Below are 42239 nucleotides of genomic sequence, written 5' to 3' on the forward strand. Positions count from 1 at the left end.
CCCTCGGTTACCGTGAACGGCATCCCGAACGGGTAACCTGCCACGTTGATCTTCTGTCCGATAGACACGCTATCTAACGCAGACAAAGCGATTTCCGGTAGGGCGGAGAAATCCCCCTCGGCCTTTAAAAAGGCTATATCCTTTGCCGGGTTCACCAACACGACTCTAGCGTAAAAACGATTTTTGTCGTTATCTTGCAGAGCAACCTCGCGGAAACCGTCCACCACGTGGTAATTCGTCACGAACAGGTCATAATTTTTCAAGTAAAAACAACTGCCTGACCCACCGGCATGATTGACCTTATATACAGCGTTAAAAATATTCTGTTCCATAATCATTAAATTTCATTATTGTTGCTGACCGTTTCCCATATAAGTGGCGGCTAACTGTTGTACTTTCAACATATAATCTTCCATACTCACCTGTCCGGCAGCTAGCTGTTGCTGCAACTCCTGCACCTTCTGCACGTACTCCATCATTCCACCGCCCTGTTGCATGGCTTGTGCCGCTTGTTGCATTCCTTGCTGCATCATTTGCTGCATTCCCTGCATCATTTGGGACATATCAAATTCACCTTCCTCTTCGTCATCATCATCCGGTTCCAACTCTCCCTCCATGATATTATCCATGGCAGCATGTAAGATCGGGGCAGCCTCATCCCAAGGTTTAGCGGAAGCTTTTTCCAAGGCACGAACCACAACCGCATTCACGTCATCCTGCACGTTATTATAATAGTACATCTCGTAGAACTTGTAAACAATCATCAAGCAACACGTCATGTAATCACCCGTTTCAAACGCTTGGGTGGCACGATTGTATGAATTCTCGAAATTCTCCTGAATATTCTTCAAATTAGAACGACGTTTATCCGAAATAAAGGTCTCCACGTAGTACAAATCCTCAGCCCATTGCTCTTTTGTCATTCCCTGCAAGCGGGCAATGACAGACTTCCCGTAATTCACCACTTCCGGCAGCGGAATATCTTCCCGATCCATCTCGGAAACGGCCTTATTCAAGTCGTTCAACAACTGTCCCTGCGGGTGAGCGTAATACAATATCTTCAATATCGTCGTATCCAGCACGTTCCACGCGAACCCGTATTTCCGGTCCGCCTCGAAATCCTTCACGGCATCCATACACTCCTTACAACTCAATTGTACCACCTCGTAAACCGTGTTCAGCGTTTCATCATCAAAAGGAGTTACTTTCGGTTCATATATCCGTTGAGCCCCGAACTTGGTCTCGAACTCGTCATCATACTTGTCACCCGTGTTACAAATCTCCTGAAGAATATAATAAATCTTGTAAGGATTTGCCAGTGCCAGCGGGCAAGTGTACTCGAATGCCAATCGATCCTTTTTCAACTCAACTTGAGCCAAGTCCATAGCGTTAAAATTCAAGCCTGCAACCTGCCGTAACAAGGGAATACGATTCTTCTCCGGCAAAGAGAGAAACGGTGCGTGAATCAACAACCGATCATTCTCGATCTTTATATTCACCACGATCGAACCATGAGGAATATTAAATTCCGTTCCTTTCGCGTTCCCATATTTCTCACGGAATTCGTCGTTCACATAGTCCAATAAAGCATAGAACGACTGCAAATATTCTCCATTATCGAACGCCTCTACGCTCGTGTCGAAATAATCGACCTTGATTTTACTTTCCGTAGAAGCGATCGTGGAAAGGTTAAATGTCAATGTTTGTTTCATGACTTATAATGTATTAAATAAATAATTATGATTCACGCACTCACTCGTGCCACATCCACACGGGAGCGCTATAAAATTATACAATTATCCGAGAAATCCACTCCTAGGCTTGTAAAAATAGGTTATAAACCAAAAAATAATCATCAAATTTCTCATAATCAACATCTCAAAACATATAATTTATCATAAGCAATCAAGGCCGCACCGCTAGTATACACCATACCCTAACCAACCTCCTTTCCCCAACAAATAATTTTTAATAAAAAGTTTGAAACTGCACCTGCTCTTTTATCGTATATACAGGAAATTTATAAACTCAAAAACACTCAAAACATGGAAATTACACATGATAAAACCAGACATATGTTCGAATTCACCGAAAACGGGAATTCGGCCGTCGTAGAATACAAACCCTTTGACGGGGGAATCAACATCTTACACACATTCGTTCCCAAACCTTTGCAAAATAAAGGCTACGGGGCCAAACTTGTGAAAGAAACGTTGGATTATGCACGGGAAAATCACTTGAAGGTTATCATCACCTGTCCTTTTGCCCGCGTATACGTGGCCCGTCATAAAGAATACGAAGATCTACTTTAATGCCATCTTCCCTACTGGCAAACACTTGCACATCAGAACAAAAAACAAAAATATTGCAAAAAAGGAGTGTTTGCGACAGGACAATTTTCCAAAAAATATAGAAATTTATAATTCTATCCTTTGGAACATCGGTAAAATTTAACAACTTTGTGGTGAATTACAAGAAGTGTGTAGCATGAAATATAACATCATTATCGCGATACTAATATGTGTAATCCTGTTTATTTTATACAAGTATATACAGGCGAAACAAATTATTAGCGACAAAAAAGGAGAAATCAAAACTTCTGAGGCACTATTCAATTTTATTTTACAACACATAAAGTCCTACATCCTTGTCATTGACAGGAACTTTATCGTGGAGAAAACGAACTATTACGCAATTACAGACACCGAGGACTCAGGACAACCTAAAAGAGTCGGGGAACTACTTAATTGTGTCAATTCCCTGAATAAAGGTTGCGGCAACGGAGAACTTTGCAAGACTTGTCCCATCAGACAGGCAATAACGGAAGCCTTTAAAACGAAAAAGGACTTTTCTAACTTGGAAACCACTGTAAGCCTGCGTCTATCAGACAAGAAAACCTTCAAATGCAATGTTGACGTTTCCGGTTCATACATGAACATTCACAACCGTCCGGAAATGTTAATTACCATTCATGACATCACGGAACTCAAACAGGCTCAAATTCGCTTACAAGATGCTTTGGCCAAAACAGAACGGATTGAAAAGTCAAAATTCACGTTTCTCGAAAAACTGAGTAACGAAATTAACGACCAGTTAAACTGCATCTTAGGCTGGACCAACCTGGTAAGTACGGATAAAACGCTGACACCTAACCAGCAAAACGAGTACATGAATCTTATATACGAACACTCCGACCAACTCTCGCATCTGGCAAATGACGTGTTGCGGCTGGCCCGGATCGATGCGCACAAGATCGATTTACAGATGGCAACCTTCTGTCTGCACGAGTTTTGCCAGGATATTATCCTTCTTCGAATGAACAATACCCACCCGAACGTGGAATTGTATTTGGAAGGAGACTCCCCGAATCTCTTGGTGTACACGGATCAACAAAAATTATATCAAGTAATTCTCAATCTCCTGTCCAACGCTCAGAAATTCACGAACAAAGGACACATCAAACTCGCTTATTCCGTGGATGAAGAACAAAATATGATTAACTTCATCGTGGAAGACACGGGCTTAGGAATGCCGCCCAGAATACACACGTACCTCTTCGAGAGATTCTACAAGGCAAACACCTTTACCGACGGCCCCGGACTGGGCCTGTCTATTTGTAAGGCATACATTGAGGCGATGGGCGGAACCATTCAATTTACCTCTTCTGAAGGACGTGGAACTCGTTTCCATTTCTCGATAAGAAAAGAACCGATTCCGGCAGGTGATGCTGCGCTGGATATGCACAAATAATACATTATCCACCACCACGACCGAGTATTTGAGTTTTTAATATAATTTACAAGACCGGCTCAAACCTTATCCGGGAAGTTTCCGTTTATCACGAAAAAACGACACGAATGGAAACAACTCAAAAGCCAAAAGAGATCATCGGGCATCTCATGGTCTTGTCAACAATTGTCATATATAGCTTTAACACGAATTTCATGAAGATCCTCATGCCGGAATGGATCGGCCCTCATGGCCTCGTGTTAATTCGTTGCACGGTCATGGCTTTCGGTTTCTGGATCATCTCCCTCTTCATCCCGGCAAATAAACAACAGGCAAAACCCAAAAGAAAAGACATCCTCATGATGATGCTGGGCGGTCTGCTCGGCATCGGGGGTAACTTACTACTATACATCAACGGCTTGAATATCACGGGTCCCGTGGATGCTTTTGTTATCCGTACCGTGCAACCTATTATCGTAATTGCACTCGCCGTACTGATTCTTCACGCAGACTTCAATCGTTACAAAGCCATCGGTATCGTTTTGGGACTCGCGGGAACTCTTTACGTTTCAATCACCCCACACGCCGGAGCGGTGAAAGACTCATTCACAGGAGACGTTCTGATCTTCGTCGCCTCGGTTTTCAACGCACTCTATCTCATATTAATCAAACCCTACACCCAGAAATTCAATTCGGTTATCGTGATGCGCTGGATGAGCTTGGCAGCCTTTATCCTCGTACTTCCCTTCGGTTTGCATCAAACCCTCGAAGCCCCGCTATTCACGTCAGAGGCTCCCGTACATATCTGGTTGGAACTCGGTTTCGTGCTTATTTTCGCCACGATGATAGCTTACTTCCTAAACTTGAAAGCCCTGCTATACATTTCGCCCTTTGTGGAAAGCGTGTATATTTACCTCCTCCCTATCACCGGAGCCATCGTGTCAATATCGCTCGGTCTCCAGAAATTCTCATGGCACGACCCGATCGCCCTCGTATTAATCATTGCAGGATTCGCATTGATAAACAAAAAGAAAAAAGTGAAAGCTGTTATAAACAAATCTTGAAATCAAACTATAAAAACACTTTCATACTCTCTGATAAATCGGCAATAATACCCTTATGTTTCTTCAGAAATTCACATATCTTCATCTTGGACTCGGGATTCTGTAATATTTCCGGGGATTCCAGCATCAAAGTCACCACATTTAGCAACTCGTTTGTCTCCTTGACACTTGTTGCCAACATCTGCATGAAAAACACTCTTTTCTCCTTATCCTCGAACAAAATTTCGAGCTCTCTCCGTAATTCCTCACCATCAATATTCGCCAATTTAACCTCACTCATCATTGTCTTATCTTTTTAAATTTCCAGATCTTACCACAATCAAAACACTTGTTTGCCGACCGGAATATTTGTATTCTCACTTTCCCCACAAATACCCGGACACAAGTTAGCATATTTTCACCACATTTCCAAATATGGCGCAATAACATTCCATTTTATTCCAATGACAAGACTAATCAATGCAATATTGTCACACTTTTCCCTCCCTTTTTCTCTTCTTCCACAACTGCCAACTATTGATACTATTCTGCCACAGGACATAAGCGGCAGGTCCTATCGAAGAAAGAGGCGAAAGATACACTTGCGCCATCCATATAGCCAGAATCGTGTTTTTCTGTCCCAATCCTTGGCCTCCTGCAATGGTCTCACCATGTCGGCAACCAATCCAACGCCCGATCGCAAATTGTCCGATACACAATAACAACGCGGCAAAAGCGATTAAAAACTCTTCCCCGTAGTTTTTACTATCCTGCTGCATGATGAAAGACACCGTTTTCCCGACCACGATTGTCAGGCTGAACGACCACAGATAGAAAGAAATACTTTGATGACTTTTCAACACCTTATGTGCTGAAGGAATAAAATATTCCAAGATCCATGCCCCAGCCAGCGGCAAAAGTAACAACGGCCCAACCTGCCGGCAAACGTACCATAAAGACGCACCGAAAGACATTTCCCCTTGCGTCCCCACGAGAGAGAAAATCACAGGTGACACGATTGCCACGCACAAATTACTCGCTAACGTGTAAGCGGCTAGACATGGCACACTCCCGCCCAGCATCCCCGTGACAACCGTCGCGGCCACGGCCGTCGGAGCCAGCACGCAAATCATCATAGCCTCTCCCAACAAGGCATCAAAAGGGCATAACACGGCGTACACGCACACGCTACCCACGACCTGAACCACAAGCATCCACACGTGTAACCGGGTAAAACGCATTTCCCTGATCGACAAACGACAACACGTGATTAATAGCATCACGGAAATCAAGTAAGGAGTCAAGAAAGAAAACAAGCTGAAAAAAGAGTAAAATATACCCCCGCTTAACATCGCCAAAGGCAACATCCATGTTTTTAATCGCTCTAACACGTCTTCATTATTTTTCCATCGCAAAGGAACATTGAATTCGTTAATAATCCAAATAAAAAACAGAAGATCACCCCTTCTGTCAAAACTTGTAAAATACCAGTTATAATCTTTCGTTTTTAACCCTAAATCATGGCTATTATGCAAAATTTGTCTACTTTTGCCCGTGGAACAGGAAAACATCTCCAAGGCGTATAATCACTACTAAATAGATTCGATCATGTCTGAAAACAAGAATACCGCAATTCCGGTAAATGAATTAGAAGATTTACAAGAGAAAGAGTTTATACTCCACGAGCTACAAAAATCAGCAAAAATCGGCTGGTGGAAGGTAAACTTCAACACTCACGAAATCATTTGTTCAGACTACATCATGGATATACTCGATCTATCTAAAAACACCATGACCGTGGAAGAGTTCCTAAACATCATCAACGTGGAACACAGGCAACGCATCTCCTCCTCGTTCATCCACATCCGGACACAGAATTTCTATGACGAAATATTCCCGATCCAAACAAAGTATGGAGAATTATGGATTCATTCCAAGCTGGGCAACAAAATCGTGCGGGAAGACAACACGGTTATCGCCATCGGATTTTCCCAGATACTTGATGAAGAAACGAATACATCCCTTTATAAAAACAAGGAAGACTCCCGTTTAAAGGAATTACTGGTCCGGCAATTCGCCCTCTCTCAATCCCTATCAAACTTTTTGAAAAGCGCAGACACCCAAAAAGTCATCACGGACACGCTGAAAGATCTATTACGGCAGTTTAACGGGGACCGCACCTACATATTCCAATACGACAAGACCAAAGGTACACAAAGTTGTATCTACGAAGCTACTCGGGAAGGAGTTTCCCCGGAGATCGACACGTTGCAGGATATGGATATCAACTATAACCAGTGGTGGAGTAAACAAATGTTCAACAACGTGCCTATCATCATCAACAACCTCGATGAGATGCCACCGGAAGCCGTAAACGACAAGCAAACTTTGGCCCGCCAGAATATTGCCTCCCTCATGGTATTCCCACTTCTATCCGCACAAGGTATTTGGGGATATATGGGGATAGACATTGTAAACACACCCCGCCTTTGGAGTATGATCGACAAGGAATGGTTTTCAGCCATCTCCAACATCATCAACATCTGTATCGAATTACGGGCATCCGAGAAAAAAGCCCAACAGGAAAGAGAGTATTTCAAGAGCCTTTACGACCATATGCCGATCGGTTACCTACGGATGCAAATCTTATGTGATCATTCCGGCAAAGTAACCGATTACAAATATCTGGATGCGAATCCCGCCTTTTACAATATAACAGCATCGCCAATCGGTTCGTATATCGGTCATACTGCTAAAGACTTCAACGCGAACAAACCCGAAGAACTGGAAGTGTTGCAGCAAGTCGTTTCAAGCGGCAAAGTCCTTGAAACCAATCGGCTAATAGCAAATACAGGACGCCAGTATCATATCTTGATCTACTTACAAGGTCAACAAGAAGTCGTCGCTTTGTTCACAGACATCTCGGAACGGATGAAAACGATCGAGGCCCTTCGCCGTAGTGAAGAAACCTTACACAACATTTACAAAAACATACCTGTCGGTATCGAAATCTATGATAAAGATGGAACCTTAATCGCTCTAAATGACGTTGAAAGCGAAATCTTTGGATTCGAACACAAAGAAGACGTACTGGGAGTTAATCTATTTAAAAATCCGAATCTCCCCCAGCAACACCTCGAAATGTTACGGCAGGGCGAGGAAATCATGTTCCCGCTGACGTACAAATTCACAAACGTGAATAAAACTTACTACAACACGAAATACGAGGGGACAAGAAACTTGACGGTAAAAGGAAATTGTCTCTATGATACCGACAATAACATAGAAAATTACCTGCTCATCGTCATTGACAACACGGAAGCCATCAAGGCTTACCGCAAAATTGAAGACTTTGAAACCCTGTTCAATGACATCGCGGAATTCTCCAAAGTAGGTATTTGCCGCTGGAACCCGCTAAGTAACAACTTTCTGGGTTCGGACGTTTGGTTTCATAATCTCAACCAGACACCCCGCCAAATCAACAATATCATGGAAGCCTACGAGTATGCTCACCCGGATGATCTCCAATGTCTCTCCACGTTTTTCCAAAACGTCATGGACGGGGAAGAACAGTCATTCTCCGGGCAAGTACGTATCCAATTCGAGGATAGCTGGCGCTGGATGCGCGTACGTTTCAAAGTGAAAGAATACAATCCGCAGAAAGGCATTATTGAACTCATCGGGCTAAATCTTGACATCACGGAACTAAAAGAAACAGAAAGTAAACTCATTGCCGCCAAGCTGAAAGCCGAAGAGGCTGATCGCTTGAAATCGGCCTTCTTGGCTAACATGAGCCATGAAATCCGTACCCCTCTCAACGCGATAGTAGGTTTCTCCAACTTGTTGGCTGACACGAGCGACATCGAGGAAAGGGAACAATACATCTCCGTGATACAGAAAAACAACGAACTTTTATTGCAACTCATCTCTGATATTCTTGACCTCTCCAAAATCGAGGCGGGAACCTACGAGGTCACGTTTGCCGAAGTGGACGTGAATGACCTATGCGAAGAAATCATCTGTTCTCATGCCATGAAAGTCCCTCAGGGCGTGACGTTATCATTCGAGGAACACGAGCCTCATTGTTTCATTTGCAGTGACAGAAACCGCATCACGCAGATTCTTTCAAACTTCATCAACAACGCGATTAAATTCACGGAATCCGGTTACATTCACGTGGGTTATACTCTCTCGGAAAAGTACATCCGATTCCACGTGCAAGACTCGGGTATCGGGATCTCGACAAAGAATCAAGAACAAATCTTCGATCGTTTTATAAAATTAAATACCTTCGCGAGAGGTACAGGCTTGGGTTTGTCCATCTGCAAGAGTATCGTTGAAAAACTGGGCGGGGAAATCGGGGTTAAATCCACACTGGGATGCGGCTCCACGTTCTGGTTCTCGCTCCCCTATGATCCCTTGTATAAAGCAAAGTCAGGCACTACCGGCCATTGATAATTTGCTTAACACGATCGAACATGCCACTAAATCCCGAAATATCCCGTTTCATCCGGGAGCATCTGGACGACAATCCGGATCAGTTACTATGGAAGAAAAACGAGTACCCGGATGATCGTGTCGTGTTGGCCGTGGAACAAATTCAGGCCCGGGAGAATATCAAGGAGAAACTTCCCTCGTGGTATGCCTGCCGGGACATCTTCTACCCGTCCAGACTATCCACCGAACAATGCTCATCCGAGACAACTGCTCCCTACAAGGCTCGACTCGCCACGGGTAACTCCCTCTGCGACCTCACGGGTGGCTTGGGCGTCGACACGTACTTCTTTTCCCGGCAAATAGATAAAGTGACATACGTGGAGCGCTATGAATCGTACTGCGAGGCTGCTCGTTCCAATTTCCTAGCACTGGGAGCGACTAACATCGAGGTTATTCACGCTGACGCGACAACCGTGGCCAACCAAGTTATTGCCGACACGTACTACGTTGATCCCGCCCGCCGGACAACCGATAACAAGCGGGTGTTCGCCCTGACCGATTATGCCCCAAACGTACTGGAAATCAAGGAAACACTTTTACAACAAGGTCAACGCCTGATCATCAAAATCTCCCCCATGGCCGACCTTTCCGCGGTCCTGCAACTCCTACCCGAAACCACCGACGTGCATGTGGTTTCCGTCCGCAACGAGTGCAAGGAACTTTTATTCGTGCTGGCTAAAACCCCGATAAATCAAGCGGTGAACATTCACACCGTGAATTTTGCTACCGACACGGAGCAATACTTTTCCTTTCTCTTGGAAGAAGAGAAGGACGCACAACCTCGTTACACGAGTCATATCGGCTCCTACCTTTACGAACCGAACAGTTCCGTCCTCAAAAGTGGGGCCTTTAAACTCGTTGCCAACCGTTACGGGTTGGAGAAACTCCACCCTCACAGCCACCTCTACACCTCGGATCATCTTGTTGCAGACTTCCCCGGTCGTGCGTTTCAAGTTAAAGAAATACTGGACTTTTCAAGCAAACTGCTTAAACAGATTTCCCGCACCATCCCCAAAGCAAACATCACTACCCGCAACTTTAAACTATCTGTCAACGAACTCCGTACCCGAAGCAAGATAAAAGACGGCGGCACCACCTACCTTTTTGCCACCACCCTCAATGACGGGCGAGCCGTAATCGTGAGGACAGAAAAATGAAGTTAGTATGAATCTTTTCGCTTGTTTCTCCCGTATAGTGCAGAAAACTAAACAGGACCAACATGAAAATACAAACCGGCCATGGCATGATCACGCTCACGGCACTCCTTGCCATCTATTCCATATCGATGGTAACTTCATTACCCGGCTTGGCCATCTCGCCGATTCTCGGTGATCTCAAGAACATTTTCAAGGATGCTAGCGACTTGGAACTGCAAATGCTCGAATCGCTCCCATCGTTTATCATTGTCCCCTTCATCTTGCTGGCAGGACGATTATCTTTAAGGATTAACAAAAAAAGAATCCTTATTATCGGGTTATCAATATTCTTCGGGTGCAGCGTGATTTACCCTTTCAGTAATTCCCTGTGGCTGCTACTGGTAGTCAGTGCCCTCTTGGGCGTCGGGGCCGGGATGATCATCCCGTTTTCCACGGGACTTATCGCTGACAACTTCACGAAACGTTACAGGACCCGCCAACTAGGTATCGCCTCGTCGATCACCAACATCACGCTGGTTCTCGCCACCTTTCTTGCTGGCGTTCTCGCCGACATCAACTGGCATTACGCATTCCTCGTGTACTGCCTGTCGGGGATCTCGCTGTTGTTCGCTTTTAAACTGAACTCTGCCCCTCCGGCAGCACCGCAAAGGGCCCAACCTGCAAACGATACTCCCGTATCGACAAGCCACAATTGGCCGGTAGCGCTCATGTTTCTCTATTACTTTATCACGTTTATCGTGCTGACAGTCCCCTTTAACCTGTCGATCTACATGGAAACGTTGAAATTCAAGGACCCGGACATTTCCGGCACGTATATTTCCGTCTTTTTCCTCGCCATGACAATTCCCGGACTTTTTATCAACAACATCATCGGATGGTTGCGCGGTTACACGAACGTGTACTCCTCCGCGGCCATCGCCCTCGGCTTCGTGCTTTTCCTCGTGAAAGGCGGGCCGGTACTACTAACCATCGGTGTTATCCTTATCGGGTTGGGGTACGGGTGTATGCAACCCATCATATACGACAAAACATCCACGAGTACGGCCGAATCACACGCAACATTCGCACTGGCACTGGTGATGGCCATGAATTACATGGCAATTATCACCTACCCTTTTATTCTCGAAATTTTACAGGGAATATTCTCCACGGATGCCTCCTATTTCCCGTTTTTACTCAGCACGATACTGGCCGGGATATTTGCCGTGTTCACCTATTTTAAACGAAATACGACTACTTTGGGAATACAAATTCAACGTTAAATATGGCGCGAGAAAGAACCTTCTCGCCTTTTCTCCCGTATTTACCCCATGCAAACAAGACAGATATAACTAACCAAAATTTCTAGATTATAAATTCTAAACTAAATTAATTCAAGATGACAACAAATTCAAACACAAAAGGGACCGCGATGAAACTCGGCGTGATAACCCTCGCGATTATGAATGTCGCGGCGGTTGTGAGTCTTCGTGGCCTACCGGCAGAAGCCGTTTATGGGTTGAGTTCTGCATTCTACTATTTATTCGCGGCCATTGTATTCCTGGTTCCCACGGCTCTCGTGGCAGCCGAATTAGCCGCCATGTTCGCCCAGAAAGAGGGTGGAGTTTTCCGTTGGGTAGGTGAGGCGTACGGAAAACGTTTCGGTTTCCTAGCAATATTCCTGCAATGGATCGAGAGTACGATCTGGTACCCAACGGTTCTGACATTCGGGGCCGTATCTATCGCGTACATCGGCTTGAACACCTCCGAAGATGCCCTGCTGGCATCCAACAAAATTTTCACGCTGGTTACCGTGCTGGCTATTTACTGGGTAGCAACCTTTATCTCGCTGAAAGGACTGGGATGGGTAGGTAAAGTTTCCAAGATCGGGGCCATGGTTGGGACGATTATTCCCGCTGGACTTCTGATCATTTTCGGTATTATTTACATCTCCACGGGCGGGCATAATAACATGGACATGAGCCAAGGTTTCTTCCCCGACTTGACCAAGTTTGACAACCTCGTGTTAGCCTCGGGAATCTTCCTTTTCTACGCCGGAATGGAGATGATGGGTATTCACGTGATGGACGTGAAGGAACCTGCATCGAAGAACTACCCGAAAGCGATCTTTATCGGTGCCGGAATTACCGTGGTTATCTTCGTGCTGGGTACGTTTGCGCTGGGTTTGATTATTCCTGCAAAAGACATTAACCTGACACAAAGTTTACTTGTCGGGTTCGACGGGTATCTCAAATACCTGCATATCAGCTGGGCATCCCCAGTAATAGCTATCGCCTTGATGTTCGGTGTGCTTGCCGGAGTGCTTACTTGGGTTGCGGGTCCGTCAAAAGGTATTTTCACCGTGGGTAAAGCCGGTTACTTGCCTCCATTCTTCCAGAAAACAAACAAGATCGGTGTTCAGAAGAACATCCTATTCGTACAAGGAGGAGTTGTTACGATCCTAGCATTATTGTTCGTGGTTATGCCTTCCGTGCAATCGTTCTACCAGATCTTGTCGCAGTTGACCGTCTTGTTGTACCTGATTATGTACCTGTTGATGTTCTCCGGAGCTATCGTGTTGCGCTACAAGATGAAGAAAGCAAATCGACCGTTCGCTATCGGCCGGAAAAGTAACGTCGGGATATGGATCATCGCCGGACTGGGATTCTGCGGAGCCTTGCTGGCTTTCGTGTTGAGTTTCATCCCGCCTTCACAGATCAACGTGGGTAGTAATACCGTCTGGTTTGCCGTGCTGATTATCGGGTGCGTCGTGGTTGTTGCCACTCCGTTCATCATCTACTCCTTGCGTAAACCGTCATGGAAAGACCCGAAAGCTGAAATCGCCCCGTTCCACTGGGAAGAACAACCGGTCGCCCCGGCTACTTCTACGACTTCAACTAGCCCGGCCACTCCGGATGCTAAAAAATAAAAACGTAAAGAGGGTGTCCAAAAAGTCATTTTATTTCAAAAAACTCCTCCGTCACTTCGTGCCACCTCCTCTATAAACAGAGGAGGAGCTGGTGACTCTTCCCGAAAAAAGGGAGTATTTCAACTCTCCCTCTGTTTATAGAGGGAAATCGGCGAGTAAGCGAGAACAGACAGAGAGTTTACTCGTTGTCTGTCGAGCGAGAGCCGATTCGAGACTGCTTGCAGGCTCAATACCCCGAAGGGGGGAGGGAGTTTGAGAAATGACTTTTTGAACAGCCCCTTCCATTCTAAACTCTAAATTTTAAATTCCAAACTATAATCACAGGTATGAAAAAAACAATTACAAGCAATGACCTCAAGAATTTAGTGAACGAGGCTCATGCACAAGTGAAGGATTTGAAGGGTGGGAAAAACGCAAATTATATTCCATTCCTGGACAAAATTGATTCTAATTTATTCGGTATATCCGTTTGTCTCCCGTCGGGAGAAGTTATCGAGGCCGGAGACACGAATTACGTTTTCGGTATCGAATCCGTCTCCAAAGTGTACACCGCAATTCTAGTCTTACGCCAGTACGGGGCTCAAGCCGTATTGGACAAAATCGGGGCGGATGCCACTGGGTTGCCGTTTAACTCGATCATGGCAATTCTACTGGAAAACGATCACCCGAGTACCCCGCTCGTGAACGCCGGGGCCATCAGTGCCGACAGTATGGTGAAACCCGTGGGTAACAGTGAGGCCAAATGGAAGGCAATCACCGACAACATGCGGGAATTAAGCGGTAGCGATCTGAAGTTACTGGATGAACTCTATAAATCGGAATCCGAAACGAACTTCAATAACCGTTCTATCGCATGGTTATTGAAGAATTTTAACCGGATTTACGACGACCCGGATATGTCGCTGGACCTGTACACCCGGCAATGCTCGATGGGTGTAACGGCAAAACAATTATCCATCGCCGCCTGCACGATTGCCAATAACGGTTTGAATCCCGTGACAAAACAACAGGTATTCGACCCGTCGTTATCTCCTAAAATCACCTCTCTGATCGCAACCGTGGGATTCTACGAACACACGGGAGATTGGTTGTACACCAGTGGCGTTCCCGCTAAATCGGGAGTTGGTGGCGGTGTACTCGGGGTTGTTCCCGGACTGTTCGGTATCGCCGCTTTCGCCCCCCCACTGGACGAGGCTGGAAACTCGGTGAAAGCACAGGCTGCCATCAAGTATATCGCACAGAAATTAAACGTGAATGTCTTCGGGGGAGATCACGTGGAAGTAATCAATTAGTTCATAAAGTTTATAAGGTTCATAAAGTTTATAAAGTAGTGGATCCCTGCGGGGCGTTTTGTCAACGGCAGCACAAGCTGCCGTTAAAACACTGTCCGAAGGACACCCGTCACTTTATGAACCTTATAAACCTTATGAACTTTATAAACTTATAAACCCATTTTCTATGAAAAGAAGTAAAGTTTTCGAGCAAATACTCAACGGGCTTGTATTGTTGGGTAGTTTGGCAATTATTATTGTTGCCTCTATCGAACTACTGGACGGGAATAACGCTCTCAGCGAGGCTTTCATATTGAAATTCCATCTCTGGGTGTGCGGGCTTTTTCTGGCAGACTTTTTCGTTCGGTGGTACACGGATGGATGGACCGGGCGTTTTTTCAACCATAACTTGTTTTTCTTGCTGGTCTCGATTCCTTACCTTAATATCGTGTACGGTTTATCAACCACCATATCCCATTCCACGTGGCTAATCCTGCGATTAATCCCGCTGGCACGAGGCATTTACGGGGTATCACTCATCGTGAGTTGGATGACACGCAGCCGGATCACCAATTTGTTCGCCACGTACCTGACGATTCTTTTCACGACGATCTATTTTTGTAGCATCATTTTCTACTACATGGAACACGGTGTTAACCCTCCCGTGAAAACATACTGGGACGCTTTCGACTGGGCACTGATGAACGTCACCACGGTCGGGTCGAATATTTTCGGGGTCACGAAGATCGGGCAAATCCTTGCCGTCATTCTCGCCGCCGCGGGTATGATTTTCTTCCCGATATTCACCGCTTACGTCACGACAATATTCCAGCGAAAAAGAAAAGAAACGAACGGCACGGCCGATGAACAAACGGCCCTTTAGACTAACGGCTTGTGCCGTTTTTTATAATTTTCGATGCGGATCTCTCTTTCTTCTTCAGATAAACTGACCGGGAACTCGAAAGTCGTGCGCCCGCTAATAGTGACATACTCAACCTCACCAACTCTTTTTCTATGTTCTTTCAACGCATTCTCCGCCTGTTGAGCCTGCGATAATCTTTCAAAATGGTTCGTGTTCTTTTTCATGTGAATTGATTTATACTGCCAATTGATTATTTATTGTACAAATATTTACGGCATTCATTCCCCGTTTCCCTCGTTCCAAATCAAACGTCACTATATCATTCTCCACGATATCAACAAGGACATTATTGACATGAAAAAAGTATTTATCTGTCCCTACCAGATTCTTGATAAAGCCATACCCTTTCTGCGTGTCAAAATACTCCACCCGACCTTTCAAAATGGCGGGAGCTTCCTGCCTGGGGATTGAAATTTGTATATCCTCTTGCACGATTTTTTCCTCATCATGCCGCTCTTCGGGCGGTGTCGAGGTAATCATACCATGTTCATCAACGTAAGCGATCATGTCATCGAAACTGGTCGCTTTACCGGATTGTTTTCTCTCTTCCTTCCGGTTTTGTTTTGCCTGTCTTCGGGCTTGTTTTTTCTTCTCGTTTTCTTTTTTACCAAATGTAGTAGGTTTTGCCATGCAATTTATTTTAATTAATAATATCATTTACTTCTAGTGTCCTTACAGATAGGACGGGTATAAATAGTCAAACTTCCGGCCATGATTGAAAAAAACGGGACACAGAAATTCAATTCATTCGTTTTAAAATGACAAATTAGAGATAGGGAGAATTAAAGGAGAAACCTGATTAACTTGTAAAAACGTTCCGATCAATAATATTCGAAATTCTAATTGAAACAAAGATAACACAATTTACCGGAAAAACAAGCTTTATTTCCCGATTATCGCCCTGCCATCACTTTAGACATCGAGCAAACAGCCCCGTGTTGCCCTTTCCCCCGGCAAACCATCTCCTTAACAGTTTTCCTTCCCCACCACTTCTCCACCTGTTCATAACCACTTCTTCACCTGTGTATACGTGTTGAGAAACAGCCTGTTAACATCTTTATAATTATTAACATAAAAGAATCATCAAGTAATAGAAAAGGGGCTGTCCTAAAGTCATGTTCAAACAACTACCCCCTCCAGCTCCCCCTTACACAGGGGGAGAGCTGATTACCAAGCGGTTTCTCCCCCTGTGTAAGGGGGAGTTAGAGGGGGTAGCTTGTAGATAATGGATAAGACTTTTTAGACAGCCCCTATATAGTAAATAGTTGACAAACAGTATGTTTATCTGGAATGATTAAAACCTCTCGGTTTCTGCGGTTCTTTCTTCGCCCACATCAGAGCGCTATTCGTCGGCTCTTTCAGAGCATCCAACTGGTTCACGCAACGTTTGATGTCCTCCATCAACAGATCGGCCAAATCAAACCCGGTGCCCTGTCGAACAACAACACGCATGATTATCACGTCCTCCATCGCTTTCGGCATCGTGTAAGCAGGCACCTGCCATCCTTCCACGTGTAGCGCATCCGACAAGTCGTACAAAGTCCATTTCCGGTTTGGATCATCTTTCAATTTCCAGATGAACAACGGGTTCGGCATATCATTACTGAAGAACTCGAAAATACCCATCTTTTTCAATTGCTCTTTCAGGTAGAGACAAACGTTCAGGCAATTTTGCTGTACTTTCTTGTACCCTTCCTTACCCAAGCGCATGAATTGGTAATACTGGGCCAATACCTGGTTACCCGGACGAGAGAAGTTGATGGAAATACTCGGGATATTAGCTCCCAGATAATTCACGGCAAAGTTCATTTCCTCGGGTAAATATTGCTTGTCTTTCCAAACCACCCAGCCCACACCGGGATATACCAGACCGAACTTGTGACCTGAAGTACTGATGGAAAGTACCCATTTCAAACGGAAATCCCAGATCGTTTCAGGATCGATGAACGGGTGGATAAACCCACCGGTAGCGGCGTCCACGTGGATACAAATCTCCCAGCCTTTCTCGGTGTTCAACTTGTCGAGCGCGTCGTTAATCTCCTTCACGTTATCATTCAACCCGGTAATCGTCACTCCTTGAATCGGCACCACGCAAATGGTGTTCTCGTCGCAAGCCTTGATCACGTCCTGCGGGTCAAGCGTGATCTTCTCCGCCGTCACGGGAATCATACGCATCTCGACATCCCAGTAGATAGCGAATTTCTCCCAAACCACCTGCATACAGGTCGAGATGATGAAATTCGGTTTATCGATAGGAAGACCTTTTGCCTTACGTCTCTTCTGCCAGCGTTTCAAGGCGGCAATACCACCCAGCATACAAGCCTCGGAAGAACCCACGGTACTCGTACCCGTGCAATACGGTTTCTCCGGTGAATTCCACAACTTGGCAAGGATATTCACGCATCGACGCTCGATCTCCGCCGTCTGCGGGTACTCGGTCTTATCGATCATGTTCTTATCCATGTTCTCGGTCATCACTTTTCTAGCGTAATCATCCATCCATGTAGTCACGAAAGTCGCCAGATTCAAACGTGAATTACCATCCAACATGGCCTCGTCATGCACGATTTGATAGGCAACTTCGCCCGGCATCATACCCTCTGGCATCTCGTATTTCGGTGCCACCCGGGCCTCTTCATCCGTCCCAAAAACCGGTGTGATAGGATTTTCTGTCTTCATAATTAATTAGTTTAGTTTATTTAGAAAATTTTTAAAGGGCGTGTCTGTCAAGACACTCGTGAATAATTACGATGCCGCGGAACGAAAGTTTCAACCTCCCATCACATTTAACAACCCTTGTACTTTGCTGACATCACTTACACATCCTTGACAACCAGTCCTAGATAGCGGGTTAAATCCAACGCCTGCACGGGTGACACGACCACCCCACGTAAATCCCCCACACCCAGCCGCAGGCCTTCCAACCGTGAGGATGTTAAGTCTATCCCCTTCAATGAAGTACGAGAAAACTCAGCCTCCACGAGGCTACACGTGTCGAACGCCACCGCCTCCAGCCGGCAACTCTCCAAGGCACTTCCCTGCATATCATCGTGGGCGAAAAGTACTTGTTTCAGACGCCCCATCGAGAGATTCATGTAACGGGCGTTGCAATGCTGGAACAACACGTTATTCAACACACCGTCCGATAGGTTCGTCCCCATCAACTTGCACGAACGGAATTCCACCCGGAACAACACGCACCCCGACAAGTCCACGTTCGACAGGTCACAATTCTCGAACAACACGTCCGCAAGCCGAGACTCCCGGAAACGGCAACCAGGAAACGAGACATGATCAAACACGCAGGACGACACGTTCACCTCCGACAAATCCACCCCATCAACCACCTCCCGACTGAACGAGCGACGATCCACCTCGTCATCGTCCACCAACAACTCGCTGAACAACTCGTTCCCCGTCTCTACCCCCTGCAACACGGGCGGAACCACCCTTACCTCGTTATTATTTCTTTTCACGTGACCTGATTTTTTCTTGTTTCACGCGAATATACACAAACCTCTCCCCGGATAAAAATAAACCCGCGAGAAAAACATTTCAAGTTAATTTTCAGTATAAGAAGAGAATATTAATTATATAACATCATGGAAACGAGTTTCTTGAAACTTATAGAACACAGCATAAAAGAACACTGGCACCTTCCCTCCCTGACGGACTACGAGGATGCGGAACATAACTATAAAGACGTGGCACGATGGATTGAAAAATTACATATCCTTTTCGAGGAAGGCGGTATCCGACCGGGAGATAAAGTGGCACTATGCAGCCGCAACACGTCCAACTGGGGAATAGCTTTTCTCGCCACGCTCACTTACGGGGCAGTGGCCATTCCCATCCTTAACGAGTTTAAACCCGACACGATTCACCACATTATCAACCACTCCGGGGCCCGGCTCCTGTTCGTGGGAAAATCCGTGTGGGATAACATAGACCACGAGAGTATGCCCGCGCTAGACGGGATCATCGCCATGGCTGATTATTCCGTGATCTCCTCCCGCAACCCGGTTCTCTCGGAAACCGCCACCCGGCTGGAGACCCTGTTTTCCGCCCGGCACCCCGGGGAACTGCGAATCGAGGATATACACTACCGCACGGAGGAACCGGAAGAACTGGCCATGATCAACTACACGTCCGGCACCACCAGCTCGCCCAAAGGCGTGATGCTCCCTTACCGCAGTATGTGGTCCAACCTCCGCTACGCCCTTGACCAGATGGGTTACACGCCGGGCGAAAAACTTGTATCCATCCTTACCATGGCCCACATGTACGGGCTGGCCTTCGAGTTCATTTACCCCTTCGCCAGCGGAATACATATCTACTTCCTACAAAAAATGCCCTCGCCCAAGATACTGGGGGAAGTCTTTGCCGACATCCGCCCGCACCTGATCGTCGCCGTGCCTTTAATTATCGAGAAAATCATCAAAAGTCGAGTACTCCCGCAACTGGAAAAGTTTCATATCAAGCTGATGCTAAAAATGCCCATCATCGGGGGAAAAATCCGCCACAAGATCAAGCGGCAGATTCTTGATGCTTTCGGGGGACGATTCAAGCTACTCGCAGTCGGGGGAGCCGCCCTCAATAAAGAAGTAGAGGCATTCCTCCATTCCGTGAAATTCCCCTACACCGTGGGCTACGGCATGACCGAGTGCGGACCTGCCATTGCTTTCGACCACTGGCAAACGTTCCGTCCCACCTCCTGCGGGAGAGCCGTGGACCGCATGGAAATCCGCATCGACTCGCCCGATCCGTTCAAACAAGTTGGAGAAATTCTCACCAAAGGCATGAATGTCATGGACGGGTACTACAACAACCCGGAAGCATCTAATACCGTACTTTCCCCCGACGGATGGCTCCACACGGGGGATCTCGGCGTGCTGGATCCGGACGGGTATCTCTACATCAAAGGTCGTAGCAAAAGTCTCATTCTCGGCCCCAGCGGGCAGAACATTTACCCCGAAGAGATCGAGGACCTACTCAACGCCCAACCTTATATCGCGGAATCGCTAGTGATTGAACGGGAAGGTAAACTCGTGGCCCTTGTCTATCCAGATGCCGAGGCCATGAAACAAAACAAAATATCCCGCGAGGCACTTCTCAAAATCATTCACGAGACCCGCAAACAGATCAACCAGCAGATCCCGGCATACAGCCAGATTGCCCGGATAGAGATTCACGACGAGGAATTCGAGAAGACCCCGAAACGAAGTATAAAACGGTTTTTGTACCAGTAGTGAGGGTGTAAATTTGCAAATATCCCTTATTTTTACTATATTGTGAATCCATTCAGCGAATTATGGCTCGTGGTACATGATTTGCTATATATTAACATGACATTTATATTCACGAAAAAACAACAAGAACATGAAAACACTGAAAACAATCATTCCAATAGGAATACTCCTTTTTACCTGCCTCTTTGCAATGGGTGAAAAGAAACAGAAAAGCGACACCGCGGGTATCGCCAAGATCGAACAACTCATGAAAAGCCGTGAATTCTACATCGAGGTAGATCAAGCCTTCCCGACAGGTAACAGCAGCATCACCATAGACTCCAAATACGGGCAGAAACGCATCGGTGGCGAAGGCTACGTTTCGCTGGCTACCAACGAGGGACAACTCTTTATCCTCGACACCATAGCCACGGGACGCTTGCCATTCTTCGGACGGGCCTACTCCACGGAATACGGACAAGGCGGCGGGATCGAGTTCGAGAAAGCAAAGATTGAAAACGAATCATTCAAGGTGATTAACAAACGCAAAAAACATTACATCGAATACAAATTCAACGTGAGAAATCGCAACGATGTCTTTAACTTCTACGTGGAAGTTTACGGTAACGGGAAATGCAGTGTCAACGTGACCAGCAACAACCGGGCAAGTATCTCATACAGCGGTGATCTTACTCCTATTCCGGATGATAAAAGAAAAGCTCTGGGAATATAAATAAGTTTATAAAATCGAACCTTTGGTTCTGAAAGTTCATAAGGTCATAGACCTTATGAACCTTACTACTTTTCACCCTCCCCTCGAAATCTCGAAAAATATTCGTAACTTTGACATTTGTTTGACAGTATACTTACAGATGGAAGAAAGTTTTATATATTATATAGAGAGTAGTATCAAGGAAAACTGGGATCGTCCGGCACTGACCGACTATCACGGAATAAATTGTAACTACAAGGACGTGGCCCGGAAAATAGAAAAATTACATATTCTTTTCGAACACGCGGGCATTAAAAAAGGAGATAAAATTGCGTTATGCGGGAGAAATTCCACAAATTGGGGAATTGCATTCCTCGCCACGCTAACCTACGGGGCTGTCGTAGTCCCCATCCTAAACGAATTTAAACCGGATAACATACACAATATCGTGAATCATTCCGAGGCTCGCCTACTTTTCGTGGGTAGCGTCGTGTGGGAAGGATTGAACGAGGCCTCGATGGAAGCACTGGAAGGTATTCTAAGCTTGGAAGATAATTCAATACTCGTGTCGCGTAGCCAAGCATTATCACACGCACGGGAGCGACTGAACGAACTGTTCGGGAAGAAATACCCCGACCGTTTCCGCCCGGAAGACGTGAACTACACGTATGACAAACCGGAAGAACTCGCCATTATTAACTACACGTCGGGAACCACCAGTTTCTCGAAAGGGGTTATGCTCCCCTATCGCAGCCTCTGGTCGAACCTCACGTTCGCCTTCGGGGTATTCGGAAAATTACCCGGAGAACAGGTTATATCCATGCTCCCCATGGCACACATGTACGGGTTGGCTTTCGAGTTCATCTACGAGTTTGCCAGCGGGGCTCATGTATTTTTCCTGACGAGAACCCCGTCCCCGAAGATCATCGCGGACGCATTCTCCACGGTAAGACCCAACTTGATTATTTCCGTACCCTTGATTATCGAAAAGATTATCCGGAAAAAAGTATTCCCGGCACTGGAAAAACCATTGATTAAACTCATGCTTAACCTGCCGTTACTCGACAAGAAAGTGAAGAATTCCATCCGTCAGAAAGTCATTGATGCCTTCGGCGGGAATTTCAAAGAACTCATCGTCGGCGGAGCCGCACTGAATAAAGAAGTAGAAGAATTTTTACACTCGATAAACTTTCCCTATACCGTGGGTTATGGCATGACGGAATGCGGACCGATCCTCTCGTATGCCGGATGGGAAACTTTCAAAAAAGGCTCCTGCGGAAGGGCTGCACCCCGTATGCAACTAAAAATAGACTCGCCCGATCCGGCACATATCGTCGGGGAGATCCTAGCCAAAGGAGACAATCTCATGATCGGGTACTACAAGAACGAGGCGGCCACACATGCCGCTTTCACACCCGACGGTTGGCTCCGCACGGGAGACCTTGGATTGATTGACGAAGAAGGCAACCTTTTCATCAAGGGCCGCAGTAAAAACATGATTCTCGGCCCTAGTGGTCAAAACATTTACCCGGAAGAAATTGAAGATCAATTAAATAATCTTCCTTACGTGAGCGAATCTATCGTGGTCGAGAAAGAAGGCAAACTCACCGCCCTCATCTATCCCGACTTCGAAGCTATCAATGCCGACAACAAGAACTCGGACGAGGCTATCGCCGCCATCATGGAAGAAAACCGGAAGCAAATGAACGAAACTCTCCCGGCATACAGCCAGATCGCGAAAGTCACGATATACAACGAAGAGTTTGAAAAAACACCAAAGAAGAGTATTAAGCGCTTTTTGTATCAATAGTTTCGCTGGAAGCGAAAATGAGGCTGTGTCAAAAGGTATTTTATCCTCAAAAAACTCCTCCGTCACTTCGTGCCACCTCCTCTATGAACAGGACTTTTTGGACAGCCCCATTTCTATTTATTGTGCAAAAGCAATCCCTAACCTCACGATCAAAAACTATAAATCATAACTTACAAACAAAACAAATCCCCCATTTTTATAAGTTATAACTTATAAATTTCCTATATTTGCCGTACATATAAATCATACCATATAAAATGAAGATTATTGATCGTCCATTATACAGCAAAAGGATAAAACCTTTTATCGGAAAAGGTATCATAAAAGTACTTACCGGTCAAAGGCGTGTAGGCAAGAGTTACATCATGCTACAACTCATGGAAGAAATCAAAACCGAACACCCGGATGCTAATATCATATATATAAATATGGAATATGAAGAATTTCGAATGATTCATAACGATCAAGATCTTTCCCAATATTTGAAGACACAAATCAACCCGGCAAAGGACAACTATTTATTCATTGACGAGATTCAGGATATTGATCATTTCGAACATACCCTTCGTGACCTTCAAGCCAAAGACTCCTGTGATATTTTCTGCACGGGTAGCAATGCCAAAATGTTATCGGGAGAACTAGCCACCTATTTATCCGGCCGATATATAGAATTTCACATCCATAGTCTAAGCTACCCGGAATTTTTACTTTTTCACCAGCTCCCAGACGACCAGCAAAGTTTGACGAAATACCTTACTTACGGAGGATTGCCTTATCTTTCACGCTTGGAACTGAATGATGAAATGGCATTTGAATATTTGCGTAACGTGTATTCAACCATTTTATTAAAAGACGTTGTTAAGCGAGAAGGTATTCGTAACATCGATTTTCTCGAAACATTAGCCATATACACGGCCGACAATATCGGGAATCTTTTTTCCGCAAACAATATTAGCAAATACCTAAAATCGCAACGAGTAGATATTTCAACACTTCAAGTTATCAATTACCTGAAGGCTTTAAGTAACGCCTTCTTAATTCATAAAGTGGGACGAATAGAGATTAATGGCTTGAAAAAATTTGAAATTGGAGAAAAGTATTATTTCGAAGACATCGGGTTACGTAACAGTCAAATAGGCTTTGACCTACAACGTGATATTCATAAACTTATCGAAAATGCCATATATTTACATCTCTCAATCCTACAATATGAAATCTACGTGGGTCAACAGGATGGTCTTGAAATTGATTTCGTAGCTTTAAAACAAGGTAAGAAAATCTACGTACAAGCGACTTATCTCATTGTTGACGAGAAAACAAAAGAACGGGAATTTGGCAATCTATTAGCAATCCCCGATAATTACCCCAAATACGTGGTCAGCCTTAATCCCTTAAACACAGGAAGTAACATTGAAGGCATTCAACATCTACACTTGGCAGACTTTCTAAAAAAACAAGATTTTTAGAAAAATATCCAAAATATTTCCTACCTTTGAAATATCGGCTATTTAGGTGTGTTCACTCATATGATTAAATTCCCGTCAACACGAATTTTAATCTGAATATTTATACCATGCGACAAATTACATATGTCGTTATCTTACTTTTCATTATTCCCTACTCCGTGTACTCACAGAGCATTCCGGATGTTGAAAAACTCTTGGAAACAAACGACATCGAGTCATCGGAAGATTATTATGAAGACATGATCAATTCCCTGATCCGCCTCTCCGCACAACCGATAAACCTCAATTCAGCCGGATTCGATAGCTTGAAAATGCTATTTTTCCTTTCCGATGCGCAGATAGACAATTTACTGGACTTCCGTAAAAAACACGGGCCGTTTACTCACCCGAACGAACTTCTACTCGTCACCGGAATCAGTCAACAGGATTTATCCAACATCAAACCATTTATACGCATCGGAACGTACACCCCCGAAAAGCAATCCCGTTATCACCTATCGCAAGAAATTCTCGCCCGCTTAAAAATGACCCGCCCAAAACAAGCCGGTTACAAAAAGTACAGCCGGAAAGCCTTTTTGTATGAAAAGGACTATCTCGCCAAAAAGCAAAGCCGCTTCCAAGGACCACCCGTAGGTACATTACTAAAATACAAAATATCAAACCAGAAACACTGGCAAGGAGGCCTCTCGTTAGAAAACGACCCAGGAGAAAATTATTTCTCGAAAAACCAAAAAATAGGATTTGACTTTCTTTCCGTCCACGCGTGCTACACCCCGGAAAAAATCATCCACCGAGTCATTGTCGGGGACTATAAATTACAATGGGGACAGGGACTACTGGCATGGAGCGGTTACTCTTCCGGAAAATCGACATCTACCCTTAGTAACGAGAAATCCGGAAATGGTATTGCACCCTACACTTCTACTGATGAAAATCGATACTTGCGAGGCATGGCTGTCAGCCTGCACCCGACACGCACGATTACCACCGAAATCTTCGTATCTTACAAAAAAACAGACGGTAATCTCGCTGATCTCGACACCCTCTCCCCAAAGACTGTACAAACGGCCACCCTTTACGAAACAGGTTATCACCGGAACTTTTCAGAATGTAAGAAGAAACACATCCTAAAAGAATTCACAACCGGCTTATCCACCCGCCTCAATCATCGGTATTTCCGCATCGGCGTCCAATTATTACACTACAACTTTTCACCCGCCCTAACCATCGGCAAAGCCGCCTACCAACAAAACAATGAAACGGGCCACCAACGTACACTCGTAAGCGTGGACTACAAAACCGGAGGTTACCATTTCTACCTATTCGGAGAAACAGCACGTAGTGACAACGGAACATGGGCAACCGTCAACGGGCTACGTTACAGTGGGATTCCCCGATTCGCCTTATGCGCCCTTTACCGCCACTATGACAAAGGCTATCACTCTCACTACAACAGCGGTTTTGCAGAATACTCCAACACAACAAACGAGGAAGGACTATACCTAGGTCTCGAAAGTACCCCTTTTCGCAGTCTGAAAATCAATGCCTATTATGATCGGTTCCGCTTTTTCTCTCCCCGTTATCAGGCAACCATCCCCGGTAATGGCCAAGAAATCGTGGGAGATGTCACGTTCAACCGCTCTCGCTGGGATTGTTCATTCCGTTTCAAACACGAGGAGAAACCGGAAGACGATAAAACCGGAGAAGACCTCCAATCCGTCTCCCGTGTAAAACAAGAATACAGGTTCCAATTTACCTATTCTATCTGCGAGCAATTAAAATCCCGAACCCGTACCAGTTATACACGTTACGTGAAAAAAGAAAAACACGAAGGTGGTTACCTGTTCTATCAAGACCTTATGTATTCCTCCCTCCAAACCAACCTAAAAGCCCAATTCCGTTTCGCTTACTTTGACACGGACAGCTACAACACCAGAATATACGCCTACGAAAACAACGTTCTCTACGGTTACTCCTTTCCCGCCCTGTACGACCGGGGTTTTCGTTCCTACCTCAATCTTAACTGGAAACCCTTCACCCTCATCACCCTCTACCTAAAAGCCGGCCTCACCTACTATCCCGACAAATCAACCATCAGCTCCTCCCTAACCCAAGTCAACGACAACAAACTATTCGACCTCTCCTTCCAAATTCGTATAAAACTCTAGCATGACCCGATTAATTTTGTGATTTACGATTGCCGATTAAGTGATTCCTCCCCCACAACCACTCTCTCTTCATTAATCACTTAATCATTAAATCAGCAATCACAGCCTCCTTTTATCTTTTAACTTTTAGTTTTTATCTTTTAGTTTTTAACTCTTATCTTTCCCATGTCTTCCCTCCAGCACCCTTACCACATCCTCCAACCCGTACCCCTTCGCTATCAACAATACGATATAGTGATACATCAGATCGGCAGCCTCGTTCAAAAATAAATCCTCGTTATCATCCTTCGCCTCGATAACCAACTCCACGGCCTCTTCTCCCACCTTCTGGGCAACCTTGTTAATTCCCTTTCCGATCAGGCGAGCCGTATAGGATATTTTCGGAGACTCATCTTTTCGTTTTTCCAAATACCGTTGCAAGTAAAACAAAAAATCCTGATCCACGTTCTCTTCTCCCCAACACGTATCTTGTCCCGTGTGGCAAGTCGGTCCCACGGGGTTCACCTTCACCAATAATGAATCCCGATCACAATCAGCCAAAATCTCCTTCACCAGTAAAAAGTGTCCGCTTTCCTCTCCTTTTGTCCACAAACGCTGCCGGGAGCGACTAAAAAAACACACCTTACCGGAACGCTCCGTCTCGGCAAGAGACTCCCGGTTCATATACCCTTGCATCAACACCACCCGTGTATCTGCATCCTGCACGATTGCCGGAATTAACCCGGCCGCATCAAATTTTAATTCTGCAATATTTACCATTTCATTAAATATTTTGTCGAACAACAATACCTTTTTCTTTCAAAAAACATTTCAACTCCGGAATCCGGATCTGCCCGAAATGAAAAACTCCAGCCGCCAGTACGGCATCCGCTTTTCCCCGAGTCAAAGCCTCATAGAAATCTTCCGGACAGCCTGCCCCCCCGGATGCAATAACCGGGATATTAACCAAATCCGCCACTCGTCCCGTTGCCTCACAGGCAAATCCTTGATGTGTCCCGTCATGATCCATCGAGGTAAACAAAATCTCCCCGGCTCCCCGTCCTTCCGCCTCCTTTACCCACGAAAAAAGCTCCCGATCGGTAACCACCCGTCCTCCATGACTGTATACTCTCCACTTCTCACCATCCCGACAAGCATCCACCGCCACAACAATACACTGTTTTCCAAATGCCGCCGCCAACCGATCTATCAAACCCGGGTCTTTCAAAACACTGGAATTTACAGACACCTTATCTGCCCCCTTTTTCAAAAGAGCCTCAACATCCCGCTCCGATGAAATTCCCCCACCCACGGTAAAAGGTATTCGCACTTGTCGGGCCACCCGTTCCACCCACTCCAACCGTGTACCCCGGTGATCGGAGCTTGCCGTGATGTCCAAAAACACCAACTCATCCGCCCCCTCATCTGAATATCGACCAGCCAACTCCACAATATCCCCTGCATCCCTCAAATTCTCAAAATTCACCCCCTTCACCGTCCTCCCCGCCTTTACATCCAAACATGGAATAATTCTTTTTGCTAAAAACATACTTATTAATTTTAGATCCTATCGATTAAGTGATTGTAATGATTTTCGATTAAGTGATTTTAATCATCCAATCATCGAATCGGCAATCACAGAATCTTTTGCATTCTAAACTCTACATTTTAAACTTTTCATAAAAAGCCTTCCCCACGATCACGGCAGAAACACCCATCTCTTCCAGCGCCTGAATATCCACCAACGAACCTACTCCCCCGGATGCGATAAGCGTAATATCCGGATAACGAGCTACCAGCTCCCGATACAGCTCTAAAGAAACTCCCCCTAACATCCCATCCCGGGCAATATCCGTACACATCACATTCTTCACCCCGGGTAAATAAGTTTCTATTAACTCGTGTATCGTTGTCTTCGTCTCCACCTTCCACCCCTGAATACACACATGCCCGCCTCTTACATCTGCCCCGATAATGACCCGTTCAGCCCCATATCTTTCCAGCCACTCCCGTGTCTTTTCTCTATTTTGCTGGGCCATACTCCCGATACAGACAAACGAGGCCCCCGCATCAAACACCCGACAAATATCCTCGTCACTCTTGATACCCCCGCTAAAATCAACCTCCAAACGAGTCGCCTCACAAATTCGTTCCAGAACCCGCCAATTAATTACCCGGGACTCCCTAGCCCCATCCAAATCGACAAGGTGTAAACGCCTCATTCCCATATCCTCGAAATATCGGGCAGCCTCCACCGGATCATTATAATACGTTTTACACTCATCGTAATTGCCCCGGGTAAGTCTCACGCATTTTCCTCCTATAACATCTATTGCCGGAATAACCGTTATCTTCATTTCTCTTACATTTTCAAAAAGTTTTCAATTATCTTTTCCCCAACCCCGGCCGACTTCTCCGGGTGGAACTGACATCCCCAGAAATTCCCTTTCCGAATCGCCGCGGAAAAAGCTACCTGATAATCACACGTAGCAATGGTATACTCTCCAACAGGCACGCAATACGAATGTACGAAATACACCATCTCCCCCTCGACAACCCCATCGAACAACCCGGATTTCAGCCCCCGAATCTCATTCCATCCCATATGAGGAACCTTACCACATCTCCCGAATTCTTCCACCCGCATCGGGAATATTCCCAACCCCTCCGTCCCCCCCTCTTCCGAATAGGCGCACATCAACTGCATCCCCAAACATATCCCCAACACGGGAACCTTCAATTCCGGAATCACCCGATCCATCCCGCTTTCTTTCAATTGTCTCATGGCCGCGGCAGCTTGCCCTACTCCCGGAAAGATCACCTTATCAGCCTCCCGTACCACCCGTGGATCAGCACTACAAACCACCTCATACCCCAACCTCTCTATCGCAACCCTCACCGAAAACAAATTTCCCGCCCCGTACTCTATAATTACTATTTTACTCATTTCAATAAAAAAATATCATAATCCAATTCTTCCGGGACTATTCCCAAAGTCATTTTTCAAACTCCCTCCCCCTTCGGGGTACTCCCTCTATAAACAGAGGGAGAGTTGAAATACTTCCTATTTTCAGGAATAGTCACCAGCTCCTCCTCTGTTTATAGAGGAGGTGGCACGAAGTGACGGAGGAGTTTATTTTAATAAAATGACCTTTGGGACACCCCCTTCAATCTAAAATCTCTAAATCTAAAATTAATCCATTCTCCCCTTCGTCGATGGGATCCTTCCTCCGGCCTCTTGTCGGACGGCCATCCTCAAACTACGGGCAAACGCTTTAAAAATAGCTTCTATCACGTGATGCGTGTTCTCACCTTTCGCAGCCACGTGCAAATTACATTTAGCCCCTTGACAAAACGAGGCAAAAAAATGCTTGGTCATCTCCGTGGGAAAATCTCCCACGTACTCCCGGTTAAACACGACATTCCACTCCAACCAACTCCGCCCTCCCAAATCCAGCAACACCTCTGCCCTCGCCTCATCCATCGGCAAAGCAAAACCATATCGTCCGATCCCTTTCTTACCTCCTAATGCCTCCGAGAAACATTGTCCCAACACGATAGCCGTGTCTTCGATCGTGTGATGTTCATCCACCTGTAAATCCCCCTCCACGGAAACCACCAAATCCATTTCCCCGTGCCGGACAATCTGTTCCAGCATGTGATCAAAAAAAGCAATTCCCGTCTTCACCTCGCCCTGCCCCGTTCCATTCAAATCTAACGCAATCCGAACCGCCGTTTCTGCCGTTTTCCTCACTTGCACCGCCTGTCGACTTCCCTGTTTCAGAAAACGCACGACCTTTCTCCAAGAATCCGTGGTTAAAACAATAGGTAAACACTCCATCTCCTCTTTTCCCAGCAATATTCCCCGAATCCCCATATTAGCCGCCAACTGCATATCCGTCAACCGATCGCCAATCACGTAAGAGTTCTCCCGATCCAACAATTCATTCAAATACTTTTCGACCATACCGATCCCCGGTTTCCTCCGGGGAGAACCATCCCCCGGCATACTCCCATCAATCAGTATCTCGTCAAAAACAATTCCCTCGCCTGCCAACGTCTTCAACATAAATTCATGTGGTGGCAAAAAAGTATCCATCGGAAACCGTTCAGTCCCCAAACCATCCTGATTACTCACCATAACCAACCGATAATCCGTCTCCCGAACAATCTCCCGTAAGGCTCCAATAACCCCCCGAACAAAGGCCAGTTTCTCCATACTATCCACTTGGTAATCAACCGGTGGCTCCTGTATAATCGTACCGTCACGATCTATAAATAATATCTTCTTCATAAATCACCGAATTTCTTTAATCGCTCGATCAACAAATCATTCTCTTCCCGTGTCCCGATGGTTATCCGTAACCCGCAACTCAACCGGGGCGGGATATGCCGTACCCGAACAATAACGCCACCTTTCACCAAATATTCATACAACTCCCGAAAACGCTCACAACGAATCAACACGAAGTTGGCCTCCGAATCACAGACAACCTCCAACCAAGATAAATTCCGCAAGAAACCGATAACCCTTTTTCTTTCCCGCTTGATCGCCTCCACCTTCTCCCAAAAATCAGCCTCATTCCGCAAGACATCCAAAGCCCGCCGTTGAGTCAATGAACCGATATTATAAGGCGGTTTCACTTTGTTTAAATAAATCACCAGTTCCGGGTCCGCCATACAAATTCCTACCCGTAACCCGGCAAGCCCCCAAGCCTTGGACAGAGTTTGTAACACGACAACATTCCGGCAATCCTCCTGCAAAACAACAGCCGACGGCATATCGGTAAAATCGATATATGCCTCGTCTACCACGACAATTCCATCAAAATGAGACGCCACTTCCCGAATACGTTCTAAAGGAATTACGTTCCCCACCGGATTATTCGGTGTACAAAAGAAAATCATTTTCGTAAACCGATCCACGCTATCAAACAACGTGTTCCACTCCGGCTGGAACTCCCCGTCCAACTCCAAACGCCTCACCTCCACGTCATTCACTAGTCCACTTACCTCGTACATCGAATAGCCCGGTGAAAAAACGAGCATATTATCCCGTCGGGGCGTACAAACCGTCCGGATCAACATATCGATCAACTCGTCACTCCCATTTCCCAGTACCAACCGGGAAACCTCCACCCCCTTCAATCTACCGATCTCTCGCTTCAATTCCCGCTGAAACGGATCTGGATAACGATTATATTCCGACGCAAACGGGTTCTCGTTCGCATCCAGCAATGTCACATTCGTCCCCTCGAATTCCGCACGAGCGCAGGAATACGCCTGTAACCCCTTTACATTCTCCCTTACTATATCTCCAAATTCCTTCATCCTAAATTCTAAATTTTAGATTCTACATTCCTAACCCTTACCGCATTCCCGTGTGCCTCCAACTTCTCGTTATCCGCCATTATCTCGATCGTTTTTCCCAAATAGGCCAAACCTTCCGGCATGATCTCTTGGAAAGTTATCTTTTTCATAAAGGCATCCATGTTCACCCCGCTATACGCACGGGCATACCCATTCGTGGGTAAGGTGTGATTCGTCCCCGACGCATAATCTCCCGCACTTTCCGGGGAATAGTGTCCCAAGAAGACAGAACCCGCATTCCAAATTTCCGGCACCCAATCCAGATAATCCTTCACGCACAACATCAAATGCTCCGGGGCATAGCAATTCACCAGCTCCACGCACTCTTCCCGGGAACGCAAAACAATATATTTAGAATTTCTCAGTGCCACCTCTGCAATTGCCTTCCGAGGAATCCGATTCAATTGTTTGTTCAACTCTTCTTCTACACGATCAATCAATGATTCATCGCAAGTCACCAGAAACACCTGACTATCCGGCCCGTGTTCCGCCTGCGACAACAAATCTGCCGCCACGAATGTCGCCCGTGCCGATTCATCTGCCACCACCATCAACTCCGAAGGTCCCGCAGGCATATCTATTGCCACACCATAACGCCCGACCCATTGTTTTGCCGCCGTCACGAAACGATTTCCCGGTCCAAAAATCTTATCCACCCGCCCCACGCTCTTCGTCCCTAACGCCAATGCAGCAATCGCTTGAATCCCTCCCACTTTAAAAACACGGGTTACTCCACATAACCGGGCCGTCCACAAAATAGCCGGATTCACCCGTCCATCCCTTCCCGGTGGCGTACAGATCACCACCTCCCGGCACCCGGCCAACTTCGCTGGAACCGCCAACATCAATACGGTTGAAAACAGGGGAGCGCTCCCACCCGGAACATACAATCCCACCCGATCTATCGCCCGACCTTCCTGCCAGCATCGGAATCCCCGTTCATTCACGTATTCACACTTCTCTGGAATCTGAATCTTGTGAAACTCCTCGATATTCCCTTTTGCAACCCTTATCGCCTCCTTCAATTCCGCATTCACGTCCCTTTCTGCCCTTTGAAACTCATTCTCCGTCACCTCGAAACATTCTAGCTTTACCCGATCAAAATACCACGTGTACTTCTTCAATGCCTCGTCTCCATCCCTCTTCACCTCATCAAACACCGCTTTACACACTTTGTCCAAATCTTCACCACGATTCTCTGGACGCTCCAATATTTTCATCCACTCTTCCTTCCTTGGATATAATATCTTATTCATAATCATAAATTAATCTATTCATAAAACCTGTAACCTCACTCAAAAGCGATCGCCCGTGCGGCTGGAATCTAAAATCTAAAATCTAAAATTCAACATCACTCTATCATCTTTTCAATTGGTACCACCAAAATCCCTTCCGCACCCGCCGCTTTCAACGCCCCGATAGACTCCCAAAACTTATTCTCGTTCACCACCGAATGTAGAGAAAACCATCCTTTCATTTCCAACGGCATAATTGTCGGACTTTTCACTCCCGGAAGTATATCGCAAATCTCTTGTAATTTCTCTTCGGGAGCATTCAACAGGATATACTTGTTACACTTGGCAGCCAACACCGCCTTCATTCTGAATATCAATTGTTCCACCAACCGCATTTTTTCTTCATCCAACTTCGGGTTAGCCACCAAAACAGCCGTAGACTTAAACAACGTGTAGACCTCCGTCAACCCGTTCTTAAAAAGTGTACTCCCGGAACTCACGATGTCACAGATCGCATCAGCTAATCCGATACCGGGAGCGATCTCCACCGACCCCGTGATCACGTGCGTCTCTGCCTGAATCTTATTTTGTACCAGAAAATCATTCAACGTGTTGGGATAGGAAGTAGCAATCCGTTTTCCCTGCAACCAATCTAACCCGGTAAATTCCTCCGATTTAGGAATAGCAATAGAAACCCGGCAACCTGAAAAACCTAAATCCAACAAATTCAATACATTTGCCCTTTTTTCGACCACCGTGTTCTCCCCGATAATCGCCACGTCAACAATTCCATCCTCCACGTAATGAGGAATATCCGAATTTCGTAAATACAACACCTCCAACGGAAAATTAGAGGCTTGTGCCATTAACTGATCTTTCCCGTTATTAATACAAATCCCACACTCTTTCAACAATTCGAGCGTGTCCTCGTTCAATCGACCTGATTTTTGAATCGCGACTTTTAATTTCACCATTTCTATCTGATTTTATCGTCGCACTGAATCCGGGAAGGCATCTATGGTATCGAAAAAAACAAAACGAGCCCGCCTGAATCCAGGCGAGCTCGTTTATACTTTTTATTTCTAATTACAGCACAACAGCATCATCTCACCTGAATACAGTGATGGCAATGATGATGCATATGATGTAATGTACTATTCATATTTTGTCTTTTTCGTTCTGCAAATGTATAAAAGGAATTTGATTATCCAAATACTTTGTACAATTTTTACTAATACAAAGTCAACCAGTAAGTACAAAATTTGCACTTACTTAATATTACTGCAACTTAGCTAATTTAACGTGAGTTCGATATAAAAACAAATTTATATCTCTGAATAATAGAAACATAACATTACACGAAAGAAGAAACCGTTGCGAGGACGCACTCCAATGTTTCAATGTAGCGTGTCCTCCCCCTGTGCAAGGGGGAGTTAGAGGGGGTAGCAGGAAAGATAAAAACCCAAAGTTAAAAGATGACACATCACCTATTCCGGCACTTCCAAGACGGCGGAATCCATCTCTTCGAAATAATCACATCATCTCGTGCAAGAAACTAAAAAACACCGATATTTTCCCATTTTTACACGATCTTTTTCCTAACGGATGGGGCAAATATGCTTTATTATATCGAACTCACCTTAATTTATCACGTCTTTCCTTTTCATAAGGACAAATTCACGAAAAACTTTCCTTTTTACAAGGAAAGAATAGATAATTTCAAAGAAAGCGTATCCAAAACAAAACGAGCCCGCCAGAATCTAGGCGAACTCGTTTATAATATTTAATCCAAATATATATTACTTGGCACTAACAAAATTAAGAGATATCTCAAATTCATTCGTATTCTCTTCCCAAATAGTTTTTATATCTGTCAATTTTTCAATCTGTAAAACACCCAAAACTAATTGAATCATTTCTATTGTATTCTCATCTTCTCCAGCCTCTATAATCTTTTCCATGTCTTCTTGCAATTTATCTAATGCAGGCAAAAGCGGAGTTATAAAAGGTGCCGCCATCTCCTTATCTATATAAATTTTTAAAGCATCATCTGTCTTAACATACTTCACTGGAATACCTTCTGTAATCCATTGCATCACGATTGGAAGCAAAACATCAACATCAATATTATACTCTTTCAATTTCGCAAGAAGAGTCATTATATCTTCAGAATTACTAATATCTACACCTTCATTATTTCCATTCACTTGTTGCGCAATCGCATTAATGTTAGGAACTATATAAATCATACTGTTCTTAGCATACCAAAATGCCAAATTTTTAGGAGAATCGCTCCAATCATCATGCGAAGCAATAAGTTGACCTTTATCTTGATTAGCAAACATATTTTCCATGGAAAAATTTTCCCAATATTTTGCAGTAATATTACCATCTTCATGGAAAGTAACTTGATTCAGCGCATTAAATAAGACCATTGGTACAAACATATTGACTAAACTCATCGTATTCTCAAAATTAGGTTTTTCCAAATCAATGGCAGACCATACAACAAACAATGGGGCATTCTCACCACTACTTGTAGCTGACAAATTCCAAGAACCCGTTAATCCCGCTTGAGCGATCTCGGACAATTTTGTTGTTGCGGTCGCAGAAACTTTACCCTCTACACTGATTTTACCTTCTACTTTTACATTTAAGATAACAGGTTTTGCATCAGACCGAACAATAAGCATTGCTGGTGGTGTAGCCAAGCCTTCCTCTCCAGAAAAAACAAAAGAATCATCAGCCTGTTCTTCCAATTTCACATTAACAGGGATTGTTGCATAACCCGGTATCACATTTTTTAAAGTCAACACGGCTTCTGATCCGTTTTTTACCGTCATCTGCAATGTACCTGTAGTCGCCTGTTCGCCATTAACTTCAAATGTAACTTTTTGGATTTCTATTTCATCCTGAGGAATTTTCTTCCATGCTTTATCATCATCATCACTACAACTCGCAAAAAATGCGACACCTAAAATTAATAACAATAAAAACTTGTTTTTCATACTTCATTAAATATTAATTAAACATTAATTAAACATTGATATGTCCGTCCTCTCCTTAAAATACACACACAATAAACCTTCGTTTTTTGAGCCATGCAGCCTTATCATTAGCAAAAAACGTGCAAATTTAATCAAATATTACAACAGGAATTCAATTTTAACATTTACACTGTCATATCTATTTAATTATCTGATATTTATTGATCATACATTTTTCTACTTTATAGCGATCTAGCTATATTCCATTCCTTCAAATTGATCCTGAAAACGATTTTATGCCTGCTATCAAAAAACGAAGGTTTATTGATAGTCTAACTTGATTATAAAAAGATGTCTAATTAATATTCAATGAAGTATGAAAAACAAATTACTATTGTTATTAGCTTTAAGTATTGCATTTTTTACAGGTTGTAAAGATGATGATGATCCAGAACCACCCACGATAGACAAAATTGTCGGGCAGTATTCCGGAGAAAATTTAAAAGCCACTATTGACGGAATCTCTGCACCAGAAGGAACTTCTGTACAAATTATTCAAAAAGATGACAACACGACTTCTTTCAAGTTAATCAACATAGTTCCCGGCTATCCCGAATTCGAAATTCCCAATGTCACGTTCGAAGCTCTCAGTCGCACTTATTACAGTCAATTAAAAGGCTCCATAACCGACAATGTCAGTGGATATACCGTTCAGGCCAACGCTAATATTGAGGACGAGATCATGGAAATTAACATCTCGATCACGGAAATTGAAGGAGAACCAGCAAGTGCGGAAAGTTTCTACAACAAAACGTTTAAAGGAGAAATGGCCATCGATCTGGGACTAGCCCCCATAACCATGACTCAACGCGTGTACGTGAACAAGCCATCAGATAAAGACCCGAACAAACTCCGCTTGAGAATCGAGAACTTCTCATTCCAAGGCATCAATCTAGGGACTATACAACTAGACACCGTCTCTTTCGTAAAAAGAGGAGAAGTATACGGATTCACGGCAAAAGACCGGGAACTTACAGACTTGGAAATTCCCGGTGTAACAGGGGTAAAACTAACTGCTCGCGGAGCTATCGTCGAAGATCACATCATGAAACTGAATCTCGTGGTGGATGCCTCCCCCTTGACTGTTAATGTTACTTTTACGGGAGACACGATCACGGAAAGCGCTGACACTAAAATCAACTTAATAATTGAAGGGGATGCCGTAGCCACACAACCGGATAATTCAAAAACATCCTCTATTTACATTTTCAAAATCTGGGAAACAGCGACTGCCAGCCAACTAAAGCTAACGCCTAAGATTGAACTCCCGAAAGGCGCCACATTGGATTCCATTGTCGTTCGATATTCAGACGGGACGAAATCCATACTCAAAGAAGGTGAATCCATTGATTTCTCCAAAATTGAAGGAGAAAAATACGACGTAAAATATCACATTACTCCCGAAGACGTACGCTATCCCAGCACCAAAACTCTCCGCTTAGAGAAAATGCCGGAATTCAAATCCATCTACCAAATGAATAGCTGGATTACTCCAGAAGGGAAAGAGTATCAAGAACCGGTGAACATGGCCAGTTCCAATATGGCTGCAGATTTCTTTCCTTTATCAGGAATGATGATCGGTCACCCCGAATTAACAGCAACACCCTATCCCGTTACACAAGACGGAGATGCAGCGAAAATCATAACAAGAGACACGTACGGTGGTTATATCGCATTCATGGCTGTCGTGCTACCTAAAGTTACTGCCGGAACATTATTCAACGGAACATTCGATTTAGATGCCACCGCACCCTTGAAAAGTACCCACTTCGGGGAAGCTTACCGGGGAACAGCAGCTCCCGTAGCCTTCAAATTCACATACAAATACACGCCTGGAACAACGTACTTCAACACGGTAGTTAAAACAGAGGGTTCCACCACGACAGTTACCGCAGAAGAAATTCCGGACAAAATAGACGAGTGTTCTTTAATCGCCTACTTATACGAAGTCGATTCTTACAACGATCACCTAGACGGAACAAATATCAACGAATCCAAGAAAGTAATCCTAAAAGCTGCTTTCAGTAGCGGGTCCCAAGACAACTTTACAGAAAAAACGGTCAATTTCGAACCCACGGGAAATGGTTCATTTGACCCTGTCAACAAAAAGTACAAGCTTGCCATTGTCTGCACCCCAAGTAAAGAAGGAGATTCCTACAAAGGAGCTCCTAACAGCACGTTATGGGTAAAATCTTTGGAAATAACCTATTAATACACATTGTCCGGGTACATATTAAATATACCCGGACAATTTTTAAATGCTTTACATATCTAGAAATTTCTTTTCCTAACACTACTCGGCTCCCTTGAATTGCAATCCCACCTGCATCTCTGTTGTTGCTTCTAACGCCCCCGGTAAATTCTCTAAGATTGTTTTAACGGGTACAGCAACCGTTTTAGTCAAAATGGGAATATCAATTGTCATATCTTCTGGGATTAAAGTTTCAAGCATGGGAAGAAGAGTTCCTAATTGCTTGATCAACACTTCATCCACATAAACATACAACTCATCTTTAGCATCTTCTCCCACCGTCTTTTTAAAATGAACAGGAATTCCATTTGTCAAAAGTTGTTCAAGAGCCACGAGCATCTGATCTGTTCCTGTTGCACGTCCTTCTTGATCAATTCCCACTTGTCTCATGATCATATCCATGTTCAAGAATACATAACAAATATCATCTTTTACACGATATTGAACCAAATTCAACGGAGAACTCTGCCAATTCGCCACTGGTTCTGTGATTTCTTCCGTGCTTTCCGCCGCATTATAAGTTGCCACGATATTTCCATCATTTCTAAAAGACACATCCTGCAAATAGCTTTTCAACATTTGCGCTAACATAGAAGGAGCGAACAATGTCACTAACCCTGTCTGGACCTTTTGTTTTCCAAATATCCCACCTAAATCAACTTCAAACAACACGTAATTGGTAGGTTTCCACACCATATTTACAGTTGAAAAATCCCACTTCTTCATCAAATCGTTCTGTACAAACGCCACATCAACCTTCACGGTTAACTTCCCTTTTTCAATAGATCCTTCCAACGTCACTTTCCGTACAGCATCTTCATTCACAGAGGAAAAAGTATAGATTCCGCTACTAGAAACCAATGGGACACTAGAAAATACAGTTTCACTCTCTCCCGGGACAACCCCTTGCAACTTCAAGGTTGCACTCTTTCCATCCGCAGAATTAAAATCAACAGATTTCCCGATAAATACAGCGTTACTATACTTCAAATCTAACACCCGATCCGTACTCGTTGTAGAATAAATCCCGTTAAAATCTTTCGGCGTGTCTTTATTGTCACTATCGCTACAACTAGCAAAAAATACAATTCCTAAAACCATTAATAATAAAAACTTGTTCTTCATAACATTTCATTTAACTATTTATAATAACTCCACTCTACCTATATAAAGAATATTCCATATAAATCATTTTCCACAAAAAGAGAGTCACATCACCATATGCAACATAACTCTCTAAATCGTCTTGTACAATATTGCTATTCAGCGGTTTTCTTTTGCGTCAACACCAATCCCAGTTCCGCCGTTTTCCCTTCCTGGATAATCGGTCCCAAATCCGTGATAAATCCAGCGTAACTCTGGAATTCTTCAGGCATAACCTCTCCCAACATAGGAAGCAAAGACATAAATGGTAATAACGTCTCCCGGGTCATATAGACATCCATTGTCTCTTTTTCCGTATCTTTCGTGACCTCAAAAGGAATACCCTGTTCCAGCACGACCATGATCTCTGTCAATGGATCAGAAGTACTACGCCCGATATCCTCCACGATACCTGCAATATTTGCAGAGATATACAACTTTCCTCCCACCAAATTATAAAAGGCCATGCCTTTAGGAGACGTTGCATATTGCGGATTCGCCATATCACTATTGTAAGAGGCTGTGATATTGCCATCACTCGTGAATGTTATATCCTTTAGAAAGGTGGGTAACATCCATCCAAATATACCATTCACAAACCCTATCACGTTCTCCGGAGCGACCTCGGTCTCACCGTATTTCACCTTTTCCTTATCTGTCGTGAAAGTAAAATGTGTGGCCATAATGCCTGCATCCAGATTTCCTACCGCCCAAGTTCCCTCAATATCCGTGGCCTTATTCTTTACCGCAAGAGTCAGGTTCATTTTTCCTCCTTCAATTTTCCCGGAAACCTTCACTTCCCGGAAATCATTACTGCTCGTACCTTCCACTACATTTCCCGTGATCGTCACGGGAATCGCCAATGCCGGTTCTCCCGGAATCACGTTACCCAAGGTTAGCGTGTTACCTGATAAAGCGACACTCTTTCCACTCAATACCATCCCGTCCCTTGACAACTCCAATCCCGAATCTTTATATGTCCCGTCATAATTCGGGTCCTTGTCATCATCGCTGCAAGCGGAAAAAAACACGACTCCTAAAATCAACAGTAATAATAATTTGTTACTCATAATCGATCATTTGTTGGTTAATAATATTTGGAATAAATTCCTAAATATTAATTTACAGCAAAGTGTAAGCCCAAGTTCCAATAAATCGCCTCTAATTCCGCAACACACCCCAATAACAAGTGTCTATTTTCGCATAAACCCGCGAATTACGTCCTTACTTTTATTACCTTTGTCCCCAATTAAACAAATAAACCCATGAGACCCCAGAATTCACCCCGTGCCAAAGCCCCGCGTAGCCGTAGTTTCGAAGTACAAGAAGAAAACACGTTAATGCCTTTCCTGTTACAAGCTTTACATGACCAAAGCAGGACAGCCGTGAAATCATTCCTCGCCCACAAACTCGTGCAAGTGAACAACCGTGTCACCACACAATTCGACACGCCACTCAAACCCGGGGACACGGTAACCGTCGGGATGAACAAAAATGCGGCTCCTTTCCATCACCCCATGCTCAACATTCTGCATGAGGACGAACACCTGATTGTCGTGGAAAAGGCAAGCGGGTTACTCTCCATGGGAACAGAGCGGGATAAAACCAAAACAGCCTATTATATACTGAACAACTACGTGAAAAACAAAGATCCCCGGAACCATATCTTTATCCTGCATCGCCTAGACAAAGAAACCTCCGGTGTCATGATGTTTGCCAAAAACAAAAAAGTTCAAGAAATCCTACAAAAAAACTGGAACGAAATGATCCGAGAACGGAAATATGTCGCCGTCATCGAGGGATGCCCGCAACCGGAACAAGGACAGGTGAAATCCTACATCAGCGAGAACAAAGCTCTGATCGTCCACTCCACCTCTTCACAAGACGGGAAATTGGCCATCACGAACTACACAACCTTAAAATCGAACCGGCAATTCTCACTCGTGGAACTTGAATTGGAAACCGGACGCAAAAACCAAATTAGGGTACACATGCAGGAAATCGGACATCCCGTTACCGGAGACCCCAAATACGGGGCCACGAAAAACCCCTTGCACCGCTTGGCCTTACACGCTTTCAAGCTCACTTTTATCCATCCCGTCACGGGAAAGGAAATGAAATTCGAGACCCCCGTTCCCACGAAATTCACGACCCTGTTCAAGTAACTCGCTCCGTACTCTCACCGGAATCGTAAGCGTGTCTCGTTAATATATTGATTCTATTTCAAAGGCCATGTGGCCAAAAATAGTTGGTAAATTCTTTATAACGATTTGAATTCCAGAATGATTAATTACCTTAATTGA

The 42239-nt window shown here is 44.7% G+C and carries 35 protein-coding genes; 16 read left to right on the forward strand and 19 right to left on the reverse strand.

The features are described from left to right. Positions 1 to 332 (reverse strand): serine protease (locus tag AB5542_RS07905; RefSeq protein WP_368243026.1); only part of this gene is annotated, 332 nt, incomplete at its 3' end. A gap of 15 nt (positions 333 to 347) precedes the next feature. Then, positions 348 to 1712 (reverse strand): hypothetical protein, encoded by a 1365-nt coding sequence (locus tag AB5542_RS07910; RefSeq protein WP_340279647.1) that lies wholly within the window; start codon positions 1710 to 1712, stop codon positions 348 to 350. A gap of 333 nt (positions 1713 to 2045) precedes the next feature. On the opposite strand from AB5542_RS07910, the gene AB5542_RS07915 reads away from it, so the two are divergent. From AB5542_RS07915 to AB5542_RS07925, 3 genes are all read left to right on the forward strand, one after another. Then, positions 2046 to 2312 carry a GNAT family N-acetyltransferase gene (locus AB5542_RS07915; protein WP_118305441.1) on the forward strand — a complete coding sequence of 89 codons (267 nt, stop codon included), beginning with the start codon at positions 2046 to 2048 and terminating at the stop codon, positions 2310 to 2312. A 175-nt stretch (positions 2313 to 2487) separates the two neighbouring features. After that, a complete protein-coding gene (locus tag AB5542_RS07920; protein ID WP_279040375.1) occupies positions 2488 to 3750 on the forward strand; it encodes a sensor histidine kinase in 1263 nt (420 codons plus the stop codon). Between the two features lie 107 nt (positions 3751 to 3857). After that, positions 3858 to 4793: a DMT family transporter gene (locus AB5542_RS07925; protein ID WP_118305443.1), complete on the forward strand. Its 936-nt coding sequence runs from the start codon at positions 3858 to 3860 to the stop codon at positions 4791 to 4793. A 7-nt stretch (positions 4794 to 4800) separates the two neighbouring features. Here AB5542_RS07925 and AB5542_RS07930 read toward each other — a convergent pair whose 3' ends face one another. Then, positions 4801 to 5076: a hypothetical protein gene (locus tag AB5542_RS07930; RefSeq protein ID WP_087422062.1), complete on the reverse strand. Its 276-nt coding sequence runs from the start codon at positions 5074 to 5076 to the stop codon at positions 4801 to 4803. Between the two features lie 187 nt (positions 5077 to 5263). Further along, the gene (locus tag AB5542_RS07935) at positions 5264 to 6163 is read right to left on the reverse strand and encodes a transporter (RefSeq protein WP_340279645.1); all 900 of its coding nucleotides are present in this window, start codon (positions 6161 to 6163) and stop codon (positions 5264 to 5266) included. Between the two features lie 217 nt (positions 6164 to 6380). Here AB5542_RS07935 and AB5542_RS07940 point away from each other — a divergent pair, with 217 nt between their 5' ends. From AB5542_RS07940 to AB5542_RS07965, 6 genes are all read left to right on the forward strand, one after another. Further along, positions 6381 to 9227 (forward strand): ATP-binding protein, encoded by a 2847-nt coding sequence (locus AB5542_RS07940; RefSeq protein ID WP_340279644.1) that lies wholly within the window; start codon positions 6381 to 6383, stop codon positions 9225 to 9227. A 23-nt stretch (positions 9228 to 9250) separates the two neighbouring features. Next, complete coding sequence (locus AB5542_RS07945) at positions 9251 to 10426, forward strand: class I SAM-dependent methyltransferase (protein WP_340279643.1); 1176 nt, start codon at positions 9251 to 9253, stop codon at positions 10424 to 10426. Between the two features lie 62 nt (positions 10427 to 10488). Beyond that, complete coding sequence (locus tag AB5542_RS07950; protein ID WP_340279641.1) at positions 10489 to 11688, forward strand: MFS transporter; 1200 nt, start codon at positions 10489 to 10491, stop codon at positions 11686 to 11688. 116 nt (positions 11689 to 11804) lie between these two features. Then, on the forward strand, positions 11805 to 13334 hold the full coding sequence (gene gadC, locus AB5542_RS07955) for a putative glutamine/gamma-aminobutyrate antiporter GadC (RefSeq protein ID WP_340279640.1): 1530 nt from the start codon (positions 11805 to 11807) through the stop codon (positions 13332 to 13334). 326 nt (positions 13335 to 13660) lie between these two features. Beyond that, positions 13661 to 14626, forward strand: coding sequence for a glutaminase A (glsA, locus tag AB5542_RS07960; protein ID WP_118305449.1), 966 nt, complete (start codon positions 13661 to 13663; stop codon positions 14624 to 14626). Positions 14627 to 14792: 166 nt separating this feature from the next. Next, positions 14793 to 15488: an ion transporter gene (locus AB5542_RS07965; protein WP_087422056.1), complete on the forward strand. Its 696-nt coding sequence runs from the start codon at positions 14793 to 14795 to the stop codon at positions 15486 to 15488. Here AB5542_RS07965 and AB5542_RS07970 read toward each other — a convergent pair. From AB5542_RS07970 to AB5542_RS07985, 4 genes are all read right to left on the reverse strand, one after another. Beyond that, entirely contained in the window at positions 15485 to 15691 is a 207-nt protein-coding gene (locus tag AB5542_RS07970) for a hypothetical protein (protein ID WP_087422055.1), read from the reverse strand. The two genes, AB5542_RS07965 and AB5542_RS07970, sit on opposite strands and share 4 nt — an antisense overlap. A gap of 10 nt (positions 15692 to 15701) precedes the next feature. Next, entirely contained in the window at positions 15702 to 16157 is a 456-nt protein-coding gene (locus tag AB5542_RS07975) for a cold-shock protein (protein ID WP_087422054.1), read from the reverse strand. A 651-nt stretch (positions 16158 to 16808) separates the two neighbouring features. Further along, positions 16809 to 18206: a glutamate decarboxylase gene (locus tag AB5542_RS07980; protein WP_087422053.1), complete on the reverse strand. Its 1398-nt coding sequence runs from the start codon at positions 18204 to 18206 to the stop codon at positions 16809 to 16811. A 137-nt stretch (positions 18207 to 18343) separates the two neighbouring features. Next, positions 18344 to 19003: a pentapeptide repeat-containing protein gene (locus AB5542_RS07985; RefSeq protein ID WP_087422052.1), complete on the reverse strand. Its 660-nt coding sequence runs from the start codon at positions 19001 to 19003 to the stop codon at positions 18344 to 18346. Between the two features lie 126 nt (positions 19004 to 19129). On the opposite strand from AB5542_RS07985, the gene AB5542_RS07990 reads away from it, so the two are divergent. The 5 genes from AB5542_RS07990 (at position 19130) to AB5542_RS08010 (ending at position 26911) form a co-directional block, all read left to right on the forward strand. Next, positions 19130 to 20776: an AMP-binding protein gene (locus tag AB5542_RS07990; protein ID WP_340279636.1), complete on the forward strand. Its 1647-nt coding sequence runs from the start codon at positions 19130 to 19132 to the stop codon at positions 20774 to 20776. 130 nt (positions 20777 to 20906) lie between these two features. Beyond that, on the forward strand, positions 20907 to 21488 hold the full coding sequence (locus AB5542_RS07995; RefSeq protein WP_087422050.1) for a DUF4251 domain-containing protein: 582 nt from the start codon (positions 20907 to 20909) through the stop codon (positions 21486 to 21488). A gap of 139 nt (positions 21489 to 21627) precedes the next feature. After that, entirely contained in the window at positions 21628 to 23277 is a 1650-nt protein-coding gene (locus AB5542_RS08000) for an AMP-binding protein (protein WP_340279683.1), read from the forward strand. 257 nt (positions 23278 to 23534) lie between these two features. After that, a complete protein-coding gene (locus tag AB5542_RS08005) occupies positions 23535 to 24743 on the forward strand; it encodes an ATP-binding protein (RefSeq protein WP_340279634.1) in 1209 nt (402 codons plus the stop codon). Positions 24744 to 24850: 107 nt separating this feature from the next. After that, complete coding sequence (locus AB5542_RS08010) at positions 24851 to 26911, forward strand: helix-hairpin-helix domain-containing protein (protein ID WP_340279633.1); 2061 nt, start codon at positions 24851 to 24853, stop codon at positions 26909 to 26911. 147 nt (positions 26912 to 27058) lie between these two features. Here the strand turns inward: AB5542_RS08010 and hisIE are convergent, their stop codons facing one another. The 9 genes from hisIE to AB5542_RS08055 all read right to left on the reverse strand — a co-directional run bounded on the left by hisIE (position 27059) and on the right by AB5542_RS08055 (position 36503). Further along, the gene (gene hisIE, locus AB5542_RS08015; protein ID WP_340279632.1) at positions 27059 to 27670 is read right to left on the reverse strand and encodes a bifunctional phosphoribosyl-AMP cyclohydrolase/phosphoribosyl-ATP diphosphatase HisIE; all 612 of its coding nucleotides are present in this window, start codon (positions 27668 to 27670) and stop codon (positions 27059 to 27061) included. A gap of 4 nt (positions 27671 to 27674) precedes the next feature. Further along, positions 27675 to 28439: an imidazole glycerol phosphate synthase subunit HisF gene (gene hisF / locus AB5542_RS08020; RefSeq protein ID WP_340279631.1), complete on the reverse strand. Its 765-nt coding sequence runs from the start codon at positions 28437 to 28439 to the stop codon at positions 27675 to 27677. Positions 28440 to 28551: 112 nt separating this feature from the next. After that, on the reverse strand, positions 28552 to 29247 hold the full coding sequence (hisA, locus tag AB5542_RS08025; protein ID WP_340279629.1) for a 1-(5-phosphoribosyl)-5-[(5-phosphoribosylamino)methylideneamino]imidazole-4-carboxamide isomerase: 696 nt from the start codon (positions 29245 to 29247) through the stop codon (positions 28552 to 28554). 5 nt (positions 29248 to 29252) lie between these two features. Further along, positions 29253 to 29837, reverse strand: a complete 585-nt coding sequence (gene hisH / locus AB5542_RS08030) for an imidazole glycerol phosphate synthase subunit HisH (protein WP_340279628.1) — start codon at positions 29835 to 29837, stop codon at positions 29253 to 29255. A gap of 246 nt (positions 29838 to 30083) precedes the next feature. Then, positions 30084 to 31184 (reverse strand): bifunctional histidinol-phosphatase/imidazoleglycerol-phosphate dehydratase HisB, encoded by a 1101-nt coding sequence (gene hisB / locus AB5542_RS08035; protein WP_279040325.1) that lies wholly within the window; start codon positions 31182 to 31184, stop codon positions 30084 to 30086. Next, positions 31181 to 32221: a histidinol-phosphate transaminase gene (hisC, locus tag AB5542_RS08040; protein ID WP_340279627.1), complete on the reverse strand. Its 1041-nt coding sequence runs from the start codon at positions 32219 to 32221 to the stop codon at positions 31181 to 31183. The genes hisB and hisC overlap by 4 nt, the downstream gene beginning before the upstream one ends. A gap of 8 nt (positions 32222 to 32229) precedes the next feature. Next, positions 32230 to 33516 (reverse strand): histidinol dehydrogenase, encoded by a 1287-nt coding sequence (gene hisD / locus AB5542_RS08045; protein ID WP_340279626.1) that lies wholly within the window; start codon positions 33514 to 33516, stop codon positions 32230 to 32232. Between the two features lie 95 nt (positions 33517 to 33611). Next, entirely contained in the window at positions 33612 to 34469 is an 858-nt protein-coding gene (gene hisG / locus AB5542_RS08050; protein ID WP_340279624.1) for an ATP phosphoribosyltransferase, read from the reverse strand. A gap of 825 nt (positions 34470 to 35294) precedes the next feature. Then, a complete protein-coding gene (locus AB5542_RS08055; RefSeq protein ID WP_340279623.1) occupies positions 35295 to 36503 on the reverse strand; it encodes a DUF4925 domain-containing protein in 1209 nt (402 codons plus the stop codon). Positions 36504 to 36858: 355 nt separating this feature from the next. Here AB5542_RS08055 and AB5542_RS08060 point away from each other — a divergent pair, with 355 nt between their 5' ends. After that, positions 36859 to 38754: a PCMD domain-containing protein gene (locus tag AB5542_RS08060; RefSeq protein WP_340279621.1), complete on the forward strand. Its 1896-nt coding sequence runs from the start codon at positions 36859 to 36861 to the stop codon at positions 38752 to 38754. Between the two features lie 81 nt (positions 38755 to 38835). Here AB5542_RS08060 and AB5542_RS08065 read toward each other — a convergent pair whose 3' ends face one another. Next, the gene (locus AB5542_RS08065) at positions 38836 to 39918 is read right to left on the reverse strand and encodes a DUF4925 domain-containing protein (protein WP_279040314.1); all 1083 of its coding nucleotides are present in this window, start codon (positions 39916 to 39918) and stop codon (positions 38836 to 38838) included. Positions 39919 to 40052: 134 nt separating this feature from the next. Next, positions 40053 to 41006, reverse strand: a complete 954-nt coding sequence (locus AB5542_RS08070; protein WP_087422036.1) for a DUF4925 domain-containing protein — start codon at positions 41004 to 41006, stop codon at positions 40053 to 40055. Between the two features lie 195 nt (positions 41007 to 41201). Here AB5542_RS08070 and AB5542_RS08075 point away from each other — a divergent pair, with 195 nt between their 5' ends. Then, positions 41202 to 42101 carry an RluA family pseudouridine synthase gene (locus AB5542_RS08075; protein ID WP_279040311.1) on the forward strand — a complete coding sequence of 300 codons (900 nt, stop codon included), beginning with the start codon at positions 41202 to 41204 and terminating at the stop codon, positions 42099 to 42101. The last annotated feature ends 138 nt before the right edge of the window (positions 42102 to 42239 follow it).

Source organism: Butyricimonas sp. RTP31003st1_G1_RTP31003_210430, assembly GCF_040920905.1.
In the GTDB taxonomy this organism is placed as follows: Bacteria; Bacteroidota; Bacteroidia; order Bacteroidales; family Marinifilaceae; genus Butyricimonas; species Butyricimonas paravirosa.

Coding starts and splice junctions, on each gene's coding strand:
- hisB (WP_279040325.1), bottom strand. CDS start 31,184: ATGAAGAAGATATTATTTATAGATCGTGACGGTACGATTATACAGGAG.
- hisIE (WP_340279632.1), bottom strand. CDS start 27,670: ATGGTAAATATTGCAGAATTAAAATTTGATGCGGCCGGGTTAATTCCG.
- hisD (WP_340279626.1), bottom strand. CDS start 33,516: ATGAATAAGATATTATATCCAAGGAAGGAAGAGTGGATGAAAATATTG.
- gadC (WP_340279640.1), top strand. CDS start 11,805: ATGACAACAAATTCAAACACAAAAGGGACCGCGATGAAACTCGGCGTG.
- hisA (WP_340279629.1), bottom strand. CDS start 29,247: ATGAAGATAACGGTTATTCCGGCAATAGATGTTATAGGAGGAAAATGC.
- AB5542_RS07930 (WP_087422062.1), bottom strand. CDS start 5,076: ATGATGAGTGAGGTTAAATTGGCGAATATTGATGGTGAGGAATTACGG.
- AB5542_RS07925 (WP_118305443.1), top strand. CDS start 3,858: ATGGAAACAACTCAAAAGCCAAAAGAGATCATCGGGCATCTCATGGTC.
- hisF (WP_340279631.1), bottom strand. CDS start 28,439: ATGTTTTTAGCAAAAAGAATTATTCCATGTTTGGATGTAAAGGCGGGG.
- AB5542_RS07995 (WP_087422050.1), top strand. CDS start 20,907: ATGAAAACACTGAAAACAATCATTCCAATAGGAATACTCCTTTTTACC.
- AB5542_RS08055 (WP_340279623.1), bottom strand. CDS start 36,503: ATGAAAAACAAGTTTTTATTGTTATTAATTTTAGGTGTCGCATTTTTT.
- AB5542_RS07970 (WP_087422055.1), bottom strand. CDS start 15,691: ATGAAAAAGAACACGAACCATTTTGAAAGATTATCGCAGGCTCAACAG.
- AB5542_RS07975 (WP_087422054.1), bottom strand. CDS start 16,157: ATGGCAAAACCTACTACATTTGGTAAAAAAGAAAACGAGAAGAAAAAA.
- AB5542_RS08000 (WP_340279683.1), top strand. CDS start 21,628: ATGGAAGAAAGTTTTATATATTATATAGAGAGTAGTATCAAGGAAAAC.
- AB5542_RS07980 (WP_087422053.1), bottom strand. CDS start 18,206: ATGAAGACAGAAAATCCTATCACACCGGTTTTTGGGACGGATGAAGAG.
- AB5542_RS07940 (WP_340279644.1), top strand. CDS start 6,381: ATGTCTGAAAACAAGAATACCGCAATTCCGGTAAATGAATTAGAAGAT.
- AB5542_RS07950 (WP_340279641.1), top strand. CDS start 10,489: ATGAAAATACAAACCGGCCATGGCATGATCACGCTCACGGCACTCCTT.
- AB5542_RS07945 (WP_340279643.1), top strand. CDS start 9,251: ATGCCACTAAATCCCGAAATATCCCGTTTCATCCGGGAGCATCTGGAC.
- AB5542_RS07915 (WP_118305441.1), top strand. CDS start 2,046: ATGGAAATTACACATGATAAAACCAGACATATGTTCGAATTCACCGAA.
- AB5542_RS08075 (WP_279040311.1), top strand. CDS start 41,202: ATGAGACCCCAGAATTCACCCCGTGCCAAAGCCCCGCGTAGCCGTAGT.
- AB5542_RS07990 (WP_340279636.1), top strand. CDS start 19,130: ATGGAAACGAGTTTCTTGAAACTTATAGAACACAGCATAAAAGAACAC.
- AB5542_RS08070 (WP_087422036.1), bottom strand. CDS start 41,006: ATGAGTAACAAATTATTATTACTGTTGATTTTAGGAGTCGTGTTTTTT.
- AB5542_RS08010 (WP_340279633.1), top strand. CDS start 24,851: ATGCGACAAATTACATATGTCGTTATCTTACTTTTCATTATTCCCTAC.
- AB5542_RS07910 (WP_340279647.1), bottom strand. CDS start 1,712: ATGAAACAAACATTGACATTTAACCTTTCCACGATCGCTTCTACGGAA.
- AB5542_RS08065 (WP_279040314.1), bottom strand. CDS start 39,918: ATGAAGAACAAGTTTTTATTATTAATGGTTTTAGGAATTGTATTTTTT.
- AB5542_RS07920 (WP_279040375.1), top strand. CDS start 2,488: ATGAAATATAACATCATTATCGCGATACTAATATGTGTAATCCTGTTT.
- AB5542_RS07965 (WP_087422056.1), top strand. CDS start 14,793: ATGAAAAGAAGTAAAGTTTTCGAGCAAATACTCAACGGGCTTGTATTG.
- AB5542_RS08060 (WP_340279621.1), top strand. CDS start 36,859: ATGAAAAACAAATTACTATTGTTATTAGCTTTAAGTATTGCATTTTTT.
- hisH (WP_340279628.1), bottom strand. CDS start 29,837: ATGAGTAAAATAGTAATTATAGAGTACGGGGCGGGAAATTTGTTTTCG.
- AB5542_RS08005 (WP_340279634.1), top strand. CDS start 23,535: ATGAAGATTATTGATCGTCCATTATACAGCAAAAGGATAAAACCTTTT.
- glsA (WP_118305449.1), top strand. CDS start 13,661: ATGAAAAAAACAATTACAAGCAATGACCTCAAGAATTTAGTGAACGAG.
- hisC (WP_340279627.1), bottom strand. CDS start 32,221: ATGAAGGAATTTGGAGATATAGTAAGGGAGAATGTAAAGGGGTTACAG.
- hisG (WP_340279624.1), bottom strand. CDS start 34,469: ATGGTGAAATTAAAAGTCGCGATTCAAAAATCAGGTCGATTGAACGAG.